The following is a 55684-nucleotide window of genomic DNA, read 5'->3' on the forward strand; positions in this document are numbered from 1 at the left end:
CTCAGTTCGCTGTTCTCTTCGGCGATCGTTTCGTTCGGGCCATGGCGGCCTGATGTTCAACCGCCGCCCCGTACACGGAATTCCTGACACTCCCCTTCCGGTTCCAGCAAGGCGGCATGATGTTTGGTCTTGGGAGTAATGAGCGCACCGCGCAGAACCGATGTCGGATCAGTCTCGGCGCGTCCCGTGGCCACTGCATAGCGAAAGACGCGACTGGCAAAGGATCGGCACCGGCGAGCCGTCTCATGTTTCCCATGGGCTTCTATGCGCTTCAGCGCGGCCAGAACATCAATAGGCTTCAGGTCGGCAACTGCATTCCTCGCGATGGGAGACAATTGCTCCAGCAACCAATTGGCTTTGGTGGCCGTTGTATCGGCCCGACCTTCGACAACCATCTTGTCGATATATTCCTTGGCGACATCGCTGAAGGTGTTGGCCGCCTTGTAGACCGCAACCAGCTTGTTGTGCTTACGCTCGGCGACCGGATCAATGCCGTCATGAAGTTTTCTACGGGCGTCATCGCGTTTGCGGCGAGCTTCGGCCAAGCCTACATCGGGATAGCGTCCCAAGGCGATCCGCTTGTCTTTGCCGAGATGGCTGAACTTGTATCGCCACAGCTTGGAGCCATTGGGATGGACCTCGACATAGAGGCCGTTGCTGTCCGTGCATTTGTAAACGCGGTCGCCGGGCTTCAGCGCGCGAATCTCGACATCCTTGAGGGCCATCACCGTTCCTTTCTTCGGATCGGTTCTGGCCCGGAAAGCGCCTGCGGAAACCCGCATGGATGACCCCCAAAAAGGGTGGGCCATCGGCAAACGGGCCATGAGATTGAAGCGGGCCATCGGTGGCCCACTTCATGGCCCGTTTTGCTCTGAGATGTGGTGAGATACGAAGACACATCCCGGGACAGAACCGAGAAGAAAGTGCCATATTTCAGGGGTTTTATCGATCCTCCCGGCCGCTGGCCGGGAGTGCAAATGGTGCCCAGGAGAGGACTCGAACCTCCACGCCCTTGCGAGCGCTAGCACCTGAAGCTAGTGCGTCTACCAATTCCGCCACCTGGGCACATTTGCTTTTTGGCGCCGAGGCTTAGCGTCCTTTCGGTTGCTGCCCGCGCCGGGTAGGACCGCGCCTCTAAGCGGACCTTCGAATCCTGTCAACGCAAAAAGGACATTTTTTTCGCGAAACTGAAAAGTTTTTTTGCGCGCCCCCGATTTGCCCCTCTGGCCCGATTGCATCGGATGGTCCGCCATACCATGTTGAGCCCGCACAATTGCTGGGGAGAGCGAGCATGAGTGACCTTTTGCGCGATGCCCTGGTGGTGGTCACGGGGGGGAGCGGATTTGTCGGCGGGCATCTGGCCCATGCTTTGCTGCGCAGCGGGGCGCGTTTGCGAATCGTCAGCCGCCACCCGGAAAAGGCATGGATGATTCGAGGACTGGGCGATCCGGGGCAGGTCGAATTTGCCCGTGCCGACCTGCGCGATGGGGCCGCCGTTGCGCGGGCGCTGTCGGGGGCGGACGCGGTGGTCAATCTGGTAGGGCTGTTTTACGGGCCTCTGGATGCGGTACAGGGGCGCGGGGTGGAAAGCCTCGCCCGCGCGGCGCATCAGGCCGGAGCGCGCGCCTTCGTCCATATTTCGGCCATTGGCGCGGATGCTGCCTCAAGCGTGTCCTATGCCAGCAGCAAGGCGGCGGGCGAGGAGGCTGTGCGCCAAGGCTTTGCGGGGGCCACGATCCTGCGGCCCAGCGTGATCTTTGGTCAGGACGACAATTTCCTCAACATGTTCGCGCGGATGATGCGGATGGTGAAGGCTTTGCCCTTGCCCGCGCTGTTGCCGGTGTTTGTGCCTGATGGGCTGTTGCAGCCGGTGCTGGTCGATGATGTGGCGCGCGCGATTGTCGCCGCGCTGGCCGATCCGGGGCGTCATGGCGGGCAGACCTATGAGCTGGGCGGGCCGGAGGTGGTGTCCATGCTGGAGCTGAACCAGCGGATCGCGCGGGCGGTGGGCGGCGGCATTCACCTGCTGCCGATGCCCGATCTGGCGGCGCGGATCTTTGCCGCGCTGCCCGGCACGCCGATTTCGGCCGATCAAATCGCCCTGCTCAAGGCGGGCAGCGTGGTGGGTGATGGCGCGCAGGGTTTTGCCGCGCTGGGTCTCACCCCACGCCCCATGGGCCTCTATCTCGACCGCTGGTTCAGGTCATAGGTCCGGCAAACAGCATCGGGTCCAACCGCGCCTCGCGCCAGCGCATGCCCCAGTGCAGATGCGGCCCCGTCGCGCGCCCGGTCATGCCGACCTTGCCGATGGGCTGGGTCTGGCTCACCCGCTCGCCCTCGCGCACCAGCAAGGCGCTGGAATGGAGGAACGCGCTGACCAGCCCCATGCCGTGGTCAATCATCAACAGATGGCCCTCCAGCGTGAAGGGTTTTTCTGCGGCCAGCACCACCACCCCATCGGCGGGGGCCAGATAGGGCGTGCCAGCGGGCATGGCGACATCGCTGCCCGAATGATAGGCGCCCGGCGTGCCGCGATAGACGCGCTGTGATCCGAACAGGCCCGAAATCCGCCCCTTGACCGGCCAGATGAATTGTTGCTGCCAACCCTCGGACAAAGCCCCTGCGCGGCGCGCGGCGTCGATGCGCGCCACTTCCTCGGCGCGGATGCGGGCATATTCGCCTTCGGGAATTGCGGGTGGGCGAAAGGGGGCGTTGATCTGTTCGATGCGCCATGCGCGCGGGGCAATGTCCAGCCCCAGCACCGCCTGCGTCCCACCCGGCGCCGATGCGGTCAGTTTGGCCACCGGCCCCGCATCGCGATCAAACGCAATCAGAAAGCGCCCCAGCGGATCGGTGGTCAGCGCCGCGCCATCGAGCGCGATCTGCCACCCCTTGGGCGCCTGTCCCTGCGCCCAGCCGCCTTGCGTGGTTTCGCCGCGCGGAAAGGTGATCGGGCCAACGTCGAGCGAAAAGCCATAAGCCGCCGCCGGGGCCAGCGAGGCCAGCCCACCCAGCACTACGCGGCGTGTTATCACTGGCCCAGTAAACGCTTCGTTGCCAGTTCGGGCGTGGCATAGGCCTCCTGATGCTCGACGCTCCAATAGCGCAGCGACTCAAGCGCAATCGCCTCGCCCGATACGGCGCAAACGACATGGTTGCCGCGCGAAAGCATAGTGAAACCATTGGGTTCATAGCGCAGCACCGCCGCGCGATCCGGGGAGTTCATCAACATGGACTTTCTATAGCACGATCAGCCGAACAAATCATCCTGCGCGGATGGCGGCGATTTGGCGCGAGGCGCGGGGGCGGGGCGTTTTGCCGCAGGTTCCGGCGCGGGGGTCGGTGCGTCGCCGGGCGCGACCTCCAGCAGGCCATCGCGGAAATGCAGCGTCAGATGGCTTTCCCCCGCCGCCGCGCTGCGGTTGGTCAGGGTGCGGCCATCGGGCGCAGTGACGCGGACATAGCCACGCGCCAGCACATTGTCGGGGTTCAAACTGGCCATGATCCGCGCCACGCCATCCAGCCTTTGCCGGTCATGGCGCAGACGCTGGGCCAGCAGGGCAGGGTTCAGCCGCTGGGCCGACAGACGCGCCTCGGCATGGCGCAGGCGGGCTTGCAATAGGCCCGGCGTCAGCGGTCCGGCGGCGCGCTGCAACCGCATCCCCGCCTTTTGCGCCACATTGCCCAAGGCGCGGCGCAGGCGTTCGCTCGCCTCGTCCAAAGCCTGCGCCTTGGCCGCAATCAGTTCTTCGGGCGTGGGCAATCGCTGCGCCCGCGCCTCCAGCCTTTCGCGGCCCAGCACCACCGGGCGCACCACCGCGCGGCGCGAACGCAGCCCCAGATCGCCGACAAAGGCGCGCAATTCCTCGCGCACCGGCACTGCCATTTCGGCCGCCGCCGTGGGTGTGGGCGCGCGCATATCGGCGGCGAAATCGGCCAGCGTGGTGTCCGTTTCATGCCCAACGGCGGAAATCACCGGAATCGAACATTCCGCAATCGCACGGACCACGATTTCCTCGTTAAACGACCACAGATCTTCGATCGACCCGCCCCCGCGCCCGACGATCAGGACATCGGGGCGCGGGATCGGCCCATCGGGGGCCAGCTCCGAAAAACCGCGCACCGCCGCCGCCACCTGTTCGGCCGCGCCATTGCCCTGCACCAGCACCGGCCAGAGGATCACGCGGGACGGAAAGCGGTCGGCCAGACGGTGCAGAATGTCGCGAATCACCGCGCCCGTGGGCGAAGTGACCACCCCGATCACGCGGGGCAAAAACGGCAACCGGCGCTTGCGGCGCGGATCAAACAGGCCCTCGGCCTCCAGCCGCGCCTTGGTTTTCTCCAAAAGCGCCAGCAAGGCGCCTTCGCCCGCGATCTCCATGCGGTCGATCACGATCTGATAATTGGATCGCCCCGGATAGGTGGTCAGCTTGCCGGTGGCGATGACTTCCACCCCATCCTCAGGCCGGAAACCCAGCCGGGCAACGCTGCCCTTCCACATCACGCCGTCCAACCGCGCGCCCTCGTCCTTTAACGAGAGGTAGAGGTGGCCCGATGCCGCGCGCTTTACCCCCGACAATTCGCCCCGCACGCGCACGAAAGCAAAGCGATCTTCGACCGTTCGCTTCAAAATCGCAGAAATCTCGCTGATCGAGAGGGGTTCCGCGTTGTCGCCGCGCGCGGCTTTCGCTACGAGCGCGCCGGAGAGATCATCATCGGAATCGAAAGAGGCAGGCATGAATATCCTTTTGCTGGGTTCGGGCGGGCGTGAACATGCTCTGGCGTGGCGTCTATCGCAATCCTCGCTTCTGGCAAACGGTGGAAAGCTTTTTGCCGCGCCGGGCAATCCGGGCATTGGCGAACATGCCGATCTGATTTCGCTGGATGCGGGCGATCATGACGCTGTGCTGGCTTTCTGTGAAGAATATCAGATCGGTTTCGTCGTGGTCGGGCCGGAGGCGCCGCTGGTCGACGGGCTGGGCGATGCGCTGCGCGGGGCGGGCGTGCCGGTGTTCGGGCCGAACAAGGATGCGGCCCAGTTGGAAGGTTCCAAGGGCTTCACCAAGGATCTGTGCGCGCGGGCCAATATCCCCACCGCCGGATACCAGCGCGTGACCTCGCTCGAACAGGCGCTGAGCGTTCTGGATCAGTTCGGCGCGCCGGTGGTGGTCAAGGCCGACGGTCTGGCCGCGGGCAAGGGCGTGACCGTGGCCATGACCATGGACGAGGCGCAGGACGCCGTGCGCGATATTTTCGCCGGGCGTTTCGGGGATGCCGAGGCCGTGATCGAGGAATTCATGGAGGGCGAGGAGGCCTCCTTCTTTGCTCTCACCGATGGCGCGACCATCGTGCCTTTCGCATCCGCGCAGGATCACAAGCGCGTGGGCGATGGCGACACCGGGCCGAACACCGGCGGCATGGGCGCCTATTCGCCCGCCTCGGTGCTGACCGCCAAGCTTCAGGCCGAGGTGATGACCCGCATCATCGCCCCCACGGTCAAGACGCTGGCGGATGAGGGTATGGCCTATTCGGGCGTGCTGTTCGCAGGCCTGATGCTGACGCGCGAAGGGCCCAAGCTGATCGAATATAACGCCCGCTTTGGCGATCCGGAATGCCAGGTCATGCTCTCGCGCCTGACCAGCGACCTTGGCGAATTGCTGTTCGCCTGCGCCACGGATCGGCTGGGCAGCATTCCTGCGCCGCAATTTTCCGATGATACCGCGCTGACCGTGGTGATGGCTGCCGATGGCTATCCCGGCACGCCGAAAAAGGGCGGTACGATTGAAGGGATCGAGGCGGCGCAGGCCAATGGCGCAAAGGTGTTCCATGCGGGCACGGCGATGGCCGATGGCGCGCTGGTGGCCGCCGGTGGGCGCGTTTTGAACGTGACGGCGCGCGGGGCGAATGTGACCGCCGCGCAGGCTGCCGCCTATGCCGCCGTGGATGCGATCAAGGCGCCCGAACTGTTCTGCCGCCGCGACATTGGCTGGCGCGAAGTGGCGCGCGAGGCCGAATAAGGCGCTTTGCCGGGAGCGTTACGGCGCTCCCGGCGCGGATTTACGCATAGACCGAGAAAGTTGCGCCTGACGGGCCGCTGGGAGGCGGCGTGGGGGCGCCGCTGCCGCCATTGGCCTGTCCGGTGGCGATGGCGGCCGATGCGGCGGCCACGGCGGCCTGCGCCGCATTGTTGGCGGCCACAGCCGGGGCGGCGGGGCTGGAAATGCTCATGGTCATGGGGTCGTCCTCTCGATTTTAAGCGTAGGTGCTGAAACCGGTGAAGCCATCATTGGGCTGGCGCGGCGTGGTCTGGCTGGGGTCGGTGACGCTGGGCGGTTCGGCCTTGGTCATCGCGGTCGCCTTTTCGACAGCCGGGGTCAGCGGGGTCGCTTCATACACCGTCCGACTGGCCGGGGTGCCGTGTACAACGGGAGAAACGGGCGATACTCCTGCGGTCATTGCTTTCGTCCTGTTGAGGCCGGAACGATACCGGCTTGTCCCAATCGCGCAGAAGATCATGACCGGATTGCCCCATCCCGGCCGGATCTTTGGCGCGCATACGACAGAACGAAAACCGCCGGGCCTTTTTAAGCCCGGCGGTCAGATTTTTTAGCAGCTATGCGCGGTGGCGTTTTACGCGACTGCGTCGGCCACCAGCGCCTTCAGGTCAGCCTCAGGCCGCGCGCCATAATGCGAGATGATTTCCGCCGCGCAGATCGCGCCCAGCGTCAGGCAGGTGTCCAGCGCCATGCCGCGCACATGGCCGAACAGGAAACCGGCGGCGAACAGATCGCCCGCGCCCGTGGTGTCGACCACCTTGTCGATCGGCTGGGCCGGAACATGGGCGACCTCGCCCCGGCGCACGGCATGGGCGCCCTTTTCGCTGCGGGTGACCACAACGCAGGGCACCTTGGCGGCCAGTTGGTCCAGACCTTCGTGGAAATCCTCAAGACCGGTCAGCGCGGCCAGTTCGTGTTCGTTGGCGAACAGGATGTCGATCTGGCCTTCCTCGATCAGCGCGCGGAAATCGTCGCCATGGCGGGCGATGACAAAGGCGTCCGACATGGTGAAGGCCACCTCGCGGCCCGCCCCGCGCGCGGCGGAAATGGCGCGGCGCATTGCGCGGCGCGGTTCTTCCGGGTCCCACAGATAGCCTTCGAGATAGAGCACCTTGGCCGAGGCGATCACGCTTTCATCCAGCGCGTCGGCGGGCAGGAACTGGCTGGCGCCAAGGAAGGTGTTCATCGTGCGCTGGCCATCGGGGGTGACGAAGATCAGGCATTGCGCGGTGGCCGGTTCGCCATTGCGCACGGGCGTATCGAAACCGATGCCCCCGGCGCGGATGTCATGGGCAAAGACATGGCCGAACTGATCGTCGGCCACCTGGCCGATAAAGGCGCATTGTGCGCCAAGCTGGGCCAGACCCGCCAGCGTGTTGGCCGCGCTGCCGCCCGAAATCTCACGCGCGGGGCCCATGGCGGCGTAAAGTTCACGCGCACGGTCGGGCTCCACCAGCGTCATCCCGCCTTTGGCCAGACCCAGAGCCGCGATCTGTTCCTCGGATGCGGGGGCCAGAACATCGACAATGGCGTTGCCGATGGCGATGACGTCGATGGTGGGCTCGGACATGGGTGTGGGCTGCTTCCTGCTGTGTGATTGAACGCCTTGCCCTAGCGGCGGCGGGCTTTGACCGCAACCGGCATTGACAGGGGCCTTGGCCGTGGCATGAGCAGGCGCCATGCGCTTTTTCCTCCTGCCCCTGCTGCTCGTCCCGCTGATCGCCGCTTGCGGAGAGCAGGGGCCGGTGGCCAGCACGCCGCGCGCGCCTGTCAGGCCTTCACAGGTTCCCGTCGCCCCGCGCCGTCAGCCTGTGCCCGCGCCGGTGGTGCATAGCGCGCCGGGGCTGGAGGGGGTGATCGGCGCACGCGCGGCCGATCTTGCGCGATTGTTCGGTCCGCCGCGTCTGGATGTGCAGGAAGGCGATGCACGCAAGCTGCAATTCGTCGGGCCTGCCTGCGTGCTGGATGTCTATCTCTATCCGCAGGCGGGCGGGGGTGAGGCGCATGCCACCTATGTCGACGCGCGGCGCAGCACCGACGCCAAGGATGTGGACCGGGCTGCCTGCGTGGCGGCCTTGCGGCGCAAATAACGCTTTATCGCTTCTGACAATTTGGTTCATTGGGCGGCAAGGCGCGGTTCGTCATTTCGGCTTTGGGGGCGCAAACCGAAAGGAATGCTCCAAATGTCGAACTCGTCTAACGACTTTCATGGCAGCGATCTGCCCGGCTATCATCCGGCCCGACTGAACCCGGATGATGCCGAAGCACTGCTGGCGATCAACGCGCATCTTCGTTCGCCCTCGCCCGAATGGGTGAGTTTTATTGGGGAGACGCTCTCGCACTGGCTGGTGGAGCAGCGCGTTCCGCATGGCGTGGTCGATGACGCCAAGGCGATGTGGCTGATCGAGCGGATCGACGAGGGGGGCGAGGTCAATTCGCCCGCCGCCCTCAACCTGTTGCAGCGCTGCTGTGTCAAAGCCCAGCGCGTGCCGCAGCGCCTGATGCAATATCTGCAGGTGCAGGAGGCGAGAATGGCTTGAAAAACCCCGGAGGCCCATGAGGGGGCCTCCGGATCTGGTGTGTTTAGACCGTAAAGCTCTCGCCGCAGCCGCAGGTGCCTTTGGCATTGGGGTTGGCGAAGACGAAGCCTGCGGTGAAATCATCCTCCACCCAGTCCATCGTGCTGCCGATCAGGTAAAGCACGCTGGCGCTGTCGATGAAGAACAGCCCGCCGGGCGTCTCGATCTTTTCATCCAGCGGACCGGCTTCGTTGATGTAATCGACCGAATAGGCCAGACCCGAACAGCCCCGACGCGGGGTGGACAGCTTGACGCCGATCGCGCCCTCGGGCGCTTCGCTCATCAGCTTGGCCACGCGCGCTTCTGCGTTCGGCGTCAGCAGGACGGCGGCGGGGCGAGGTTTGCGCATGGTTGTTGTCATCTTACAGCATCCCCAGTTCGAGGCGGGCTTCATCGCTCATCTTGGCCGGGTCCCATGGCGGATCCCAGACGAGGGCCACTTCGGCGTCGCGGATGCCGGGCACCGCCGAGACGCGCAATTCGACCTCGCCGGGCATCGATTCGGCCACCGGGCAATGCGGCGTGGTCAGCGTCATGGTGATGCTGGCCGAACCTTCCTCCGTGATTTCCACGCCGTAAATCAGGCCCAGTTCGTAGATATTGACCGGGATTTCGGGGTCGAAGATCTCTTTGAGAGCGTTGATCACGCCCTCATACAGTTCGCCGCCCGGCTCATGCGGGGTCAAGCCGGTGGGCTGCTGCGAGAGGAAGCCTTCGAGGTAGTCGGCCTTGCGCGCAACCTTGTCGGCGATCTTTTCGATCTCGCCATCAGCGCCCAGCGCCGGGGCGCCGGGAATCTGGGCCGACACATCCACCCGCGCGCGCGGCGGGGTGGGGGCATCGCTCACTTCTTCCACGGTGAAGCGGGGGGTGTCATCGGAAGTCGTGTCAGTCATCAGCCGAAGATCCTCTTCGTGCGTTCAATGCCGGCGATCAGCGCGGCAATATCGCTTTCGTCGCTATACAGGCCAAAGCTGGCGCGGGCGGTGGCGGGCACGCCAAGATGGTCCATCAAAGGTTGGGCGCAGTGATGCCCCGCGCGGATGGCCACGCTTTGATGTTTTGGGCCCGCCTCGTCCAGAATCGTGCCCAGATCATGGGGATGCACCCCGTCGATCACAAAGCTGACGATCCCGGCGCTGTCCTCGGGGCCGAACACGGTCACATCGTTCATCGCCTGAAGCGCGCCGCGCAGGGTTTTGACCAACCCGGCCTCATGCGCATGGATGGCGGAAAGGCCGATGCTCTGCACATAATCGACGGCGGCGGCAAAGCCGATGGCCTCGATGATGGCCGGAGTGCCCGCCTCAAAACGAGTCGGGGCGGGGGCCCATGTGGTCTTTTCAAAGGTGACGCGGTCGATCATCGACCCGCCGCCCTGCCATGGTGGCATGGCGTCAAGAATCTCGGCCCGCGCCCAGAGCGCGCCGATGCCGGTCGGCCCATAGAGCTTATGCGCGGAAAAGGCGTAGAAATCGACGCCTAGCGCGGCCACATCAACGGGCAGGCGCGGCACGGCCTGACAGCCGTCGATCAGGATCTTGGCCCCTACGCCATGCGCCAGCGCAACGGCGCGTTCGACATCCAGCACGCTGCCCAGCACGTTCGACACATGGGCCAGCGCGACCAGCTTGTGCGCGGGCGTCAGGATGCGCTGCGCCGCGTAGAGGTCGATCCGGCCATCGGCGGTCAGCGGGCAAACGTCGATTTCGACGCCCACCCGGTCGCGCAGCAATTGCCAGGGCACGATGTTCGAGTGATGCTCAAGGGTCGAAATCAGAATGCGGTCGCCCGCCTTCAGATTCGCCCCGCCCCAGCTCTGCGCGACAAGGTTGATCGCCTCGGTCGCGCCGCGCGTGAACACGATCTCGCCTTCCAGTCCGCCGATGAATGCAGCCACCTTGCGGCGCGCCTCTTCATAGGCCAGCGTCATATTGGCGCTGCGGGCGTAAACGCCGCGATGCACGGTGGCATAGTCGCGGCCCATGGCGTTGACCGTGGCGTCGATCACGGATTGCGGCTTTTGCGCGGTGGCGCCGGAATCAAGGTAATGCCAGCCACCAGCCAGCCCCGGAAAATCGGCGCGGATTTTGGCCAGATCCAAGGTGAGGGTTTCCACGCTCATAGCAAAGCCTCCAAAGCGGCCTGCGCGGCGGCCTGCAGATTGTCCTCTTCCTCTGCCCCGTCAAAGGCTTCGGCGATAAAGGCCTGCAGCATCAGCGCCTTGGCCCGCGCCGGTTCGATCCCGCGCGCGGCCAGATAGAACAGGCCATTGGCATCCAGCTCGCCAATCGCGCAGCCATGGGCGCATTTGACATCGTCGGCATAGATTTCCAGCTCGGGCCGCGCATTGGCCTGCGCCGTGCGGTCCAGCAGCATCGCGCGCACCGATTGCGATCCATCGGTGCCATCCGCGCCCTTGGCCACATAGACCTTGCCCAGCACGCTGGCGGTTGATGTGCCGCCCGCAACGGAGCGGATCATCTGGTGGCTGCGCGCATTGGGTTCGATATGGCGCACGGTCGTCACGATTTCGGCGGTCTGATCGCCGCTGCTCAATTGCACGCCGCCCAGATGGAAATCCGCGCCCTCATGCAGGGTGGCCTCGATCTCGATGCGCGCATAGGTGTCGGCGGTGTTGAGCACATGGACGGCGGCCTTGGCCCCGGCCTCCAGCACCAGCGAGAGGCGCACCACGCCGCCCTTGTTCACAATCGCGCGCGCAAATTCGCCGCCCGCCGCAACGGTGACGCTTTCCGCATCGGGCAAGGGCCAGAGCGTTTCCAGCGCGCCGAGGTCGGCATAGCGCCATTCCTCGGCCTTTCTGGTGGGCAAGGTCGTCATGCCGCGACGCCTTCGTAGCCGCCTTCTTCCAGCGCCAGCGCCAGTTCCGGCCCGCCCGATTTGACGATGCGGCCACCGGCCAGCACATGCACGAAATCGGGCTTCACATAGTCGAGCAGGCGCTGATAGTGGGTGATCAGCAGCACGGCCTTGTCGGGCTTGCGCATGATCGCATTGATGCCCTCGCCGCAGATGCGCAGCGCGTCAATGTCGAGGCCTGAGTCCGTCTCGTCCAGAATCGCCAGCTTGGGGTCGAGGATGCCCATCTGCACCATCTCGGCGCGCTTCTTCTCGCCGCCCGAGAAACCCACGTTGACCGGGCGCTTCAGCATGTCCATGTCCATCCGCAGCAGCGCGGCCTTTTCCTTGGCCAGCTTCATGAACTCGCCGCCCGACAGCGGGGGCAGGTCATGGAACTTGCGCTGGCTGTTCAAAGCCTCGCGCAGGAATTGCAGGTTGGACACGCCGGGGATTTCAACCGGATACTGGAAACCCAGAAACAGGCCCGATGCCGCACGCTCATGCGGGTCCAGCGCGAAGAGGTCCTGCCCGTTGAACGTGGCCGAGCCCTCGGTCACTTCATAGCCCGGACGCCCGCCCAGCACATAGCCGGTGGTCGATTTGCCCGCGCCATTCGGCCCCATGATTGCGTGCACCTCGCCCGCGTTGATGGTTAGGTTCAGACCCTTGAGGATCGGCTTGTCCGCAACAGAGGCGTGGAGGTTTTCAATGGTCAGCATGGTCATTTCACTTCTTCCCGCAACGCGTCAGGCGGACGATACGATTGTCTGAATTGGTATAGGCAAGGGTCTTGCTATCTTTGGACAGGCGAAGGTTGAGGCGGCCTTTGGAGGTTTCGCCTTCGTCATAGAACTCGCCTGTGGCCGTCCAGTTGGTCTGTTCGGCCACCACGATCCGCTTGGGCGTGAACACGGTTTCGCCGAAGGCCACCTCGCCCTTGCGAACAACGGCGCGTGAATCACTCTCTTCGCCGGGCATTTTGCAATGGCTGGGCAAATCCCAATCGCCACGCATCGCGACCGGCATGGTCAACGGCACAGAAGCGGCAAGCGCCAGCGTGAGCATCACCCCACGCTCCCTTCCAAACTGATCCCCAAGAGCTTCTGCGCTTCCACCGCAAATTCCATCGGCAGTTGCTGCAACACTTCCTTGGCAAACCCATTGACGATCAACGCCACCGCGCTTTCCTGATCCAGCCCGCGCTGCATGGCGTAGAACAGTTGGTCGTCGGAAATCTTCGAGGTGGTCGCCTCATGCTCGATGGTGGCGGTGGGGTTGCGCACCTCGATATAGGGCACGGTATGCGCGCCGCAGGTCTTGCCCAGCAAGAGACTGTCGCACTGGGTGAAATTGCGCACGCCTTCGGCATTGGCGCCCACGCGGACCAGCCCGCGATAGGTGTTCTGGCTATGCCCCGCGCTGATCCCCTTGGAGATGATCGTGCTGCGCGATCCCTTGCCATTGTGGATCATCTTGGTGCCGGTGTCGGCCTGCTGATAATTGTTGGTGACGGCGACCGAGTAGAACTCGCCCACGCTGTCCTCGCCGTTCAGCACACACGAAGGGTATTTCCAGGTGATGGCGCTGCCGGTTTCCACCTGCGTCCAGCTCACCTTGCTCCGCTTGCCCTGACACAATGCGCGCTTGGTCACGAAATTATAGATGCCGCCCCGCCCTTGCGCATCGCCCGGATACCAGTTCTGGACCGTGCTGTACTTGATCTCGGCATCGTCGAGCGCGACCAGCTCGACCACGGCGGCGTGGAGCTGGTTTTCGTCACGCTGGGGCGCGGTGCAGCCTTCGAGATAGGACACATAGGCGCCCTTGTCGCACACGATCAGCGTGCGCTCGAACTGGCCTGTGTTTTCCGCATTGATGCGGAAATAGGTGGAGAGTTCCATCGGGCAGCGCACGCCCTCGGGCACGTAAACAAACGTCCCGTCGGAAAACACCGCGCAGTTGAGCGTCGCAAAATAATTGTCCGCCATCGGCACCACGCGGCCCAGCCACTTCTTCACCAGCTCGGGATATTCGCGGATCGCCTCGCTGATCGAGCGGAAGATGACGCCCGCCGCTTCCAGCTCCTTGCGGAAGGTGGTGGCCACCGAAACCGAGTCGAACACCGCGTCCACGGCCACCTTGCGCGCGCCTTCAACGCCCGCCAGCACTTCCTGTTCGGCCAGCGGAATGCCCAGCTTTTCATAGACGCGCAGGATTTCGGGATCGACCTCGTCCAAAGACTTCGGCCCGTCCTTCTTCTTGGGCGCGGCCCAGTAATAGGCCTCCTGATAATCGATCGGCGGAATGTTCAGCTTGGCCCAATCCGGCATCGGCATGGTCAGCCAGTGACGATAGGCCTTCAGACGCCATTCCAGCATCCATTCCGGCTCGTCCTTCTTGGCCGAAATATAGCGGACGGTGTCCTCGGACAGGCCCTTGGGGCCATATTCCTGCTCGATATCGGCCACCCAGCCGTGTTCGTATTCGGCAACCTTTGCGGCAGCCTCACGCGCGGCCTGATCCTTGATCTCGATATCTTCGCTCATTGCACCATATCCACATCGTCCTGCGGCGTCATCAACCGGGTCAGGGGAACCCCCGACAAGGCCAGACGCAACGCCTCATTCACCACCGGCCAATGCGGCCGCACGCTGCAACCCAGACCCGGCGCGCAATCATGGCTGATCCCTTCAACGCAAGGGGTCAGCGCAATCGGCCCTTCGACCGCTTCGACAATATCTGCAAGGCTGATGTCATGGGCGTCGCGGGCAAGAGCCAATCCGCCGCCCGCGCCCCGCGCCGATGTCAAAAGCCCCGCCGCGACCAGTCGGCTGACCAGCTTTTGCACCGTGGGCGCGGGCAGGCCCGTTTCCAGCGCCAGTTGCCCGGCATTCGCGCGCGCGCGCGCATCGCCATCGGCGCCCGCTGTCGGGCACTGGCGCGCCGCCGCCACCATCGCCACCACGGCGTAATCGGCCATGCTTGACAAGCGCATCGCGCGAATCCCTTTCGTCAGCCATCGATACTCAAGACGGTCAGATTAAAATAAGACCGAATCAATCCGATTTAAAGGCCCCTAAGGCTTTGCCCTCGCGCGGGCAAGGGGGGCAGGCGGAATCGGGCGGTGGCGGAAATGCGCAGCGCATAAAAAAACGGCTCCCCCGTCGCCAAGGGAGCCGCTTGAGTTTCGAGAACTCTGTGGTGAAAACCACGAGCCCTTCGGGTCGCAAGGAGGCGGATAAAGCATTGCGGGGGAAGATAATTGTAAGATTGCGTCAAACCGCAGGAGCGTTTTCAAGTAGTTTTACCTATTACGGGGTCATGCAAAGGATTTCATAGACCTCCGTCATGCAGCCCTTACATCATGGCCGGGCGTCGCACCGCATGGGCGCCCAAGAATCGAACAGATATTCGGGAATCACGCAGAAATCCGCGAATCGCAGGGGCGGCAGGCAATCGACAAGTCCCCCGCTTCTTGCCATAGGCCTGTTCCCATGACCTATGCCCTGATCCGCAAAGCCCTGTTCCGTCTGGATGCCGAAACCGCCCATGGGATGGCGCTGGCCGCGCTCAAATATCTGCCCATCGCCGGCGCCCCTGTCGCGCCCGGCGGGCCGCTGACCAGCACGGTGGCGGGCCTGACCTTGCCGACGCCCGTGGGCATGGCGGCCGGATTCGACAAGGATGGCGAAGTGCCCGACGCGCTGCTCGGCCTCGGCTTCGGTTTTGCCGAGGTCGGCTCGATCACGCCCTTGCCGCAATCGGGCAATCCCAAGCCGCGCCTGTTCCGGCTGGAGGAGGACCGCGCCGTCATCAACCGCATGGGCTTTAACAATGGCGGCGCGGATGAGGCGGAAAAGCGCCTTCGCGCGCGGCTGACGCGCGGCGGAATCGTGGGCATCAACATCGGCGCCAATAAAGACGCCACTGATCGCATCGCCGATTATGCCTATGGCGCGCGGGTGTTCGCCCCGCTGGCCTCCTATCTGGCGGTCAATGTGTCGAGCCCCAACACGCCGGGCCTGCGCGCGCTTCAGGACGAATCGGCGCTGACCGAATTGCTCGACGGGGTGATTGCCGCGCGCGACGAGACGGGACATCGCCCGCCGGTCTTCCTGAAAGTCGCGCCCGATCTGGAACCGGCCGATATCGAGGCGATCGCCCGCATCGCCATCTCGCGCCGTCTGGGGGCGCTGATCGTCAGCAACACGACGATCAGCCGACCCTCGCTGCAAAGCCGCCACGCGGGCGAGACGGGCGGCCTGTCTGGCGCGCCCTTACGCGATCTGGCGCAACAGCGCATGATCGATTTCCGCCGCGCCACCGGAGGACAGATCCCCCTGATCGGCGTGGGCGGCATCGCCAATGCGGACGATGCCTATGCCCGCATCCGCGCCGGGGCCAGCCTGGTGCAGCTCTATTCCGCCATGGTTTACGAAGGCCATGCCATTGCCGAGAAGATCGGGGCCGGGCTTGCCCGCCTGCTGGCGCGCGATGGTTTTGCCAATGTGGCCGAAGCGGTCGGGGCCGATGTCCCGCTCTGAGGCGGTCGGGCCGCTTCCTCCCCTTGCGAGAGCCCCGGCCAAAGCCTAAATCGGGCGTAACAAAAGCCTAATGCACTTTTCCGGGCAGAGGACATAATTCCTTGCGCATCCTCGATATTGAAACCAGCCCCAATCTGGTCACGCTGTTTCTGGCGCGCGCTGATTTGCTGGCCGATCGCCCCTTTCTCCATGCCAAGACCGATCAGGGATGGCAGGCGATAACATGGGCCGAGGCTGCGCGGCGGGTGGTGGTGCTGGCGCAAAATCTGGTGCGGCTGGGTTATACGCGGGGCGAGCGGATCATGCTGGTGTCGGAAAACCGGCCCGAATGGTGCATCGCCGATCTGGCGATCATGGCGGCCGGCTGCATCACCGTCCCGGCCTATACGACCAACACCGAGCGTGACCATCTGCATATTCTGGAAAATTCCGGATCACGCGGGGTGATCGTCTCCACCGCCAAACTGGCCAAGCCGCTGCTGCCCGCCGTCATGCGCTCGGGCGGGGCCAACCATCTGATCGCGATGGAGCCGCTGGGCATGGCGCAGGCCAGCACGGTGGAATATCACGACTGGGATGCGATGCTGGAGGGCGATGCGGTGGCCGCCCGCGCGGCGGTCGAGGCGCGGATGAGCGGCATTTCGCGCAATGACACGGCCTGCCTGATCTATACCAGCGGCACAGGCGGCGCGCCGCGCGGGGTGATGCAGCATCATGGCGCGATCCTGCACAATGTTGCGGGCGCGGCCCATGTCATCGTCGAGGATTTCGGCTGGAACCCGAGCGGCGCCGAGCCGGAGGTTTTCCTCAGCTTCCTGCCGCTCAGCCATGCCTATGAGCATTCGGCGGGGCAATTCTTCCCCATCGGCCTTGGCGGCCAGATCTGGTATGCCGAGGGTCTGGACAAGCTGGGCAGCAATATTGAAGAGGTGCGCCCGACGATCATGGTCGTGGTGCCGCGCCTGTTCGAGGTGCTGCGCACGCGGATCATGAAGCAGGTGGAAAAGCAGGGCAAACTGGCCTCGGGCCTGCTGAGCAGCGCGGTGGCGCTGGCGGCGCGGCGCGGGGCGGGCAAGGGCAAGCTGCTCGACTGGCCGCTGGACAAGGTGCTGGAAAAGCTGTTGCGCCCCAAGATCCGCGCGCGTTTCGGCGGGCGGGTCAAGGCGCTGGTGTCGGGCGGGGCGCCGCTGAACCCGGAAATCGGCTTGTTTTTCCAAGGCGTTGGGCTAACGTTGCTGCAAGGCTATGGCCAGACCGAAAGCGGCCCCATCGCCAGCGTCAACCGCCCCAAAACCGGGATCAAAATGGACACGGTGGGCACGCCCCTCCACGCCACCGAGGTGCGCATCGCGGCGGATGGCGAAATCCTGCTGCGCGGCGAACTGGTGATGCATGGCTATTGGCGCAACGAGGCCGAGACGGCGCGCGTGCTCAAGGATGGCTGGCTGCACACCGGCGACATCGGCCATATTGACGCGGCGGGGCGAATCGTCATCACCGACCGTAAAAAAGATATGATCGTCAACGACAAGGGCGACAACATCTCACCTCAGAAGCTGGAAGGTATGCTGACCCTCCAGCCGGAAATCGCGCAGGCGATGGTGTTTGGCGACAAGCGGCCCTACATCGTCGGCCTGGTCGTGCCGGATGCCGAATGGTCGCGCGAATGGGCGGTGGTCAATGGCCATCACGGCGCCGATGTGCGCGCGCTTCAGGAACTGCCCAGTTTTCGCGGGGCGATCCGTGAGGCGGTCGACCGGGTGAACCGCGACCTCTCGGTGATCGAAAAGGTCCGCCAGTTTACCTTTGCCGATGAGCCTTTTGCCATCGATAATGAGGAAATGACGCCTTCTTTGAAAATCCGTCGGCATAAGCTGAAGGAACGGTATGGGGCGCGGTTGGAAGGGTTGTATAAGGGGTAAAAGGGTTTGCCTCCGGCGGGCAAAGGGCGGGGGTCCTTTGCAATCCCGTTAATGGGGTGGTGGGAGGTTGGCGGCGTGGTGATTGGGGTTATCGTTTTATAGCCTGCGGCGCGGAAAGGTTGCGTCCGACACCCATTGGCCGAACCCATTGCACCACGCAGAGAGTAATGGGAGCGCGAAGGGCCAACCGATTTGTCTCGACAAATCGGCTATCTAAAAGCCATCCCTCGCATCTTAACCTTCCTGATCCCTAAACGAGAAAAAGCGGCAGTTTCCCGCCGCTTTTTCCGCATCCTCTCCAAGATGCTAATGCCTGTTGGGCTTGTTTTCCGCCCTTCTTTCTCAGGCTTGGTTATCTCGCTTCAGACTCAACTTGTGTGAGTTATTCGCCGTCCTCATCACCTTTATCGTGATGAGCGATAGAAGCAAGCGCCAATTGCGGGTTGCCCTCACCCTGAAGGTAGGGAACCGGGTTGACGGCCACGCCATCGACGCGGACTTCATAATGGAGGTGGGGGCCGGTCGAGCGGCCGGTGGTGCCGACAAAGCCGATCAGGTCGCCCTTGTGGACCATATCGCCCGCGGCCACGTTCAGGCGCGACAGGTGGCCATAGCGGGTTTGCATTTCGCCGCCATGTTCGATCGAGATGTAAAGGCCATACGAGCTGAACCAGTCGGCGCGGCTGATGACACCGTCGGCGGTGGCATAGACGGGGGTGCCGGTGGGGCTGGACAGGTCGATGCCCTTGTGCATCCGCATGCCGCCCAGCACGGGGTGGCTGCGCATGCCGAAATCGCTGCTCATGCGCAGGCCTTCGATGGGCGAGCGCGAGGGGACCGACATGGCGCGGTTGACGATGCCGGCAACGCCGCCATTGTTGCCGATGGTGGCGTTAACCAGCTTGTTGCCGGTGCCTTCCATCGAACGCCAGGACGAGAAGAGCTGACGGAAATTCTGATCGCCATTGTCCTGCGAGATCGGCGCGGCTTGGGCGGCGCGCAGCGGGGCGGCGATATCGGCGTTGGCGGCACTGTTGGCCAGCGCGGGCTGGGCGACAACAGCGGCAAGGGCGCCGAGAAGAAACTTGGTAGAAATACGAAGCGCGACCACTCCAAAACACCTTTATTCTTGCGCCCTTCAGCCCCCCAAATGGCCGTTGGACATGGGAAATGACACCTGCGGATTTCCCGCAGGCAGGAAATTGTTGGAGATGGTCGGAACCCCCCGCCGTCTCGTTGGTTTCTGCTATCCCAGGTCAGGCGCGGCTGGCAAGCGCCTCATACGCCATGCGCGATAGACCGGCAGACTCGCGCGCTGAGTCGTTGAATGGCGGCTTAACGTTGCCCCTGAAATAACGCGTAACCAACATTTGCCAGAGTTTTTCCGCAGAATCACCAAGTTCGTTCGCTACCTTGGCGAAGTGATCGCAACCATAGCGCACATGGCGGATTTCATCGGCCAGAATCCTTTCCAGAATGCGCGCGCCGGCCTCATCTCCGCTGGCGCGAACACGGTCCAAAGTGGCGGGCGTCACGTCCAATCCGCGCGCCTCCAGCACCATCGGCACAATGGCCAGACGCGCCCCCACATCATGCGCGGTTTCTTCGGCCGATTGCCACAATCCGTCATGCGCGGGCAGATCGCCATAGGCCGCCCCCATCCGCGCCAGATGTCGCGCGATAATTGCATAATGCATCGCCTCGTCGGCGGCCACGGTCAGGAAATCGTCGACAAACTGACGCCCGCGCTGCGCCCCGAACCGCCCGGCCATGTCCAGCGCCAGATCGATCGCGACAAATTCGATATGGGCCAGCGCGTGCCACAGCGCGATGCGTGCTCGCTCCGACCCGCCGCGCCCGCGCTTGGGCATCCGGTTGGGGGGCAGAAGTTCGGGCTTTTCCGGGCGCGCGGGCCGGTCGGGCATCGCCGCGCTGAAATCCCATGCCAGCCTGCCCAGCCGCCAGTCGCGCACCAGTTTGCGGGCGGCCATCGCCTTTTCGCGCGGATCGGCGGTCAGCAGGGCGGTGCGGATGGATTCGGAGAGGGATTGCATTTGGGGGCGTTAGAAGAAGGAAGGGGAAAATGCGAGGGTCTAGACCCTCGCGCTCCCATTACTGTCTGTGTGGCGCCCGGGTTTCGACCAAAAGTGTCGGACGCAATATTTGAAAGCCTGCGGCGCGGACAGGCACGAGTCCCTTTGCTCGCCGGAGGCAAGCCCTTTTACCCCTTAACTACCCCCAACACCTCCTGCGCATGGCCCTTAACCTTCACCTTTTCCCAGATCCGCTCGATCACGCCCTCTGCGCTAACCAGATAGGTGCTGCGTTCCATGCCCATATAGGTGCGGCCATACATGGACTTTTCCTTCCACACGCCCAGCGCGTCCGACAGGCCGCCTTCATCGGCGTCCGAGGCGAGGGGGGCGGTCAGCGCGTGCTTTTCGATAAATTTGGCGTGCTTTTTCGGCGGGTCTTTCGAAACGCCCAGCAGCGCCGCGCCGGCGGCCTCAAACTCGCCCGCCAGCGCCGAAAAGTCCTTGTTTTCGGTGGTGCAGCCGGGGGTGTCATCCTTGGGATAGAAAAAGATCACCAGCCGCCGCCCCGCAAAATCGGAAGGCTTGACCGCGCTGCCGTCGGTGGCGGTCATGGCGATGTCGGGGATCTTGTCGCCCACGCCGGGAAAGGTGCTCATGCTTGCATCTCCAATTGCTGGCCGAAGGTGGCGGTCCATTGGCGGGCGATGGCGGCGCGCGCGGCCTCCATCGCATCGATCATCGCATTCCAATCGCCAAAGCCGCATGTTTTGGCAAGACTGGCACAAGGTGCAGATTCGGGCAGGATGCCGTCAGGAGCCAGCAACCGCGCCGCCACCAGCACGCGCGAGAGCAGATCAAACGCACCCGGTACATCGCCCGCGATCAGCCCCGCCGCGGCCAGTTCGCCCAGCGCGCCCGCCATATCGGGCCGCACGCCCGCGCGCTCGCGCAATTGCAGGGCGTGGGCGATGAATTCGGCATCCACCAGCCCCCCGCGCAGCAATTTCACGTCCAACACGCCCTTGGCAGGCTTATGTGCGGCCATCTTGTCGCGCATCTCCTGCACTTCGGCGGTGACCTTGGCCTTATCGCGCTCGGCCCCCAGCACGCCGCCGATGATCGCGTCCAGTTCGGCCCGCGCCGCATCCGATCCGAACAACACCCGCGCCCGGATCAGCGCCATATGCTCCCAGGTCCAGGCCTCCTCGCGCTGATAGCGGGCGAAGCTCTCGAAACCCACCGCCAGCGGGCCTTGGGTGCCTTGCGGGCGCAGGCGGGTGTCGACCTCATAAAGCGCGCCCTCGGCCGTGGGCACCGACAGCGCGGCGGAAACCCGCTGGGCCAGACGGTTGAAATAGAGCGTGGCGCCCAGCGGCCTGCGCCCATCGCTCTCGGCGGCAAAATCCCCGGTGAACAGGTAAACCAGATCCAGATCGCTGGCATGGGTCAGCATCCCGCCGCCCAGCCGCCCAAGGCCCAGAATGACCAGCTCGCCGCCCGGAATGCGGCCATGGGTGGCCTCGAATTCGGCAATCGTCGCGCGGGCCAGCACGTCCAGCGCCGCCTCGGCCACGCGGCACAGGCCCGCCGAAATGTCGAGCGGGTCCTGCGCCCCCTCGATCAATTGCACGCCAAGGGCAAAGCGCTTCTCGCCCACCTGTCGCCGCACGCGGTCGAGCAGGCGTTGGTAATCGTCCCCCGCCTCGGTCGTGCCAAATTCGCGGGCCAGATCCGCCACGCTGCCCGGTAGGGCAAAGGCGGTGGCGTCGATCAACGCATCGAGCAGATCCGCCCGCCGCGCCAGCGCATCGGCCAGCGGCGGGGCCAGTGACAGTACCCGCACCAGCACCTCCAGCAAACCGGGCCGGGCCTCCAGCAGGCGGAACAGGTTCACCGCGCTGGGCAAGCGGGCGATCATCTGTTCCCAGCGCACCATCGCGCGGTCCGGCTCGGGCGCGGCGGCCAGCGCGGCCAGCAGCGCAGGCTGCACCGCATCGAGCGCCGCGAGCGCCGCGCCCGAACGCAGGCATCGCACGCTGCCCGAGCGCCAGCCCTGAATCCGCCCGGCCAATTCCGCCGGTTTGGCAAAGCCCAGATGCTCCAGCTCGGCGGCCAGATCGTCGCCCTCATGCTGGTTGGGCACGGCAACGCTGGTGCCTTCGCCCGCGCTGGCCGCGATCAGGCGGTCATAGCGCGCGCCCACGCGGGAGGTGATCGCCTCCAGCTCCTCGATCAGCGCCGCGCCATTGGGCAGGCCATCCAGCGCGGCGACATTGTCGATGCCTTCCATGTCACGCGGCAGCTTGTGGGTCTGCAGGTCGGACACCTGCTGAAGCCGATGCTCGATCTGGCGCAGGCGGTCATAGCTCTCGCCCAGCATCACCGCGTCCGCCGGGTCGATCAGCCCCTCGGCGGCCAGCGCATCGAGCGTGGCCCGCGTGCCGCGCAGGCGCAGCGCCGGTTTGCGCCCGCCGTGGATCAATTGATGGACCTGGGCAAAGAATTCCACCTCGCGGATGCCGCCGCGCCCGCGTTTGACATCGAAACCGGGACCGACGGCCTCGACCTTGCCATGATGGGCGCGGATGCGGCGGGTCAGCCGCCCGATCTCGGCAATCGCGCCGAAATCCAAGGATTTGCGCCACACAAAAGGCCGGATCGCATGGAGGAAATGATCCCCCATCGCCACATCCCCTGCCGCCGCCCGCGCGCGGATAAAGGCGGCGCGTTCCCATGCCAGAGCGCTGGATTCATAATGTGTCAGCGCGGCGTCGATGGGCAGGGCCAGCGGGCTGATCTCGCTGGCCGGGCGCAGGCGCAGATCGACGCGGAACACATAGCCCTCGCCATCAGCCTGCGAAACCAGCCGCAAAACCGTGCGCGCGATATGGAGCGCGGCTTCCTCCGGCTCATCACGGGCGCGGCGGGGCAATGTGGCCGGATCGTAGATCAGGATCGGGTCAATGTCGGAGGAATAGTTCAATTCCCGCGCGCCATGCTTGCCCAGCGCCAGCGCGGTGAAACCGACAGCTTCCGCATCGGGCGCACGGCTGCGGATGCCATGGGCGATGGCGGCATCCACCGCCCGGTCGGCCAGATCGGACAATTCGCCCGTTACCCGCGCCAGATCAAACGCCCCCGCCAAATCGCCCACGCCCAGCGCCAGCGCCAGCGCCAGTTTCTCGCGCCGCAGGGCCACGCCAAGGTCGGCCACCCCTTCGCCCGCGCGGCGCGCATGGGCCAGCGCCGCATCCCCATCGCCCGAGGCCAGCACCGCCACCAGATCGGGCAAACGCCCCATCGCCCGCGACAAAAAGGGCGAATGTGCCTCGGCCCGCGCCAGAGCCGATTGCCAGTCAGTCATAAAAACTCCTCACTCTCCATGCCACTCATGGCCTGTATCCGCCCCTTTTCGCAAGGGAGGTTAGACGCTAAAGGCCCGACCATGACGAACCTGACCCCCAACTGGCGCTTCCCCCCCGAATGGCATCCGCAGGACTGGCTGTGGATCGGTTTCCCCCATGATGGCGAGGAATGGCCCGGCTTCCTTGAGGCCGCGCAGGAACAGATGGCCGCCTTTGCCAATGCCGTGGCCGAGAGCGGGCAGGAGGTGCGCCTGATCGTGCGCAACGAGGCCAATGAGGCCCGCGCCCGCGCTCTGTGCAGCGAAAAGGTCGTGATCGAGCGGCGCGTCTATGGCGATGTGTGGTTGCGTGATACCGGGCCGCTGGTGGTGCTGGACGGGCATGGCGGGCGTGCGGCGCGGCGCTTTGGCTTTAACGGCTGGGGCGGCAAATATCTGATGGAGGGCGACCAGACCATCGGCGCGGAAATCGCCCGCGACGCCGGGCTGGAGATCACCACCAGCGACTGGATCATCGAGGGCGGCGCTCTGGATTGCGACGGCACCGGATTGGTGGCGACGACCGAACAGGTGCTGCTCAACCCCAACCGCAACCCGCATCTGTCGCGCGCCGATCAGGAAATGCGGCTGAAGCGCGATCTGGGCTTCGACCGGGTGCTGTGGCTGGGCGACGGGCTGATCAATGACCACACCGATGGCCATGTCGATAACCTCGCGCGCTTTGTGGCCGACAATGTGCTGGCGCTGCCCATGGCGACCGGGGCCGATGATCCCAATGCCGCGATCTATGCCGATGCCAAGGCGCGGGCAGAGGCGGCGGGCGTGATCGTGCGCAACGTGCCCTCGCCCGGGCGGGTGGAGCGCGATGGGCGGATCGAACCGGCCTCCTACATGAATTTTGCCATCACCTCGAAGCTGGTCGTCGTGCCGATCTATGGCACCGCGCATGATGCCGATGGCGTGGCCGCGATTGCCGAGTTGTTCCCGGATCGCGAAACCGTGGGCATTATGGCGGATGCGATTCTGGCCGGGGGCGGGTCGTTCCATTGTTCCAGCCAGCAGATGCCATCGGCAATTTAAGGATTCGGTGAGGTTTTGGGCGCAGGGTTGGCCGATGAGCAAAACCCGCGCCCTTATTCTCGATCATGGTTTGGAAGCAGTGCGCCTGCTTCTGGTGGTGGGCTGCGCCTTGGCGTTGATTTTGGCAGGAAGAATTTAAGGGACGATATGCGAGGGTCTAGACCCTCGCGCTCCCATTACTGTCTGCGTTGCGTTAAGGGTTCGGCCGAAAGTGTCGGACGCGAGGCTTGAATGTTCAAGCCTGCGGCGCGTCTTGCGCAACCTCCCCGCGCCGCAGGCTTTCAAACATAGCGGCGGACGCATCGCCGCAAACCTCCCCCCACCCCATTAACGGGATTGCAAAGGGTCGAGACCCTTTGCCCGCCGGAGGCATAACCCTACTACCTCTCAAAATCATTGCCCCGAACCCATCCATCCGCCATGAAGCCACGCTATGGCGATACTTTCAGACAAATGGATCCGCGAAGCGGCGCAGACGCAGGGGATGATCGAGCCGTTTTTGGAGCGGCAGCACCGTGATGGCGTGATCTCCTACGGGCTCTCCTCTTATGGCTATGACGCGCGCGTGGCCGATGAGTTCAAGATTTTCACCAATGTCGATTCGGCGGTGGTGGACCCCAAGGATTTTGCCGCGAACAGCTTTGTGGACCGCAAGACCGATGTCTGCGTGATCCCGCCCAACAGTTTCGCGCTGGCCCGCACGGTGGAATATTTCCGCATTCCGCGCGATGTGCTGGTGATCTGTTTGGGCAAGAGCACCTATGCGCGCTGCGGCATCATTGTGAACGTGACCCCGCTGGAGCCGGGCTGGGAAGGCCATGTGACGCTGGAGTTCAGCAATACCACGCCTTTGCCCGCCAAGATTTACGCCAATGAGGGCGCCTGCCAGTTCCTGTTCCTCAAGGGCAATGAGCCTTGCGAGGTGTCTTATGCCGACCGCGCGGGCAAATATATGGGCCAGCGCGGCGTAACCCTGCCCAAACTCTGATCAAAAGGAAAGGCAAGCCATGTTCAGCCACATCTTCGTCGGATCCACCGATCTGGCCCGCTCAAAGACCTTTTATGATGCGCTGTTTGCGGCCGTAGGCGGGCCGGAAGGCGTGGTTGACGCGGCCAAGAACCGTCTGGTCTATGTGCATAAGGGCGCGGCCTTCATCGTTGCCATTCCGATCAATGGCGAAGCCGCCTGTGTCGCCAATGGCGGGACCATCGGCTTTGCTCTCGATAATGAGGCGCAGGTCGACGCATGGCATGCGGCCGGCGTGGCCCATGGCGGCACCACCTGCGAAGATCCGCCGGGCCTGCGCGAGGCGGCCAATCTTTATCTGGCCTATCTGCGCGATCCCGATGGTCACAAGCTTTGCGCGCTTTATCGTCCGGCCTGATGTGACATGATCCCCGCGCCCGAACCCTTGCCCTTTTCGCTCGACAGCGGGGGAAAAGTGTACGGGCGCGATGGATCGGTGGCCTATGCCGGGCGCCTGTGGGTGCCCGAGGCGCCGGTGGCGCTGGAATTCAATGGCCTTGCCTATGCGGTGATGATGGCCACCCCGTCCGATCTGATCGATTACGCCACCGGCTTTGCGCTGGCCGAGGGGCTGATTTCGGACGCCGCGCAGATGGGCGAGATCGGCGTGGCGCATCTCGACATCGGCTGGATTTTGCGGGCGCAGATCGACGGGTTGGACGCGGCGAAATTGTCCGAGCGCGTGCGGGCGCGGGTGGCGGAAAGCTCTTGCGGATTGTGCGGGATGGAGAATCTGGAGGTCGTGGCCCGGCCCCTGCCGCAGGTCGCGCCCCATGCCGCGATCACCCCGGAGGCTATATTCGAGGCGGGCGAGGAATTGCGCGAGCATCAGGCGCTGGGCCGCGCCACATCGGCCGCCCATGCCGCCGCCTTTTGTGCGCCGGATGGCGCTATTCTTGCCTGTCGCGAGGATGTCGGGCGGCATAATGCGGTGGACAAGCTGGTGGGCGCGGTGGCGCGGGCGGGTGTCTCGCTGGGCGATGGCTTCCTGTTTTCCACCGCGCGATGTTCGTATGAAATCGTTGAAAAGGCGGTCAAGGCCGGGGCGATGACTCTGGTGACCATTTCGCTGCCCACCTCTTTGGCGGTGGCGCGTGCGCGCGATGCGGGGCTCTCGCTATGGGTTCTGGCGCGGAACGATAGTGTGATTTGCGTCACCTCGCGATAGTTTGAGCGCTTATCCGGGTCAAAATCGGCGCGCTCTCTTGCGGTATGCCCATCCGATGGGGCAAGGGAATGGTCCATGTGGCGCCTTTATCAATTTCCGCTCTGTCCTTTCTCCCGCAAGGTCCGTCTCGTCATGGGCGAGAAGGGGATTGCCTATGAGCTGTGGCGCGAAAATCCGTGGGACATGCGCGACGAGTTTCTGAACCTGAACCCGGCGGGGCGCACCCCGGTGCTTCAGGACCCGGAAAAAGGGCTGGCCCTGTCGGATAGCCGGGCGATCTGTGAATATCTGGAAGAAACCGTCGAGCGCAGCCCGCTGATCATTGGCACGGCGGCGGCGCGGGCGGAAATCCGTCGGCTTGTCGCGATGTTCGACGAGAAATTCTTTGCCGATGTCACCGGGCCTCTGTTGCAGGAACGGATGATGAAGCGGCTGGTGCTGCGCCAGTCTCCCGACTCGCGGGTGCTGCGCGAGGCGATGCGGCTGGCCCACGATCACCTCTATTACATCGATTATCTGGTCGATACGCGGCCATGGCTGGGCGGGGCGACACTGTCGCTGGCCGATCTGGCCGCGGCGGCGCAGATTTCGGTCTGCGACTATCTGGGCGGGCTGGACTGGAGCGGGCATGAGCAGGCCCGCACATGGTATTCGGTGTTCAAAAGCCGCCCCAGTTTCCGCCCCCTGCTGGCCGAACGGATGGAAGTGATCCAGCCGCCCAGCCATTATGCGGATCTCAATGCCTGATCGCTGATCGGGCCGGATCTGAGACAGGTCCGGGCGACAGCTCCGGGGCATCCTTATCTCTGAATGCTGCATAAAATCAGGCGACCGCTTTTCATTTGGCGGGGCGACGATTTGCGCCGCCTGATCCTGTGGCAGGAGGGCGGCCTGCCCAATTGCTTTGTTGCAAAGCCGAAACATACGGACTGGCCCTTATCCGGCGCGATTTTTGCCCGTCCGAGGCCGCATTTGTCTGATTTGCAGGTTTGTTTCTCAAGTATGCATCTATTGATATGGAATGCGCCATAAACAGCGTATAAAATGGCATTTTATTTCATGTACTTGCAACTATCGGTCTTTGCGCCCGCTGCTTTGATGCAACAAATGTGACTGAATTGCAACATTGGCGCAATATTTAACTGACAGAAGTGTCAGCTTCTTTACCCCGGCCCGCCACAGCGGCAAGACAGCGCCATTGCTCTGTCACCGTGCGGGGGCGCGCCATGCAAACTTCCGGGGCATCAGGAAGTCGGGCCTCAACGCTTGCCGAACGAACGGAGCTTTGTCCGGGCCAATCCTTGGCGGCTGGCCGCACGCGCAGCGCGCGTAACAAAGGGGTGAACATGAAAACGAACCTTGCAAACGCACTGAGGCATGGCGCCGCGCCGCTGGTGATGAGCATCGCGATGCTGGCCGGTCCCGCCTATGCCCAACAGGCTTCGATCGTCGATGGTCCGCCGCCGGCCCCCGCCGCGCCGGTCGACACTTCGGCCACCATCGTGGTGACGGGCACGCGCATCGTCAATCCGAACCTCAAGTCAGCCGCTCCGATCACCACCGTGTCGGCGCTTGACCTGAAAGTGGCGGGCACGACCCGTACGGAAGACATCCTCAACCAGTTGCCGCAGGTCTTTGCCGCGCAATCCTCGACGCTGGCCAATGGCGCGAGCGGCACGGCCGAAGTCGACCTTCGCGGTCTTGGTCCCAAGCGCACGCTGGTGCTGATCAACGGCCGCCGCCTGATGGCGGGCGATCCCAGCCCGACCAGCAGCTCGGCGGCTGACCTTAACTTCATCCCCGCCTCGCTGATCAAGCGCGTCGACGTGCTGACCGGCGGCGCATCGGCCACCTATGGCGCAGACGCGGTGGCGGGCGTGGTCAACTTTGTCATGGACAAGGACCTCAACGGCCTGCGCATCGACGTCAACGATGGCCTGTATCAGCACAACAATGGCTCGACCATGGTGCAGGGCCTGCTGAACGCGCGAACGGCCGCGGGGCTGTCGGGTTTTGACTATCCCACGGGCAACACCTGGGGCGGCAACAATGTCGACGCCACGATTTCCTATGGCACCAAGTTTGCCGATGGCGCGGGCCATGTGATGGCCTATTTCGGCTATCGCCAGAGCAATGCGCTGCTTCAGTCCGCGCGCGACTTTTCCAAGTGCACGGTCCAGAACGTGCCCGGCAGCGCTTCAAATCTGCGGTGCGGCGGTTCGTCGATCTCGGCAAATGGCAATGCGGTTTATTACGCCAATGATGGCAAGGGCAATGTGTCCTCGACGGTCGGCACCCTGGGCAATGGTACGTTTGGCGGGGCCCCTACGCGCTACAACTTTGCCCCGCTCAATTACTTCCAGCGTCCTGACCAGCGCTATACCGCCGGTCTGTTCGCCGATTATGAAGTGAATTCGGCGCTGCATCCCTATCTTGAATTCATGTTCATGGACGATCACACCGTGGCCCAGATCGCCCCCTCGGGTGACTTTGGCAACACGCTGACGATCAACTGCGACAATCCGTTGATGAGCGCGGCGCAGCATAATGCGATCTGTACGTCCGACAATATGGTCAACCACTATCTGGGCACGTTCCCGCTGGTGGATTCGGTCTATAACGGGCTGTCTCCTGCCACGCAGGCCCAGGCGACGCTGGCCCCCAACAATTACACGGCCTTCTTCCAGTTGCTGCGCCGCAACGTCGAAGGCGGCGCCCGTGTCAGCGATCTTCAGCATACCTCGTTCCGTACGGTGGTCGGCTCGAAGGGCGAACTGGGCCATGGCTGGGCTTATGACGCCTATTTCCAGTATGGGCGGACCAATTATAATCAGGTCTATTCGAACGAATTTTCGGCCCAGCGTCTGGGTTATGCGCTTGATGTCGTGACCGGCCCTTCGGGCACGCCGGTGTGCCGCATTTCGCTCACCTATCCTTCGTCGGGCTGCGTTCCCTATAACATCTGGTCGGGATCGCCTTCGGCTGCCTCGCTGGCCTATCTCAATGCCACCGGATTCCAGAACGGCTATACCAGCCAGACGGTGATCTCCGGCACGCTGACGGGCGACCTTGGCACCTATGGCCTGAAATCGCCGCTGGCCAGCGATGGCGTGAACATCGCGCTGGGCATCGAGCGCCGCACCGAAAAGCTGGTGCTCAATACCGACAATGCGTTCCAGTCGGGCGATCTGACCGGCCAGGGCGCGCCGACCCTGCCGATCAACGGCGGCTATCACGTCACCGAGTTCCTTGGCGAAATAGCGGTGCCGGTGATCGACCGGATGCTGACCTTCAACGGCGGTTTCCGTTATTCGGATTATGCGATCAACAACGGTAAGGGTTACAAGACCGGCACCTACAAGCTGGAACTGGACTTTACGCCGATCGAGGATATCCGCATCCGCGCCAGCCTTAACCGCGCGGTGCGTGCGCCCAACATTCAGGAGCTGTTCCGCGCCAACTATGTCGGCCTTGACGGCGTGACCGATCCTTGTGCCGGCACGGCGATTACCGCCGCCGACACGGGCTGTCTGGCCCAGGGCCTGCGTGTGGGGCAGACTGTGGCTTCGAATCCGGCGGCGCAATATAACGGCTATCTGGGCGGCAATGCCAACCTGCGCCCGGAAAAGGCCACGACCAAGACCGTGGGCGTGGTCATCACCCCGCATCAGGTGCCGGGCCTGTCGATGAGCGTCGATTATTTCGACATCAAGATCAATCAGGCCATTCAGGCCTATGGCGCCGACGCCATCCTGGGTGCGTGCAACTCGGGCAGCGCACTGGCCTGCGGTCTGATCAAGCGTAATGCGGCTGGTTCGCTGTGGCTGTCGCCCGATGGCTATGTCACCGATCTTGATAACAATGTGGGCTGGGTGAAGACGGCCGGCTTTGAAGTCAATACAAGCTATTCAAAGAACCTTGGCGTCTGGGGCCGCCTTAACGCCAGCCTGACGGGTACGGCGTTGAGCGAAAAGTCCACCTATAATGGCTTGTCGCCGGCCTATGACTGCGCAGGCTATTATGGCAGCACCTGCGGGGTTCCGGCGCCCAACTGGCGCCACAAGGCCCGCCTTACCTGGTCGACGCCCAAGAACATCGATGTGTCGCTGACCTGGCGCTATGTCGGTTCGGCCAAGGTCGAATATACGAACCCCTCGCCCACGCTCGCGGCAACGGACTACAGCACCTATAACGCGAAGCTTCCGGCCATGAGCTATTTCGACCTGTTCGTGACGGGCAAGGTGGGCAAAAACCTGTCGGTCCGTGCCGGTGTGAACAACATCTTTGACAAGGATCCGCCGCTGGTTTCCTCGGGCGCCTCGGACGGTTCCATTCTTAGCTCCTGCCAGTCGGTCTATTGCAATGGCAATACCTATCCGGGCGTGTATGACTCGCTGGGTCGCTATCTGTTCGTTGGCGCGACGGTCAACTTCTGACCCTTTGCGCATAATGTGATCGGCAGCGGCGGCTTCTCCCTCGGGAGGGGCCGCCGTTTGCTTATGATAGAAGGGGAATTTTCGTGAGCCTTGACGCTGGCGGGATGACACAGGCCGACGAGCAGGAGGCGATTGCGCAGATTGTCGCCCTTGCGCGCGGCAGGCGTATGGACGAGGCGGCGGTTGCGGTGCGCCGCGCGGCCGCGCGCGGGGCGGGCGGGCCGGTGTTTGCTGCGCTGGCCGGGGCGGTAGAGTTTCATCGCGGGCAATTTGCCGATGCCATCCCCCATCTGCGCTTTGCCCATAGCGCTCAGCCCGCCGACAATACGGTTCGCGCCAATCTGGCCGAGGCGCTGTATCGCACCGGGGCCGGGGATGCGGCGCTGGCGCTGTGCGAAGAGGATGCGGCACGGGCGGACCGGTCCTTGCGCCTGGCGCGGATCGGCGGCCATCTGGCGCAGGAGGCGGGGGAATTCGCCCGCGCCGCCGCGCTTTACCGCATCGCTCTGGATGGCGATGCGCGGGATTGGTCGGGGTGGAACAATCTGGGCAATGCGCTTGGCGCGCTGGAGGATTGGGATGAGGCGGTGTCGGCGCTGCGCCGGGCGGCGGCGCTGGCGCCCGATTCCGCGCCGGTGCGGCTCAATCTGGGCAAGACGCTGATCGAGGCCGGGCGGGGCGAGGAAGGCGAGGCTTTGCTGCGCGCGCTGGTCCGCGAATTTCCGCAGGAGGCAGCCACACATTACGCGATGTTTGACGTGCTGCGCGGGGCGGGCGATGCCGATGGGGCGCATCAGGCGATTTCCACCGCGGCGCGTCTGGCCCCCGATGATGCGCAGATTCAGGCCGATTGGGGCCAGCATTGCGCCATGATGGGTCTGTTCGACGAGGTGGAGGCGCCGCTTCGCAAGGCTTTGGCGATCGACCCCTCGATTGCCCCGGCGTGGGTCGGCCTGGCCAGCCTGCTGGAACGATTGAACCGCGAGGATGAGATCGAGCCTTTGCGCGCCGAGGCGGTGGCCCATGTCGATGCCGCCTCGCTCTCCTTCATCGATGCGCTGCGCCATAAACGCGCCCATCGCTATGACGAGGCGCTGGCCGCGCTGGAGGCGGCGGGCGAGCAAACGGTGACGGCGGGGCAGCGCCATCACTTGCGCGGGGTACTGCTCGACCGACTGGGGCGCTATGATGAGGCCTTTGCCAGTTTTGCTGCGATGAATGCCGAATTTGCCACCGACCCCACCGATCCGCGCGGGCGCGGGGCGCGCTATCGGGCGGAAATCGAGGCGGGCGCAGCTTTGCTGACCCCGGCATGGCGGGCGGGGTGGGGCGCGTTTACGCCCTCGCGCGCGCGGCCCGCGCCGATCTTCCTGCTGGGCTTTCCGCGTTCGGGCACAACGCTGCTCGACACGATGCTGATGGCCGAGCCGCGCGTGCGCGTGCTGGAGGAAGCGCCGATCATAGCCGAGATCGAGGCGCAATTGGGGGGCATCGCCGCCCTGCCGGGATTGAGCGCGGATCAGATCAAGGAGGCCCGCGCGCTCTATTTCGCCCGTGCCGGTGAACTGGCCGATCTGGGCCCCGACAGCATCGTGCTGGACAAGCATCCGATGCATCTGCGCCATGCGCCCACCATCGCTCGCCTGTTTCCCGAAAGCCGGTTTATCCTTGCCCTGCGCCACCCCTGCGATGTGGTGCTGTCCTGCTGGCTGACCAATTTCCGGCTGAACAATGCGATGGCCAGCTTCCTCGATCTGGAGGATGCTGCCGCGCTGTATGAAGCCGCCTTTGGCCAGTGGGAAAAGGCGCGGGCGCTGCTCGATCTGCCCGTGGGCGAGGTGGTCTATGAACGCCTTGTCGAGGATAAAGACGCCGAATTGCGGCCCTTGTTCGACTGGCTGGGGCTGGATTGGCCCGATGGCGGGGTGGATCACCGCGAGGCCGCCCGCGCGCGCGGCACCGTCATCACCGCCAGCTATGCCCAGGTGACCGAGCCGATCTATCAGCGCGCCGCCGGGCGGTGGCGGCACTATCAGGCGCATCTGGCCCCGGTGGCCGCGCGCCTTGCGGGCTGGATCGAACGTTTTGGCTATGGTGAGGGGCCGCAGGCATGAGCGCTGTCGAGGCCATGGTTCGCGCGGGCGATCTGGCCGGGGCGGCGGAGCAGTTGGAGCAGGCGTTAGGCGAGGAGCCAAGCCTGACGCGCTATCTGCAACTGGCGGGCCTGCGCCGCGCTTTGCGCCAACCGCACCGGGCCCTGCGCGCGGTGGAGGCGGGACTGGCGCTGGCGCCGCTTGATTTTATGGCATTATGTATGCGCGCCGGATTGCTGGAGGGCATCGGCGATCCCGGCGTGGGCCGCGCGTGGGACGAGGCGCTGGCGCAAAGGCCGGAGGGCGATCTGCCGCCGCCGCTGCTGGCCGCGATGGCCCATGGCGAAGCGTTGCGCGATCAATGGCGCGCCGCGCGCGCCGCGCAGATGGCGCAGGCCACGCAGGCCAGCGAAGCGGTGGGGGGCGATGAGGCATGGCGCATCGCCCGTTTCCGCAGCAACACCTTGCGCCAGACCCGTCCCTATTATTCCGAGCCGACCCATTTCTTCTATCCCGGCCTGAGCATGCGCGAATATCACCCGGCCGAGCGCTTCCCATGGCTGGCTGATCTTGCCGCCGCGACCGAGGCGATCCGCGACGAGATGCTGGCCGTGATGCGTTCTGACCGCGCCGAACTGGCCCCCTATATCCAATATGCCGAGCATCAGGCGCTGCGCCAGTGGCAGCCGTTGAACCACAATCCCGACTGGACCGCGATCCACCTGATCCGCCGGGGCGAGATGGTTTCGGCCAATGCCGCGCAATGTCCGGTCACGATGGAATTGCTCTCGCGCATGCCCCAGCCCGATATTCCGGGCGCTTCGGCCAATGCGCTGTTTTCCCTGTTGGCGCCCCATACGGCGATCCCGCCTCATGTGGGGGTCAATAATGCGCGGCTGCTGTGCCATGTGCCGCTGGTGGTGCCCGATGGCTGCTGGTTCCGGGTGGGGGCCGAAACGCGGATGTGGCGCGAGGGAGAGCCTTTCGTGTTCGACGATACGATCGAGCATGAGGCAATGAACCCGAGCGACCATCTGCGCGTGGTGATGATTTTCGACATCTGGCACCCGGATCTGACGCCGGGGGAACGCGACGCCGTGCGCGCCATCGTGGCGCAGGAAACGGCTGCCGGAAATCTGGGTTAAACAAGGAGCAGTTTGATGAAGCATCGTTTGATGGTGATGGCGGCGTCTTTGGCGATGATTCCCGCGGCATCGGGGGCGCAGACGGTGTTTGATGCGCCTTCGCCTTTGCCGTTCCACGCGCCCGATTTTTCGCGCATCAAGGACGCTGATTTCCAGCCCGCCATCGAACGCGGCATCGCGCTGCAACGGGCCGAGATCGATGCCATTGCCGCCAATCCTGCCGCCCCGACCTTTGCCAACACCATCGAGGCGATGGAGCGTGCGGGCCAGATGCTCGACCGTGTGAATCAGGTGTTTTCCGCGCTGACCAGCGCCAACACCAATGACACGCTGGACGGGGTGGACCGGGTCACGGCGCCCAAGCTGGCGGCGCTCAATGATGAAGTGTCGCTCAATGCGAAGCTCTTCGCCCGCATCAAGGTGCTGCATGAGAAGGCGGCCAGCCTTAAGCTCTCGCCCGTCCAGCGTCGCCTGCTCGACCGCACCTATGAGAGCTTTACCCATAGCGGCGCGCTGCTGGACGAGGCGGGCAAGACCCAGCTGAAAGCGATCAACCAGCGCCTTGCCAGCCTGTCGACCGAATTTTCGCAGCAATTGACCGCAGGCACGCGTGATGCTGCGCTGGTGGTGAAGGATAAGGCGGCGCTGGCGGGCCTGTCGGAGGGCGAGATTGCGGCGGCGGCCAAGGCGGCCGAGGGCAAGAAGCTGCCCGCGGGCACCTATGTGCTGCCCTTGCAGAACACGACGCAGCAGCCGCAACTGGAAAGCCTGTCCGATTCCGCGACGCGCAAGGCCTTGTTCGAGGCGAGCTGGACCCGCAGCGAGCGCGGCGATGCCCATGACACGCGCGCGATGATCACCGAAATGGCGCAGTTGCGCGCCGAAAAGGCCAAGCTGCTGGGCTACAAGAATTTTTCCGACTATCAGCTCTATGACCAGATGGCCAAGAACGGCGCCAACGCCCGCGCCTTCATGGCCAAGCTGGCCCCCGCGCTGAAGGCCGCGCAGGAGCGGCAGGTCAAGGAACTGGCGGCGCTGATCGCCAAGGACGGGGGCGACACCAGCGTCAAGCCGTGGGACTGGCAGAAATACGCCGGGCAAAGCCTGAAGGCCAAGCTCTCCTTCGATCCCGCCTCGGCCAAGCCCTATTTCGAGATCAACAAGGTGATGGAGGATGGCGTTTTCTACGCCGCCAACCAGCTTTACGGCATCAGCTTCAAACGCCGCACCGATCTGCCCGTCTATCAGGAAGATGTGCGCACCTACACCGTCTATGACAAGGGCGGCAAGGAGCTGGGCCTGTTCTATTGGGACCCGTGGAAGCGGGACAACAAGCAGGGCGGCGCATGGATGAGCAATTTCGTCGGCCAGTCAGGGATGATGGGCACCAAACCGGTCATCTATAATGTCGAAAATTTCGCCAAACCGGCGGCAGGAGAGCCGCTGCTGGTCAGTTTCGACGATGTGATCACCATGTTCCACGAATTTGGCCATGCGCTGCACGGCCTGTTCTCGGACCAGTATTACCCCAGCATGTCGGGCGCCAACACCGCGCGCGATTTCGTCGAATTCCCCAGCCAGTTCAATGAGAACTGGGCCACCGATCCCAAGGTTCTGGCCCATTATGCACGCCATTATCAGACCGGCGCGCCCATGCCCCCGGCCATGGTGGAAAAATTGAAAGACCTGCGCCGCATCGATCAGGGCTATGATCTGGGCGAGGTGGTGGCCGCCGCGATGCTGGATATGGACTGGCACGCGCTGTCTGCCGATGCGCCGCGTCAGGATGTCGATGCGTTCGAGGCCAAGGCGCTGGCCGCCACGGGGCTGGACACCGCCCATGTCCCGCCGCGCTATCGTTCCAGCTATTTCCGCCACATCTGGGCCAATGGTTATGCCAGCGCCTATTACGCCTATCTGTGGACCCAGATGCTCGACCATGACGCCTATGACTGGTTCGTCCACCATGGCGGCCTGAGCCGCGCCAATGGCGAGCGTTTCCGCGCATTGGTGCTCTCGCGCGGGTCGTCGCTGGATTATGCGGCCATGTACAAAGGCTTCACCGGGCGCGATCCCTCGGTCACGCCGATGCTGCGCGCCAAGGGCCTGATCGACTGAAATTCCCCCTATCAGAAGGTTTGAGACATGAAATATTCGCCCTTGCTGGCCGCTTTTCTGCTGGGCGCGGCTGCGCCTGCCTTGGCGGCGTCTCCTGCGATCAAGGTGCCGCCGATTGACGTGGCGCTGATGAAAGACACGGTCAAAACCCTCTCGGCCGATGATATGGAAGGGCGTGGCCCCTCCACCGCCGTTGAGCCGAAAGTTTTGGATGCGATCATTGCGCGTTTCAAGGCAGCCGGGCTGAAGCCCGGCGGCGAAAAGGGCGGGTGGCTGCAAACCGTGCCCACCGTCGAAATGACCATGGCGCAAAGCAGCCCGCTGACCATCGGCGGCGTCGGCTTTGTCCGGGGCAGCGATTTTGTCGCCACCAGTTTCCGCCATGTGCCCCATACCGAGATCAAGGACAGCGATCTGGTCTTTGTCGGCTATGGCATCAACGCGCCCGAATTGGGGTGGAACGATTATGCCGGGGTGGACATGCACGGCAAGGTGGCCGTGATCCTGATCAACGATCCCGATTATGCCGCCAAGGACGAGGTGGGCCTCTTCAAGGGCCGCCGCATGACCTATTACGGGCGCTGGACCTATAAATACGAAGAGGCGGCCCGGCAGGGCGCGCGCGCGGCGCTGATCGTGCATGACACCTATCCCGCCGCCTATGGCTGGAATGTGGTGCAGTCGAGCTGGTCGGGCTCGGAATATTATGTGGCGCGGCCCGACAATGCGATGGACCAGACCGAGGCCAATGGCTGGATCCAGATGGGCGTGGCGAAAAAGGTCTTTGCCGCGGCGGGCAAGGATTTCGCGGCACTGTCCGAGGCGGCCAAGCAGAAGGGCTTTAAGGCCGTGCCGCTGGGGCTGAAGGCCAGCCTGTCGTTTGACAGCACGCTGCGCCGGGCCGAATCGCACAATGTCGTGGGGCTTCAAAAGGGGCGGGTGAAGCCCGATGAGGTGGTGCTCTATTCGGCGCACTGGGATCATCTTGGGCACTGCGAAAAGGATGCCAAGGGCGATGGCATCTGTAACGGCGCGGTGGATAATGCGACCGGTGTGGGCGCGCTGGTGGCGCTGGCCAAGGCCAATGTGAAGGCTGGCCCCGCTCGGCGCAGTCAGGTGTTTGTCGCGCTCACGCTGGAGGAATCGGGCCTGCTGGGCAGCGAATTCTATGGCCAGAACCCGCTCTATCCGCTGGCCAAAACGGTGGGTGGGGTGAATATGGACGCGCTGGCCCCGATCGGCCGCGCGCGCAATTACGCCATCACCGGGGGCGACAAATCCGACCTCACCGGCATTTTCCGCGCCGTGCTGAAGCAGGAAGGCCTGTATGAAAGCCCCGAGGACCATTCCGAACGCGGCCACTACTACCGCTCGGACCACTTCAGCCTCGCCAAGCGCGGCGTGCCCATGTTCGACATCGCGCGCGGGCAGGACCTGTTTGCAGGCGGCGCCAAGGCGGGCGCATTGGCCACCGAGGATTATGTCGAGCACCGCTATCACCAGCCGTCGGACGAATATTCGGATAGCTGGGACTGGTCGGGCATCACGCAGGACGTGAAGGTCTTTTATAAGTTGGGGCGGATTCTGGCTGATGGGGCGATGTGGCCCAACTGGCACAAGAGTGATGAGTTTCGCGGGATTCGCGATGCGAGTTTGAAAAGCGGGAAGTAGGGGCCTCCGGCGGGCAAAGGGACTCGGTCCCTTTGCAATCCCGGTAATGGGGTTGGGGAAGGTTGGCCACGGGGTGTTTGGGGCTGGTGTTTAAGGCCTGCGGCGCTGCAAAGGCATCGCTGTCCGCGCCGCAGGCTTTATTCCTGAAACGCTGCGTCCGACACCCCTTGGCCGAACCCATGGTGCGACAAAGACATTAATGGGAGCGCGAGGGTTTAGACCCTCGCATCTTCAACTTTCCTTCAAATCTCAGACACGAAAAAGCCCGGCGGAGAATCCCCCACCGGGCTTTTTCACATCAACCCCAAAGGGGAAGAATCAGGCGGCGACAGCGGCCTTCTTGGCCAGCTCGCGCTTCACCTTGACGGCGCGCGGGCTGAGCTTGTCGTCGGCGCTCTTGAGCAGCCAGTTGTCGAGGCCGCCCACGTGTTCCACCGAGCGGAGGCCGTGGGTCGAGACGCGGAACTTGAAGCTGCGGTCAAGACCTTCCGACAGAAGCGTGACGTTCTGCAGGTTGGGCAGGAACACGCGCTTGGTCTTGTTGTTGGCGTGGCTGACGTTGTGGCCGACCTGGCGGCCTTTGCCAGTCAGTTCGCAAATACGGGACATGGGTGCTACTCGCTTAAGAAAGAATCCGATGACCCGCATAAAAGGCGGGTGAGGGGGCGCGCATAACGATTCGTGTGGAAAAGGTCAAGTTGCCTTGGACCTTTCGCTGCGCTAGCCCTTGCCTTTATGACGCGATGGCCACTTCCCGCCCCCATGCGCCGGGCTTTTGACGAGGCGCGGGCGGCTGCGGGCGCCGGAGAAGTGCCGATTGGCGCGGTGGTCGTCAAGGATGGCGTGATTATTTCATCCGCGCATAACCTGCCGCGCACCCGATGCGACCCCACCGCCCATGCCGAGGTGCTGGCGATTCGCGAGGCGGCGCGGGCGCTGGGCAACGAACGACTCGATGGCTGCGACTTGTGGGTCTCTCTGGAGCCCTGCGCGATGTGTGCGGGTGCGATCGTCCATGCCCGCATCGGCCGGCTCTATTATGCCGCCGCCGACCCCAAGGGCGGCGCTGTGGCGCATGGCGGGCGGATCTTTGACCAACCCACCTGTCTGCACCGCCCCGAGGTCTATTCCGGGATGGGCGAGGATGAGGCGGCCCAGATGCTGCGGGATTTTTTTGCAGCCCGCCGTTAAGCGGGTTTGCGCAGCGTCGGGATGATGAACAGGTCGCTGCTCGACGGCGCGGGGCAGGCCTTGGGCACAAAGCTGCCCTTCTCGATATCTTTGGGCTCAAAGCACAGATGGACCTGCTTCAGCCACACTTTGCCCGAGCCGTCGGCGGCTGGCATGGTCTGGACCTGAATGGCCTTTTCATGGTCCTTGAACATCGGGTTGGCGTCCACAAAGGCATGGACCACCGCGTCCGACACCATCCGCCCGTCCTTGGCCAGCTTGTAGAGGTCGGGCTTTTTCAGCTTGGCATAAAGCCGCGCCACGCTCTGCCAATAGGCGCCGCCGCTGGTCCAAGGGCCGCAGGCGCCGTGCTTTTTCCACTCATGCATCTGCGTTGCGGCCGAGGGCATGATGCAAAGATGCTTCTGCAATTGCGGCAAAGTGGGCGCGGGGGCCTTGGTCGCGCACCATTGCGGCCAGCTGGTCCCATCCGTTTCGCCCCAGAGGCCATGGACGACGAGGCCGAAGGGCGGCTTGTCCTGACCGCATTGCAGCTTGTCGCCCGGATCTTTCAGCGGCCCTTTCAGACCGGCGCAATAGGACGGGGTCCAGCTCATCACGAAGCTGTAGACATTGATGGGATGCTTCGCCACCGGCTTGACCGGTTCGGCAGCGGGGCGCGAGATCTTGGGCAAGGCGTCCACCTGGGCTGCAACGCATTGCTGCGCCATGGCCTGTGCTGGGATCAGGGCTGCGGGGATCAGCGAAAGGGCAAGCGTGGTCAGGATCAGACGCATTTACACCTCCTCAAAATCAAGGCCGATGTCCGCCGCAGGCGCGCTTTGCGTCAACCGGCCCACCGAGACGTAATCCACACCCGAAGCGGCAATCGCCCCGATCGTGTCGAGCCGCACCCCGCCGCTGGCCTCGCAAGGCGCACGGCCGGAAACCTGCTCGACGGCGCGCGCCAGCATCTCGGGCCCCATATTGTCGAGCAGCAGATGGGTCGCGCCAGCCTCCAGCGCCGGTTCGATCTGGTTGAGGTGATCGACCTCGCAAATGATGTTGGCGATGCCCGCCGCCTTGGCGCGGGCGACCGCAGGGCCGACCCCGCCCGCGATGGCGACATGGTTGTCCTTGATCATCGCCGCGTCCCACAGGCCCATGCGGTGATTGGTGGCCCCGCCCATGCGTGTCGCGTATTTCTCCAGCACGCGCAGGCCCGGAATGGTCTTGCGCGTGTCGAGCAGGGTCGCGCCGGTATTCCCCATGGCGTCCACATATTCGCGCGTCATGGTGGCGATGCCCGACAAATGCTGCACCGTGTTCAAGGCGCTGCGCTCCGCGGTCAGCAGGGCGCGGCCCATGCCGGTGATGCGCATCAGATGGGTGCCGGGGGCCACGCGGTCGCCGTCCTGCACCAGCAGTTCGATTTCCGCTTCAGGGTCGAGATGACGGAAAAACGCTGCCGCAATCGGCAGGCCCGCCACGGTGATGGCATCGCGGCTGTCCATCACGCCGATAAAGCGGGCCTCAGCGGGGATCACGCTCTCGCTGGTCACATCATGCCCGCCGCCGGGCCAGCCTTCGCCAAGATCCTCGGCGAGGGTGGAGTGGATGAAGGCGGGCAGGTCAAAGCCTTGGAGCGTGAAGGTCATGCAAGAGGCTATAGAAGATGGATGATGCGAGGGTCTAGACCCTCGCGCTCCCATTACTGTCTTTGTCGCGCGATAGGGGCGACGTTGGGTATCGGACGCGGCAAAGACTGCGGCGCCGATCAGCACGAGGCCCCCGCGCCGCAGGCTTTAAAGCCGATCACGCTTCGCCGCCAACCAAGCGCCACCCCCATTACCGGGATTGCAAAGGGACAAGTCCCTTTGCCCGCCGGAGGCAAAACCCCTTAAAACCCATCAATCAATGCACAAACCGCGCCACCACATCCCTGTACGAGCGTGAAACCTTCACATCCGCCCCGGATTCCAGCACGAGGAAGCATTCTCCATTGGTATGGGGCTTCACCTGACGGACAAGGTTCAAATTCACGATCCACGAGCGATGCACCCGCTGGAACACGCGCGGGTCGAGTCGGCGTTCGAGGTCTTTCATGGTTTCGCGCAGGATCATCGAATTGTCGGCGGTATAGATGACCATATAGTCGCCCGCGGCCTCGATGCGCTCGATCGTGTCGACATCGACGCGGAAGATCTGGCCGCGATCCTTGATGTTGAGCAGCTTTTCATAGCGGTCCGCGCCCGTATCGACGGGTTCGTCCTCCATGGCGTCCATCGCATCGGGGGCGACCTCGGCCAGCACGCTTTTCAGCTTTTCAGCTTCCTCGGACGAGCGCTTGTCGGCAAGGCGCTGGCGCACGCGGTCGAGCGTATCGGCAAGGCGATCTTCGTCCACCGGTTTCATCAGGTAATTCACCGCGTTGGCCTCAAAGGCGCGCACGGCATGTTCCTGATAGGCGGTGACGAAAACGAAGAGCGGCGGTTCGATTTCCATCACGCCCTTGACCACGGCAAAGCCGTCGAAGCCGGGCATCTGGATGTCGAGGAAAACGAGGTCCGGTTTTTCGGTCTTGATCTTGCGGATCGCCTCGCGGCCATTGTTGCAGGTGTCGATGATTTCCACGTCGGGAAATTTTTGAAGCCGCAGTTGCAGGCCCTGGATGGCCAGCTTTTCGTCATCGACGAGAATGGTGCGGATGGTCATGCAATGGGATCCTGCTTGTTGCCGCATTTTGCGGATCGGGAGTCGTTGTAACTCCTTTTCCTTCACACCGCCAAGGCTGAACGTGGGGTGACCGATGCGGGCGCACTCGACGACTGGCGCTTTTCGAACGGTATTTCGATGGTGACGGCAAATCCGCCCTCGGGCGGTTCGTACATATCGAAGCGGTGGCTGGTGCCATAGGCCTGCACCAGACGGTCGCGGATATTGGCAAGGCCCACCCCGGTCGAGACCTGTTCGCGCCCGTCATAGGTGATGCCGCTGGACCGGTTTTCGGCATTTTGCGCGGTCATGCCCGGCCCGGTGTCGGACACGGTGATGCGCAGATTTTGCCCCAGCAGGCCCGCCGCGATGGTGATCTCGGCGCCCGACTCCTGCGGGCTGACGGCATATTTGATCGCATTTTCAACCAGAGGCTGCAGCAGGAGCGAGGGCAGCAGCCCGTCCTTGCAGGATTCGTCGATGCGGAAGGTGGTGCGCAGCCTTTCCTCAAACCGCATCCGCTCGATGTCCAGATAGAGTTTGAGCGTCTCGACCTCCTGCGCGACAGTGACGCGGCCCGTGGGCGGGTTGATCAGCGTATAGCGCAGGAAGGAGGACAGCCGTGTGAGCATCGCATTGGCCTGATCGGTCTGTTTGAGCAGGACCAGCGTGGAGATCGAATTCAACGTATTGAACAGGAAATGCGGGTTGAGCTGATAGCGCAGCATCGCCAGTTGCGCGCTGGTCGCCTGATTTTCCAGCCGCATCAACTGGTCGTTCTGCTCCTCGATCCGCAGGAAGAAGTTGATCGCGTAATAGAGCGCCGACCAAGCGCCGAGCAGCGTGGCGTCCAGATAGAACACGCCGATGAACAATTGCGCGAAACTGGCGATGCTGTCGGGCCGATAGAGCGCGATCACCCAGCCATCCATGAAGGCATAGAGCGACACCGCAAAAGGCAGCACCACCATCGTCACGCCCCATGTCATCAGCGGCCTTTGACCGATCAGTTGATGATAGACCACCGCCAGCAGCAGCGAGATCGAAAAGCCCGTGATCGTGGCGATCAGCACCAGCACCAGAAAGCTGGCGGGTTGGTTGTTGGCCAGGCTGGACATCGCGCGAAGCAGCATCGCGCCTGACCAGCCCAGCATTTGCAATCGCCAGAACGCCTTGTTCTTATTGGCAAAGAAGGGTGAGGGACGAAAGGGAAGCACGGCCATGATGCGCGTTTATCGCAGAAGCCGCGCCCAAGGGAAAGGGGCCGGAAAAATCAGCCCTTGATGGCGGCTGCCAGCGCGTCATAGCCCACCGCCCCGCCAAGGATCTTGCCGCCCGCGATCCAGCTTGGCGTGCCGCCAAGGCCCAGATGGCGGGCAAGGGCCAGATTGGCCTCGATTTCGGCCTGCGTGGCGGGGTCGGCGATCACCTTTTGCGCGGCGGCCATGTCGAGCGCGGCGGTTTGGGCCGACGCCGCAATGGTCTGCGCATTGGGGCGCCCGGCGGCAAACATCGCCTTGTGGAAGGCGGCATATTTGCCCTGCTTGGCGGCTGCCAGCGCCATCTTGGCCGCATCCACGCTCTCGGGCGTCAGGATCGGCAATTGGCGGATCACCACCTGCGCCTGCGGATCGGCGGCGACCAGCTTGGCCACATCCTCCTCGCTGGCCCGGCAATAGCCGCAGGCGTAATCCATGAATTCGACCAGCACATGCTTGCCCTGCGGATTGCCGATCACTGCGCCGGGCCATGCTTTCAACGCCTGCGGGGCCACCTGCGCCAGTTGCTTTTCCGCCTCGCCCGATTTCAGCTTCTCGGCCGCCTCGCTCAGGATTTCGGGGCGTTCGAGCAGCGCCTCACGCACCGCCTTGACCTGTCCGGCATGGCCAAAGGGCAGCATCGGAGCGATGGACGCGCCCACCAGACCGCCCGCCAGTCCGAACAGCGAGGCAAGGGCGATGGTGCGGAACTGAGACATGGAAAATCCTTATATCGGGAGGCCTAGCCGCCCTTATTTCCGTTTCTTCGATTTCGCCAGATAGCTTCTGGCCTCCATCGCAATATCCTCGGCGCGGATGGCGTCGGGCGAACCCACCGCCAGCCCGTTCTTGGCCGCTTCGGCATTGACCAGCGCCCCGCCCCAATTGCCCGACAGCGAGGCCTGTTCGGCGCTGGCCAGACGTGCGCGGGGCAGATCGCCATTCTTGGCATAGATGATGCCCAGCACATACCACGCGAAGGGATTTTCCCGGTCGCGCGCCAAAGCGGCTTTCAGCACCTTCTGCGCCTCGTCCAGATGGTCGCGCGAATTGACCAGATCGTCCTGCGCGATCAGCGCATGGCCAAAGGTGGTGGCGATCAGCGGCTGGTTGCCGGTCAGGGCTGTGGCCTGACGCAGGGGCGCAATCGCCTCGGCAGGCTTGCCCGCCTCCAGCAGGATCTGCCCCTTCAGCTCAAGGAAATAGGGATCGCGCGGGTCGCCTGCCAGCAGCTTGTCGGTTTCCGTGGTGGCCTTATCCAGAAAGCCTTCCTTGTGATAGGCATAGGCTCTGGCATAGAGCGCGGGCACATTGTTCATGTACTCGGGAAAGGCCTGAAACGTGCTGGGCGGTTCGGCCAGATAGCCGTAGAGCTTGGCCTTCACCCGTTGGAACCGTTCCTCCAGCGCGGGATTGCTGGGCGCATTCCACGCCGGGTCTTTCTTGTAGATGTCTTCCAGATAGGCGATGCGCTCATCGGTCAGCGGGTGGGTGGACCAGAAGCTCGCCTCGTCGCTATGGGTCATGCCATAGCGGTTTTCCATCACCAGCAGCTTGTGAAAAAACTCCAGCGAGCCGCGCCCGGACATGCCCGCCTTGGACAGGAAAGACGCGCCCGCCGCGTCGGCGGCCTCTTCCTCGCCGCGCGTATAGGCCAGGAATTTGCCCATCGCCATCTGCTGCCCGGCCATGAACACGCCCATCGCCGCCGCGCCCCCGCCCGCCGCCGCCGCCGCCGCGCCCAGCAAGAGCGAGAGGATCGAGATATTGCCCGCCATCTTGGCCCCGCGATCATCAATCGCATGGCCGCCGACAACGTGGCCCAATTCGTGGGCAATCACGCCCTGAACTTCGAGCGCGGAGGAAGCCTCGTTGATCAGGCCCGAATGGATATAGACCGCCTGACCCCCGGCCACGAAGGCGTTGATTGAGGAATCATTGACCAGCACGATATCGACATTCTTGGGGTCCAGCCCCGCCGCGCGCACCAGAGGCGCGGCCATATCGCGAAACAGCGCCTCGGTTTCCGCGTCGCGCAGCACCGATTGCGCCGCCGCAGGCGTCGCGGCCAACAGGCATACGGCAACCGTAGCCATGGAGCGGAGGGCAGAGGCGAGCGCGGAACGAACTGACATGCTGGGGCCAGACCTAACACGTTTCGCACTGAACCGCGCCTGAAGAATCACTCGGGCGTCAGCAGCCTTGTCGCCCGCGTCATCAGCGCCGGATCATCGCCCAGATCGCCCAGCAGCGCGATGGTCCCATCCGCCATCCGCCGCACCAGCACGACCGCATATTCCGGCCCCTTGGCGCTCAGCGAGGCCAGAGGGCGAGGGGTCAGGCGGTCGAGCGGATTGTCACTCTCTGCCTCGCTGGCGCTTTCATCGCGGCGCAACCGGCGCTCCTGCGCCACCACGCCTTTCAGGCCCCCGCTGGCCTGCGCCAGATGATCGGCCATTGCGCCCTGCGGCAGGCCCAGCCGAATTCCATGCGCGAGCGCGGTGGCATATTCGGTCAGGCGCGTCTTGTCATAATCGGCGCCGAACACCAGCTTGACGATGGGCACCAGCGGCGCGCGCGGCTGGCCTACAAGGCCTGCCTCCACCATCAGTTCGTGGAGTTCGCCCGGCTTGTCCCGCGCCATCAGCGCGAAATCATAGGCTCGGCCGATGGCCTCATACAGCGCCTGACGCGGGCGATCCTGCGTGATGCCGGCGGCATAGGCCAGATCGCGCGCGCTGCGCAGCCAGTCGGCCAGATCGCGCGCCGGGGCGGCGTCCATCCCGGCTTGCGGCCCATCGGCCCCGGCCGCTTGCGGCCCTTCGGCCCCGGCCGCTTGCGGCCCATCGGCCCACGCGGCCCATTGCGCCACGGTCTGTTCGGGGCTGAGGCGTGCGGGGCCTGCATCGCCATCCTCGTGAAACGAAGCGTTGAATTCGCGCGCCAGTTGCTCGCTCAGCGATGCATCGGCCGCTTCCTTCCAGTTGACCACGCCCAGCACATAGCGGATCGGCCCGCCCGCTTCCTCGGCAAAGGGCAGCAGCATGCCGCGATAGGCGATTATCGCCCCGCGCGCGTTCAGGAATTCTTCTTCAAAGCCGATGGGCGCCTGATTGGCGATGATCTGCATATATTGCCCGGTCAGGCGCGCCAGCATCGAATGTTCGGGCACCTGGTCCAGACGGGTGATGTCGCGCCCGACATTGCATTCCTGCGCCAGCATCTCGCCGACAAAGCTGATGCGCGGGTCGGCGGCGCTGTCGGCAAAATCGATCAGCACCGCATGTTGGGCGATATTGCCGATCTGGTCCAGTTTCAGATCCGCGATCAGCGGCATGGCCTTGGTGCCCAGCAACCGGGTCCAATGGTCATAGGCGCGGATCTGCAACCGGCGCTCGCCTTCGGCCACCACCACGGGGGGCAGATCGGGCGAGGCGTCCTCGTCCTCGTCCGACACCGGATTGGGGGCGATCGAACCGGTTCCGGCATTGCGTTCAAAAAAGCTCCGGGCGCCGTCCATCTCGTGTCTCCCGCCATGTTTCCAACGGGCCAACTTTCGCGCAACAGGGTAAAATTCCGGTTAAGTTGCGCCATTCGGTGATGCGTCTATCGGGGTGAAAATTCTCCCAGCCCCTTGTCGGTTCCGCAAACTTTGTCCCAAAAGCGGAAATAGAGGCCGAAATTGGCGCGATAGATGTCGTGATGGCGCTGATGATGGGTGGCGGTGATGATCCATTGCCCGACTCGCCCATGGACGATTCCGTGCGGAAAAATCTCCCAGCCCATGTGATTGGTCACGCCCATCACCGTCATCACAGTCAACACCACGCCCAGCGCGCCCACGTGAATCGGCACAAAAAACACCAGCAGCGGGATAACAAAGGCCTGCGTCAGCGCCTCGGTGGGATGAAAGGCCATCGCGGCCCAGGCGGTGGGCGGGCGGCTGGCATGGTGGACGGCGTGAAAGATGCGGAACACGCGCGGGGCGTGCATCCAGCGGTGGCTCCAATAGAACCATGTGTCGTGGATCGTCAGATAGATCAGGATCGAGAGCGGCCAGTACCACAGGGGCATGGCGTGAACGTCTTCATAGATCCGTGTCCAACCATGCGCGCGCCACCCCCATGCGACAATGCCCGCCGGAATGCCAAAGATCGCGCAGGAGAGCAGCGACCATGCGATTTCAGAGCGAATCTGGCGCGTCAGGGGGGCATAGAGGCCGGGCTGGCGAACCCGCGTGGCCCATGCAAAACCGCCGCTGGACAACAGATAGCGCAGCGAGACGATGGCGGTCATCGCCAAGGCGGAGATCAGGGCGGAGAGCAAGGTTGGGTCGGACATCGGCCGCCCTTATGCCGCGTTTGCCGATAAGGGGAAATGGGGCGCAAGGGGCAAAGCGTGCCTCGCGCCCCATGGGATTTAGCTCAGCGCAATATCGGGCGCATCTTCCTGCTTCATGCCCACGACATTGTAACCGGCGTCCACATGGTGGATCTCGCCCGTCACGCCGCTGGCCAAATCGGAGAGCAGATAGAGGCCCGCGCCGCCCACATCGTCGATGGTGACATTGCGGCGCAGCGGCGAATTCAGCTCGTTCCACTTCAGGATATAGCGGAAATCGCCGATCCCGCTGGCGGCCAGCGTCTTGATCGGGCCTGCCGAAATGGCGTTAACGCGGATATTGTCCGGGCCGCAGTCATTGGCCAGATATTTGACGCTGGTTTCCAGCGCCGCCTTGGCCACGCCCATCACATTGTAATGGGGCACGACCTTTTCCGCGCCATAATAGCTTAGCGTCAGGATCGAGCCGCCGTTGGGCATCATCGCCTGCGCGCGCTTGGTCACGGCCACCAGGCTGTAGGCCGAGATGTTCATGGTCATCAGGAAATTGTCGAGCGTGGTGTCGTAATAGCGGCCACGCAGCTGAGTCTTGTCCGAATAACCGATGGCATGGACGACAAAGTCGATCGTTTCCCAGCGCTCCTTGAGCGCGTCAAAGGCCGCGTCCAGCGCGTCCATGTCCGACACATCGCAATCGATCAGAAAATCGCTGCCCAGACTCTCGGCCAGCGGGCCGACGCGCTTTTTCAGCGCTTCGCCCTGATAGGAAAAGGCCAGCTCCGCGCCATGTTCGTGCAATTTCTGGGCAATGCCCCATGCCAGCGACTTATCGTTTGCCAGCCCCATGATCAGGCCACGCTTGCCCTGCATCAGTCCGGTCATTCGTAATCATCCCTCATGTTTTCGGAGGCGCGGTTATCCGCCTGCCCTAACCAGTCGCGTTCTTCGGGCGTCACCGCCAGAGCCGCATTCAATTCCGCGCCTGTAACCAGTCCTAGCCCGACAAGCCAGAAAAAGAACAACGCAATCATGGCGCCGGCAAGGCTGCCATAGGTCAGATCGTATAAAAAAAGCCAGCGCAGCAGCCATGGCAGCACGAGGCTGACCAGCGCCCACCACAGCGTGACCAACAGCGCGCCGGGCCATTTGGGATAGGCAGGTACGCGATAAGTGCTTGGCGTCAAAATAAAAAACAACAAATAGAGCGAGGCGAACAGCACCACCATCGGCACCAGCCGCGACAGGCTGAGATTGGCCACCATGGCCTGTTCGCGAATCGTGCGGATCGGAATCAGCTGCAGGGTCGTGCTGATCGCCACCTGCATATAAAGCGAGATCAGCAGCAGCACCACCGCCACCATCACCAGCCCCGTGCCGATCAGCCGCCGCCGCCAGAAGCTCTTGTGCCGCACAGGCGTCCCATAGGCGCGGCGCAGAATATCGCGCACCGTCTCGATCAGGCTGGAGACCGTCCACAATCCCGCCGCCATACCCGCCCACAGCAGCCAGCCATGGCGCATCACCACCACATCGCGCGCCACCGGCTCCAGCACAGCGGCCACCACGCGCGGCGTAATGCGCAAAAAGGCATGGACCAGATCGGCCCGCTCGCTTGCCTCGCCCACCAGCGAGAACAGGCCGCCCGCCACGATGAAAAAGGGAAAGATCGCCAGCACCGCCATATAGGCCAGATTGCCCGCATGGATGAACCCGTCGCGCCATACGCCCGTCACCACGCGCTGGATCACGGTAAAACCGCGATGGCCCAGTTGCTCGCGTAGCCGGTCGGCCAGATCGCCATCAAGGCGCGCAACGCGCCGCCGCCGCGCCTCGGGCGTCAGATCGTGCAGTTTGGTGTTGAGGATGAACCCGCCGGGCAAGGAGGAAGAAGCCTTTGCCTCCCCCTCCCGTTTGCCCGCGTCCTGCACGGACTTATCCGAATTTCGCGCGCAGATCGCGCGTGTCGCGCCAACCTTCGAGTCGCTGCGCCAGATCCGAGTCGCCCTCGGGCAGCGCGATTTCCAGCGTGACGAACTGATCGCCGCGCGTGCCGTCCTTGCGGGTAAAGCCGCGACCCTTGATGCGCAAAGTCTTGCCGCTCGAACTGCCCGGCGCCACGGTCAGCATCACCGCGCCATCGGCGGTGGGTACCTTGACCTTGCCGCCAAACACCGCCTCGTTCAGCGAGACGGGGATATCGACGCGGATATCGTCGCCATCGCGGCGGAAATAGGGGTGGGGCTGGATGGCGATGGTGATCATCGCATCGCCCGCGCCGCCGGGGCCCGGTTCGCCCTTGCCCGCCAGACGGATCTGCATCCCGTCCTCGACGCCCTTGGGCAGTTTGACATCAATCGTCTTGCCATCGGCCAGCGTGATGCGCTGGCTGGCGCAGAGCGCGGCATCGGGCAGCGATACGGCAAGGCGATAGGCGCGGTTGGCGCCCTTGGGCGGGGCCTGACGGCCAAAACCGCCGCCGCCGAAACCGCCGCTGCGCCCGCCAAAGATGCCTTCGAAAATATCGCCGAAATCCATGCCTTCCGGCCCGGCCCCGCCTGCACCGCCAAAGCCGCGCTGGCCTCCGCCGAAACCGCTCCCGCCGAAACCGCCGCCGCCAAATCCGGCCGGATTGCCCTCGCCATCGATCTCGCCCCGGTCGAACTGGGCGCGCTTGTCCTTGTCGGTCAACAGGTCATAGGCGCGCGTCACCTCGCTGAAACGCTCGGCGGCCTTGGGGTTGTCCTTGTTGTGGTCAGGGTGCAATTCCTTGGCCAGTTTGCGATAGGCGGACTTGATGTCCTTCTCGCTTGCGCCGCGTGATACGCCCAGAATTGCATAAGGATCTTGTGCCATGGCTGCCTAGCTAGGGTGAGACAAGCCGCGCTGCAAGGTATCAGATCAAATGCCTGATGCCCTTTTCGCCGCTTTCGTGATCGGGCAAACTGGCCTAACGGCGCAGACAGGCGCAATTCTCACGGGAATCAACGGATATGAGTTCGGAATCAGACGCGATTGTCGGCGGTGATCCTTTCGCCCTGTTCGACGCATGGTTTGCCGAGGCGAAGAAATCCGAGCCCAATGACCCCGAAGCGGTGGCGGTGGCCACGGCCACGCCCGATGCCTTCCCCTCGGTGCGCATGGTGCTGATGAAGGATCACGGGCCGCAATTGCTCGGCCCCAAGGGTGGTTTCGTGTTTTATACCAACAGCCACAGCCGCAAGGGCGGCGAATTGCTGGCCAATCCCAAGGCCGCGATGCTGTTTCACTGGAAGAGCCTGCGCCGCCAGATCCGCATTGAAGGCGCGATCCATCAGGTGCCCGACGAGATGGCCGACGCCTATTTCGCCAGCCGCAGCCGCGATTCGCAACTGGGCGCCCATGCCAGCGACCAGTCCGCGCCGCTGTCCTCGCGCGGGGCCTTTATCGCCGATATCGCCCGCGTGACCGCGCGCCATCTGATCGGGCCGGTGCCGCGCCCGCCGCATTGGACGGGCTTCTGCCTTGTGCCCGATGCGATGGAATTCTGGATGGATCGCGCCTTTCGCCTGCACGAACGCCGCCGCTTCATGCGGGAGGCGCAGGGCTGGACCAGCACCCTGCTTTACCCGTAAAAGGCATCATCATGGCCCAACACGATCATTCCGCCTTAAACCGCAGCGCTGCCTATGCCAGCATTTCCATGGCCCTGCTGCTGGTGGGGCTGAAAGGCTGGGCGGCTTGGACCACCGGTTCGACCGCGATGCTGGGCAGCCTTGCCGACACGCTGCTCGATCTGGTGGCTTCGCTGGCCACGCTGGCCGGGGTCTGGGTGGCGGGGATGCCCGCCGATGACAATCACCGCTTTGGCCATGGCAAGGCCGAGGCGCTCTCCGCCATGTTTCAGGTGCTGCTGATCGGGGCCTCGGCGCTGGCGCTGGCGATCCATTCGGTCCAGCAACTGATGTCGGGCGAGCGCACCGGTTCGGCAGGCGATGGCATCCTCGTCTCGGTCATCGCGATCGCGGGCACGCTGGCGCTGCTGGCGTGGCAGCAATATGTGATCCGCCAGACGCGCTCGGTGGCGATTTCGACTGACCACCTCCATTACAAATCCGACCTGCTGCTCAATGTGGCGGTCATCATTGCGCTGCTGCTCGACCAGTATGCCGGGCTGACCCGCGCCGACCCGCTCTTTGGCTTTGGCATCGCGCTCTGGCTGGGCTGGGGCGCCTATCACGCCAGCGAGGAAGCCATCGAGCAATTGATGGACCGCGAATGGCCCGAGGACAAGAAGGCCCGCTTCGTCGAAGTCCTTGGCCGCCACCCCGAACTGCGCGGCGTTCACGATCTGCGCACCCGCACCAGCGGCAACCGCGATTTCGTCCAGTTCCATGTCTGGGTCGACGGCAATATGACCGTGACGCAGGCCCATCGCGTGATGGACGAAATCGAGGACAAGCTGCTGGCCGAATTTCCCGATGTGGAAATTTTGATTCATCCCGATCCCGAGGGCCATGTTGACGAGCGCGGTGTGGCGGGGCGGGATATTTTGCAGGATGGGGTGGTTTAAGGGTTTAAAATGCCTCCGGCGGGCAAAGGGCGGGGGCCCTTTGCAATCCCGTTAATGGGTGGTGCTGGATGGCATCGTGGCGTTTGGCGACATGGTGATTAAAGCCTGCGGCGCGGCGAAGTTGGGCTGATTGGCGCCGCAGGCTTTTAATTTCGAACGCCGCCCATTTTGCACAACGCCGCCGCTGTGGCGCTACAAAGACAGTATGGGGATTGCAAAGGGTCGAGACCCTTTGCCCGCCGGAGGCATCTTAACCCCCGCCGGAGGCAAAACCTTGCCCTCCCTCCCGCTAACCCTCAATCCTGATTATACAATTGCACAATATCGGCCAGCTTGCGCACCAGCGCGGGGCGCATGGCGTGGTCGGTCTTGCCCAGCCGGACCACGGTCAGCTCCTGATCGGGCGAGACGATGACATATTGGCCAAGGTGTCCGATGGCGGCGAAGATATTGGCTTTGCCGCGGCCGGGGAAGAGTTCTTCCTGCCCGCTGGGCTGGGGGCGGTTGAGCCAGACTTGCGCGCCATAGCCGGGATTGTGGGGCGCGGGGGCCAGCATGAAACCGACCCAGTCGGAGGGCACGATGCGCACGCCGCCGATGGTGCCGTTGCTGCGCAGAAATTCGCCGAACCGGCCCCAGTCGCGGGCGGTGGCATGGATCATGCTGCCGCCGATCATGGTTCCTGCGGCGTCGAATTCGGGGGTGGCGCTGGGCATGCCTGCGGGCATGAAGAGGCGGCTGCGCAGATAATCGCTGACGGCCTGTCGGCGCGCGGCCGGATCGCGGCTGTCGGTCAGCGCGCGCGCGGCGATGTCGGCGAGGATGACGCTGGTGGCGGTGGAATATTCCCAATGGCTGCCCGGTTCGCTGACCAGCGGCTGGGCCTCGGCATAGGCGGCCATATCGTCGCGCCCATCCAGCGCGAGCATGCGCACGGTGTCGGCATCGCCGGCGGGCGTGGTTGATTCTACATGGCGCAGGCCGGACCGCATTTGCAGCAACTGGCGCAGGGTGATCTCGCCGCGTGGGTCGCCGGGACGCTGCCACGAGGGGACCGGGGCCGATTCGTCGAGCGTCAGCCGCCCGTCGGAAATCAGCAGGCCGATCAGCACCCCGGTGATGGTCTTGGACATCGACCAGCCGATCAGCTTCGTGTCCGGGCCATATCCAGGAGCGTAACGTTCGGCCACGATTCGCCCGCGATGCATCACCACCAGCGCGCGCGTTTCGCCCAGCATCGGATCGGTGAACAATTCATCCACTGCGCGGGCCAGAGCCTCACGCGGGGCGCCGGGGCGCTGGCCGATGGCGGCCATGGCCTGCGCCGAGAGGGGCGATTCGGCCTTTTCCCCGCCGCCGCAGCCCGCAAGCAGGGCGAGCGAAAGCGCCACCAGCGGGGTTGGCAAGCGGCGCTTGGGCGCGATAAGGGGGGGGCGGCGCGTGACCATCACGATGCCTCCATGCGCAAGGTCGTTCCCGATGGCAAGTTTCAAGCTCACATGGTTACGCGAAAGCGCGGCCCCCGGTCGCGGTGTCCGGCTGCGGATTGTGCTTGTGTTGCTGGGGCTTGGGGTGATCGCGGCGCTGGTGCTGGGCCTGTGGAAGGGGCCGCGGCTGGCCAAGGATGCGTTAACGGGCGCGGCCTTTGGCGCGCGCATCGCCTGCTCGTGCCGCTTTGTCGAAGGGCGTACTCTGGATCAGTGCAAGAGCGATTTCGAGCCGGGGATGAGCATGGTGATGCTCTCCGCCGATGAGGGCGCCAAGAGCGTCACCGCGCGCGTTCCCCTGATCGCGGCCCAGACCGCAACCTTTCGCCCCGGTGAAGGCTGCGTGCTGGAGAAATGGGAGCAGTAAGGCTTACGCGGCAAAGGTTTCCTCTATCCAGCCGCCGCCGATCACCCGGTCGCCCGCATAGATCACCGCCGCTTGTCCCGGCGCCACGCCATATTCCGGGCTGGCAAAGCGGATCGTGGTATCGGCTCCATCGCCAAGCGGTCCGTCCAGCGTCACCGGCACCGGCTTGGCCAGCGAGCGCACCTTGGCGGTCAGCGCCGCGCCTTCGGGCACGGGCCCGATGCGGTTGGTTTCGACAATCCGCGCCGCCGAGACGGCCAGCATCGCGCGCGGCCCCACCAGCACCCGCGCGCCGGGCGCATCAATGCCCACCACATAGACCGGTTCGGGCAGGCCGCCGATTTCCAGACCCCGGCGCTGGCCCACCGTATAGTGGATCACGCCGCGATGATGGCCCAGGACCGCGCCGGTCTGGGCATGGACGATATCGCCGGGGCGCTCGCCCTCGGGGCGGATTTTGCGCACCACGCTGGCATAATCGCCCTCCGGCACGAAACAGATGTCCTGCGAATCGGGCTTGGCCGCGACCTTGAGGCCGAAATGGTCGGCCAGTTCGCGCACCAGCGGCTTGGGCATACCCCCAAGCGGGAAACGCAGGAAATCGAGCTGCGCCTCGGTGGTGGCGTAAAGGAAATAGGACTGGTCGCGCGCGGGGTCGAGCGCGCGGTGCAATTCAGGCCCTGCGGCTCCCATCACGCGCCGCACATAATGCCCCGTGGCCAGACAATCGGCCCCCAGATCGCGCGCCATGGTCAAAAGGTCGGTGAACTTTGGCCCCATGTTGCAGCGGATGCAGGGGATCGGCGTGCGCCCGTTGAGGTAATCCTCGGCAAAGCGATCGACCACGCTTTCGCGAAATGCACTCTCATGGTCATAGACGTAATGCGCGATGCCCAGCCGGTCGGCCACCTCGCGCGCGTCGCGAATGTCATCGCCAGCGCAGCACGCGCCCTTGCGCTTCACCGCCTCGCCATGATCGTAAAGCTGTAGCGTGATGCCGATGACCTCGGCCCCGCTGTGTGCAGCAAGGGCGGCCACCACGGATGAGTCTACGCCCCCCGACATGGCCACAACGATTCGACGCATTTTTACCATTTGTCCAAGATCGAACAGATCGAGGAGCGCGGCGGGTGTTAACACGGAGGGGGAATCATGGGCCATAACCGGCCCCATACACCCACCCGGCCCCAGCGCCAAATCGGCAGATTCTTGCCGCCTTGCGCGATTAGGGGGGGCGCCAGATGGCGCCGACCCCTAGGGTTAAATATGGTCAACAAGTTGTAAACCCCGCCTTTACCCCCTCTTGACCATGTTGCGCCTATAGCATGGGTAATGGAACTGCGATTTGATCATGAAGACTGGCTGGCCCAGTCCTTTGCCACCGGCGCGAATGCCGATCGTCTGGCAACGGACTGGCATGGGCTGGCCACAAGGCTGGCGGCCGCGCACGCCTTTCAGCGCGGTTGCGGCGAGGCTCCGGCCATGCTGGCAGGGGGCAGTTTTGACCCCCATGTGGCGCGGCTGGTCAATGATTATGCACCGGTTTGGGACGGCCTCAGTGCTTCCTGCAACAGGCCTTTCGATGATGTTAACCCTGTTCCTAGAGGGGTTCGAAAAACGATGTCTGGCATTGAATTCGGCGTTGCCGGTCCCCGTCATCCCGGCGATCGAGGAATGAAATGATCGAGAACC

At 63.9% G+C, this 55684-nt stretch carries 55 protein-coding genes and 1 tRNA gene (1 of these 56 cut by a window edge); 22 read left to right on the top strand and 34 right to left on the bottom strand.

Annotated features, from left to right (window positions below; genetic code table 11):
* Positions 1 to 56: 56 nt before the first annotated feature.
* Both GGR38_RS18220 and GGR38_RS18225 read right to left on the bottom strand, forming a co-directional pair.
* Positions 57 to 842: a tyrosine-type recombinase/integrase gene (locus GGR38_RS18220; protein ID WP_246404962.1), complete on the bottom strand. Its 786-nt coding sequence runs from the start codon at positions 840 to 842 to the stop codon at positions 57 to 59.
* A gap of 136 nt (positions 843 to 978) precedes the next feature.
* Positions 979 to 1065, bottom strand: a tRNA-Leu gene (locus tag GGR38_RS18225).
* 226 nt (positions 1066 to 1291) lie between these two features.
* On the opposite strand from GGR38_RS18225, the gene GGR38_RS18230 reads away from it, so the two are divergent.
* Positions 1292 to 2209, top strand: a complete 918-nt coding sequence (locus GGR38_RS18230; RefSeq protein ID WP_183627590.1) for a complex I NDUFA9 subunit family protein — start codon at positions 1292 to 1294, stop codon at positions 2207 to 2209.
* Here GGR38_RS18230 and GGR38_RS18235 read toward each other — a convergent pair.
* The 3 genes from GGR38_RS18235 to xseA are packed head-to-tail and all read right to left on the bottom strand — an operon-like array spanning position 2199 to position 4738.
* On the bottom strand, positions 2199 to 3035 hold the full coding sequence (locus GGR38_RS18235; RefSeq protein ID WP_343059166.1) for a M23 family metallopeptidase: 837 nt from the start codon (positions 3033 to 3035) through the stop codon (positions 2199 to 2201). The two genes, GGR38_RS18230 and GGR38_RS18235, sit on opposite strands and share 11 nt — an antisense overlap.
* Entirely contained in the window at positions 3032 to 3232 is a 201-nt protein-coding gene (locus tag GGR38_RS18240) for a DUF2093 domain-containing protein (RefSeq protein ID WP_168603283.1), read from the bottom strand. Before GGR38_RS18240 ends, GGR38_RS18235 begins: the two co-directional genes overlap by 4 nt.
* A gap of 18 nt (positions 3233 to 3250) precedes the next feature.
* A complete protein-coding gene (gene xseA / locus GGR38_RS18245) occupies positions 3251 to 4738 on the bottom strand; it encodes an exodeoxyribonuclease VII large subunit (RefSeq protein ID WP_183627591.1) in 1488 nt (495 codons plus the stop codon).
* On the opposite strand from xseA, the gene purD reads away from it, so the two are divergent.
* Positions 4737 to 6017: a phosphoribosylamine--glycine ligase gene (gene purD / locus GGR38_RS18250; RefSeq protein ID WP_183627592.1), complete on the top strand. Its 1281-nt coding sequence runs from the start codon at positions 4737 to 4739 to the stop codon at positions 6015 to 6017. The two genes, xseA and purD, sit on opposite strands and share 2 nt — an antisense overlap.
* 40 nt (positions 6018 to 6057) lie before the next feature.
* Here purD and GGR38_RS18255 read toward each other — a convergent pair whose 3' ends face one another.
* The 3 genes from GGR38_RS18255 to GGR38_RS18265 form a co-directional block, all read right to left on the bottom strand.
* The gene (locus tag GGR38_RS18255) at positions 6058 to 6234 is read right to left on the bottom strand and encodes a hypothetical protein (RefSeq protein WP_172340069.1); all 177 of its coding nucleotides are present in this window, start codon (positions 6232 to 6234) and stop codon (positions 6058 to 6060) included.
* Positions 6235 to 6252: 18 nt separating this feature from the next.
* On the bottom strand, positions 6253 to 6456 hold the full coding sequence (locus GGR38_RS18260) for a hypothetical protein (protein WP_183627593.1): 204 nt from the start codon (positions 6454 to 6456) through the stop codon (positions 6253 to 6255).
* Positions 6457 to 6630: 174 nt separating this feature from the next.
* A complete protein-coding gene (locus tag GGR38_RS18265; protein WP_183627594.1) occupies positions 6631 to 7626 on the bottom strand; it encodes an adenosine kinase in 996 nt (331 codons plus the stop codon).
* Positions 7627 to 7735: 109 nt separating this feature from the next.
* Here GGR38_RS18265 and GGR38_RS18270 point away from each other — a divergent pair, with 109 nt between their 5' ends.
* Together GGR38_RS18270 and GGR38_RS18275 are read left to right on the top strand one after the other, a co-directional pair.
* On the top strand, positions 7736 to 8146 hold the full coding sequence (locus GGR38_RS18270) for a hypothetical protein (protein ID WP_183627595.1): 411 nt from the start codon (positions 7736 to 7738) through the stop codon (positions 8144 to 8146).
* A 93-nt stretch (positions 8147 to 8239) separates the two neighbouring features.
* A complete protein-coding gene (locus GGR38_RS18275) occupies positions 8240 to 8596 on the top strand; it encodes a hypothetical protein (RefSeq protein ID WP_172340073.1) in 357 nt (118 codons plus the stop codon).
* 43 nt (positions 8597 to 8639) lie between these two features.
* On the opposite strand, the gene GGR38_RS18280 is transcribed toward GGR38_RS18275, so the two are convergent.
* From GGR38_RS18280 to GGR38_RS18315, 8 genes are read right to left on the bottom strand one after another with little or no spacing between them, the layout of a single operon-like run.
* Positions 8640 to 8996: a HesB/IscA family protein gene (locus GGR38_RS18280; RefSeq protein WP_183627596.1), complete on the bottom strand. Its 357-nt coding sequence runs from the start codon at positions 8994 to 8996 to the stop codon at positions 8640 to 8642.
* A 1-nt stretch (position 8997) separates the two neighbouring features.
* Entirely contained in the window at positions 8998 to 9531 is a 534-nt protein-coding gene (locus tag GGR38_RS18285) for an SUF system Fe-S cluster assembly protein (RefSeq protein ID WP_183627597.1), read from the bottom strand.
* Complete coding sequence (locus GGR38_RS18290) at positions 9531 to 10760, bottom strand: aminotransferase class V-fold PLP-dependent enzyme (RefSeq protein WP_183627598.1); 1230 nt, start codon at positions 10758 to 10760, stop codon at positions 9531 to 9533. Before GGR38_RS18290 ends, GGR38_RS18285 begins: the two co-directional genes overlap by 1 nt.
* Entirely contained in the window at positions 10757 to 11479 is a 723-nt protein-coding gene (locus GGR38_RS18295; protein ID WP_183627599.1) for a SufD family Fe-S cluster assembly protein, read from the bottom strand. The genes GGR38_RS18290 and GGR38_RS18295 overlap by 4 nt, the downstream gene beginning before the upstream one ends.
* Entirely contained in the window at positions 11476 to 12219 is a 744-nt protein-coding gene (gene sufC, locus GGR38_RS18300) for a Fe-S cluster assembly ATPase SufC (protein WP_183627680.1), read from the bottom strand. Before sufC ends, GGR38_RS18295 begins: the two co-directional genes overlap by 4 nt.
* A gap of 7 nt (positions 12220 to 12226) precedes the next feature.
* On the bottom strand, positions 12227 to 12568 hold the full coding sequence (locus GGR38_RS18305; protein WP_183627600.1) for a hypothetical protein: 342 nt from the start codon (positions 12566 to 12568) through the stop codon (positions 12227 to 12229).
* Complete coding sequence (sufB, locus tag GGR38_RS18310; RefSeq protein WP_183627601.1) at positions 12565 to 14046, bottom strand: Fe-S cluster assembly protein SufB; 1482 nt, start codon at positions 14044 to 14046, stop codon at positions 12565 to 12567. Before sufB ends, GGR38_RS18305 begins: the two co-directional genes overlap by 4 nt.
* On the bottom strand, positions 14043 to 14495 hold the full coding sequence (locus tag GGR38_RS18315; protein ID WP_183627602.1) for an RrF2 family transcriptional regulator: 453 nt from the start codon (positions 14493 to 14495) through the stop codon (positions 14043 to 14045). Before GGR38_RS18315 ends, sufB begins: the two co-directional genes overlap by 4 nt.
* Before the next feature lie 499 nt (positions 14496 to 14994).
* Between GGR38_RS18315 and GGR38_RS18320 the strand changes: the two genes are divergently transcribed.
* Both GGR38_RS18320 and GGR38_RS18325 read left to right on the top strand, forming a co-directional pair.
* Positions 14995 to 16044, top strand: a complete 1050-nt coding sequence (locus GGR38_RS18320; RefSeq protein ID WP_183627603.1) for a quinone-dependent dihydroorotate dehydrogenase — start codon at positions 14995 to 14997, stop codon at positions 16042 to 16044.
* A 101-nt stretch (positions 16045 to 16145) separates the two neighbouring features.
* Positions 16146 to 17966: an AMP-dependent synthetase/ligase gene (locus GGR38_RS18325; RefSeq protein ID WP_183627604.1), complete on the top strand. Its 1821-nt coding sequence runs from the start codon at positions 16146 to 16148 to the stop codon at positions 17964 to 17966.
* 382 nt (positions 17967 to 18348) lie between these two features.
* On the opposite strand, the gene GGR38_RS18330 is transcribed toward GGR38_RS18325, so the two are convergent.
* From GGR38_RS18330 to GGR38_RS18345, 4 genes are all read right to left on the bottom strand, one after another.
* Positions 18349 to 19077: a M23 family metallopeptidase gene (locus GGR38_RS18330; RefSeq protein WP_343059167.1), complete on the bottom strand. Its 729-nt coding sequence runs from the start codon at positions 19075 to 19077 to the stop codon at positions 18349 to 18351.
* Between the two features lie 145 nt (positions 19078 to 19222).
* Complete coding sequence (locus GGR38_RS18335) at positions 19223 to 20020, bottom strand: ferritin-like domain-containing protein (protein WP_183627605.1); 798 nt, start codon at positions 20018 to 20020, stop codon at positions 19223 to 19225.
* 167 nt (positions 20021 to 20187) lie between these two features.
* The gene (locus tag GGR38_RS18340) at positions 20188 to 20658 is read right to left on the bottom strand and encodes a peroxiredoxin (protein ID WP_183627606.1); all 471 of its coding nucleotides are present in this window, start codon (positions 20656 to 20658) and stop codon (positions 20188 to 20190) included.
* The gene (locus tag GGR38_RS18345; RefSeq protein WP_183627607.1) at positions 20655 to 23366 is read right to left on the bottom strand and encodes a bifunctional [glutamine synthetase] adenylyltransferase/[glutamine synthetase]-adenylyl-L-tyrosine phosphorylase; all 2712 of its coding nucleotides are present in this window, start codon (positions 23364 to 23366) and stop codon (positions 20655 to 20657) included. Before GGR38_RS18345 ends, GGR38_RS18340 begins: the two co-directional genes overlap by 4 nt.
* A gap of 81 nt (positions 23367 to 23447) precedes the next feature.
* On the opposite strand from GGR38_RS18345, the gene GGR38_RS18350 reads away from it, so the two are divergent.
* The 10 genes from GGR38_RS18350 to GGR38_RS18395 all read left to right on the top strand — a co-directional run bounded on the left by GGR38_RS18350 (position 23448) and on the right by GGR38_RS18395 (position 38104).
* Complete coding sequence (locus GGR38_RS18350; RefSeq protein ID WP_183627608.1) at positions 23448 to 24446, top strand: agmatine deiminase family protein; 999 nt, start codon at positions 23448 to 23450, stop codon at positions 24444 to 24446.
* Positions 24447 to 24879: 433 nt separating this feature from the next.
* Positions 24880 to 25434 carry a dCTP deaminase gene (gene dcd / locus GGR38_RS18355; protein ID WP_183627609.1) on the top strand — a complete coding sequence of 185 codons (555 nt, stop codon included), beginning with the start codon at positions 24880 to 24882 and terminating at the stop codon, positions 25432 to 25434.
* A gap of 19 nt (positions 25435 to 25453) precedes the next feature.
* Positions 25454 to 25831, top strand: a complete 378-nt coding sequence (locus GGR38_RS18360; RefSeq protein ID WP_183627610.1) for a VOC family protein — start codon at positions 25454 to 25456, stop codon at positions 25829 to 25831.
* Positions 25832 to 25837: 6 nt separating this feature from the next.
* Positions 25838 to 26641, top strand: a complete 804-nt coding sequence (gene fdhD / locus GGR38_RS18365) for a formate dehydrogenase accessory sulfurtransferase FdhD (RefSeq protein WP_183627611.1) — start codon at positions 25838 to 25840, stop codon at positions 26639 to 26641.
* Positions 26642 to 26716: 75 nt separating this feature from the next.
* Positions 26717 to 27388, top strand: coding sequence for a glutathione S-transferase family protein (locus tag GGR38_RS18370; RefSeq protein WP_172340089.1), 672 nt, complete (start codon positions 26717 to 26719; stop codon positions 27386 to 27388).
* Between the two features lie 599 nt (positions 27389 to 27987).
* Complete coding sequence (locus tag GGR38_RS18375) at positions 27988 to 31077, top strand: TonB-dependent receptor plug domain-containing protein (RefSeq protein WP_183627612.1); 3090 nt, start codon at positions 27988 to 27990, stop codon at positions 31075 to 31077.
* An 83-nt stretch (positions 31078 to 31160) separates the two neighbouring features.
* Complete coding sequence (locus GGR38_RS18380) at positions 31161 to 33191, top strand: tetratricopeptide repeat-containing sulfotransferase family protein (RefSeq protein ID WP_343059168.1); 2031 nt, start codon at positions 31161 to 31163, stop codon at positions 33189 to 33191.
* Complete coding sequence (locus GGR38_RS18385; protein ID WP_183627613.1) at positions 33188 to 34315, top strand: aspartyl/asparaginyl beta-hydroxylase domain-containing protein; 1128 nt, start codon at positions 33188 to 33190, stop codon at positions 34313 to 34315. The genes GGR38_RS18380 and GGR38_RS18385 overlap by 4 nt, the downstream gene beginning before the upstream one ends.
* A gap of 15 nt (positions 34316 to 34330) precedes the next feature.
* Positions 34331 to 36433 (top strand): M3 family metallopeptidase, encoded by a 2103-nt coding sequence (locus GGR38_RS18390; protein ID WP_183627614.1) that lies wholly within the window; start codon positions 34331 to 34333, stop codon positions 36431 to 36433.
* Positions 36434 to 36460: 27 nt separating this feature from the next.
* Positions 36461 to 38104 carry a M28 family metallopeptidase gene (locus tag GGR38_RS18395; RefSeq protein WP_183627615.1) on the top strand — a complete coding sequence of 548 codons (1644 nt, stop codon included), beginning with the start codon at positions 36461 to 36463 and terminating at the stop codon, positions 38102 to 38104.
* 318 nt (positions 38105 to 38422) lie between these two features.
* Here the strand turns inward: GGR38_RS18395 and rpmB are convergent, their stop codons facing one another.
* Positions 38423 to 38713 (bottom strand): 50S ribosomal protein L28, encoded by a 291-nt coding sequence (gene rpmB, locus GGR38_RS18400; protein ID WP_172340095.1) that lies wholly within the window; start codon positions 38711 to 38713, stop codon positions 38423 to 38425.
* Between the two features lie 126 nt (positions 38714 to 38839).
* On the opposite strand from rpmB, the gene GGR38_RS18405 reads away from it, so the two are divergent.
* A complete protein-coding gene (locus tag GGR38_RS18405) occupies positions 38840 to 39295 on the top strand; it encodes a nucleoside deaminase (protein ID WP_183627616.1) in 456 nt (151 codons plus the stop codon).
* On the opposite strand, the gene GGR38_RS18410 is transcribed toward GGR38_RS18405, so the two are convergent.
* The 11 genes from GGR38_RS18410 to GGR38_RS18460 all read right to left on the bottom strand — a co-directional run bounded on the left by GGR38_RS18410 (position 39292) and on the right by GGR38_RS18460 (position 50442).
* On the bottom strand, positions 39292 to 40071 hold the full coding sequence (locus tag GGR38_RS18410; RefSeq protein WP_183627617.1) for a ribonuclease T2 family protein: 780 nt from the start codon (positions 40069 to 40071) through the stop codon (positions 39292 to 39294). The genes GGR38_RS18405 and GGR38_RS18410 overlap by 4 nt on opposite strands.
* Positions 40072 to 40932 carry a carboxylating nicotinate-nucleotide diphosphorylase gene (nadC, locus tag GGR38_RS18415; RefSeq protein WP_183627618.1) on the bottom strand — a complete coding sequence of 287 codons (861 nt, stop codon included), beginning with the start codon at positions 40930 to 40932 and terminating at the stop codon, positions 40072 to 40074.
* Between the two features lie 256 nt (positions 40933 to 41188).
* A complete protein-coding gene (locus GGR38_RS18420; RefSeq protein WP_172340099.1) occupies positions 41189 to 41989 on the bottom strand; it encodes a LytR/AlgR family response regulator transcription factor in 801 nt (266 codons plus the stop codon).
* A gap of 62 nt (positions 41990 to 42051) precedes the next feature.
* Positions 42052 to 43212, bottom strand: coding sequence for a sensor histidine kinase (locus tag GGR38_RS18425; protein WP_172340100.1), 1161 nt, complete (start codon positions 43210 to 43212; stop codon positions 42052 to 42054).
* 50 nt (positions 43213 to 43262) lie between these two features.
* Positions 43263 to 43967: a DsbA family protein gene (locus GGR38_RS18430; RefSeq protein WP_183627619.1), complete on the bottom strand. Its 705-nt coding sequence runs from the start codon at positions 43965 to 43967 to the stop codon at positions 43263 to 43265.
* 33 nt (positions 43968 to 44000) lie between these two features.
* Positions 44001 to 45344, bottom strand: coding sequence for a M48 family metalloprotease (locus tag GGR38_RS18435; RefSeq protein ID WP_246404972.1), 1344 nt, complete (start codon positions 45342 to 45344; stop codon positions 44001 to 44003).
* Positions 45345 to 45430: 86 nt separating this feature from the next.
* Positions 45431 to 46768 carry a PAS domain-containing protein gene (locus tag GGR38_RS18440; RefSeq protein WP_183627621.1) on the bottom strand — a complete coding sequence of 446 codons (1338 nt, stop codon included), beginning with the start codon at positions 46766 to 46768 and terminating at the stop codon, positions 45431 to 45433.
* An 86-nt stretch (positions 46769 to 46854) separates the two neighbouring features.
* Positions 46855 to 47589 (bottom strand): sterol desaturase family protein, encoded by a 735-nt coding sequence (locus GGR38_RS18445; protein ID WP_183627622.1) that lies wholly within the window; start codon positions 47587 to 47589, stop codon positions 46855 to 46857.
* A 78-nt stretch (positions 47590 to 47667) separates the two neighbouring features.
* Complete coding sequence (gene fabI / locus GGR38_RS18450; protein WP_183627623.1) at positions 47668 to 48471, bottom strand: enoyl-ACP reductase FabI; 804 nt, start codon at positions 48469 to 48471, stop codon at positions 47668 to 47670.
* A complete protein-coding gene (locus GGR38_RS18455) occupies positions 48468 to 49469 on the bottom strand; it encodes a YihY/virulence factor BrkB family protein (protein ID WP_246404975.1) in 1002 nt (333 codons plus the stop codon). The genes fabI and GGR38_RS18455 overlap by 4 nt, the downstream gene beginning before the upstream one ends.
* Before the next feature lie 52 nt (positions 49470 to 49521).
* Entirely contained in the window at positions 49522 to 50442 is a 921-nt protein-coding gene (locus GGR38_RS18460; RefSeq protein ID WP_183627624.1) for a DnaJ C-terminal domain-containing protein, read from the bottom strand.
* A gap of 137 nt (positions 50443 to 50579) precedes the next feature.
* Between GGR38_RS18460 and pdxH the strand changes: the two genes are divergently transcribed.
* Together pdxH and GGR38_RS18470 are read left to right on the top strand one after the other, a co-directional pair.
* Entirely contained in the window at positions 50580 to 51200 is a 621-nt protein-coding gene (pdxH, locus tag GGR38_RS18465) for a pyridoxamine 5'-phosphate oxidase (protein ID WP_183627625.1), read from the top strand.
* Positions 51201 to 51211: 11 nt separating this feature from the next.
* Entirely contained in the window at positions 51212 to 52138 is a 927-nt protein-coding gene (locus tag GGR38_RS18470) for a cation diffusion facilitator family transporter (protein WP_183627626.1), read from the top strand.
* A gap of 296 nt (positions 52139 to 52434) precedes the next feature.
* Here GGR38_RS18470 and GGR38_RS18475 read toward each other — a convergent pair whose 3' ends face one another.
* Positions 52435 to 53586, bottom strand: a complete 1152-nt coding sequence (locus GGR38_RS18475; RefSeq protein WP_183627684.1) for a serine hydrolase domain-containing protein — start codon at positions 53584 to 53586, stop codon at positions 52435 to 52437.
* 31 nt (positions 53587 to 53617) lie between these two features.
* Here GGR38_RS18475 and GGR38_RS18480 point away from each other — a divergent pair, with 31 nt between their 5' ends.
* Positions 53618 to 53992: a hypothetical protein gene (locus tag GGR38_RS18480; RefSeq protein ID WP_246404977.1), complete on the top strand. Its 375-nt coding sequence runs from the start codon at positions 53618 to 53620 to the stop codon at positions 53990 to 53992.
* A gap of 3 nt (positions 53993 to 53995) precedes the next feature.
* Here the strand turns inward: GGR38_RS18480 and mnmA are convergent, their stop codons facing one another.
* Positions 53996 to 55087 carry a tRNA 2-thiouridine(34) synthase MnmA gene (mnmA, locus tag GGR38_RS18485; protein ID WP_425497070.1) on the bottom strand — a complete coding sequence of 364 codons (1092 nt, stop codon included), beginning with the start codon at positions 55085 to 55087 and terminating at the stop codon, positions 53996 to 53998.
* Positions 55088 to 55324: 237 nt separating this feature from the next.
* Here mnmA and GGR38_RS18490 point away from each other — a divergent pair, with 237 nt between their 5' ends.
* Both GGR38_RS18490 and sciP read left to right on the top strand, forming a co-directional pair.
* Complete coding sequence (locus GGR38_RS18490) at positions 55325 to 55675, top strand: hypothetical protein (protein WP_183627628.1); 351 nt, start codon at positions 55325 to 55327, stop codon at positions 55673 to 55675.
* On the top strand, positions 55672 to 55684 hold the beginning of the coding sequence (sciP, locus tag GGR38_RS18495; RefSeq protein WP_168603328.1) for a CtrA inhibitor SciP. It continues 287 nt past the right edge of the window; only the first 13 of its 300 coding nucleotides appear in the window; its start codon is at positions 55672 to 55674; the stop codon falls past the right edge of the window. The genes GGR38_RS18490 and sciP overlap by 4 nt, the downstream gene beginning before the upstream one ends.

This window comes from Novosphingobium sediminicola, assembly GCF_014196525.1.
In the GTDB taxonomy this organism is placed as follows: Bacteria; Pseudomonadota; Alphaproteobacteria; order Sphingomonadales; family Sphingomonadaceae; genus Novosphingobium; species Novosphingobium sediminicola.

Excerpts from the sequence above, each read along its gene's own strand:
- GGR38_RS18220 (WP_246404962.1), bottom strand. The coding sequence starts at position 842 with ATGGCCCGCTTCAATCTCATGGCCCGTTTGCCGATGGCCCACCCTTTT.
- GGR38_RS18230 (WP_183627590.1), top strand. The coding sequence starts at position 1,292 with ATGAGTGACCTTTTGCGCGATGCCCTGGTGGTGGTCACGGGGGGGAGC.
- GGR38_RS18240 (WP_168603283.1), bottom strand. The coding sequence starts at position 3,232 with ATGTTGATGAACTCCCCGGATCGCGCGGCGGTGCTGCGCTATGAACCC.
- purD (WP_183627592.1), top strand. The coding sequence starts at position 4,737 with ATGAATATCCTTTTGCTGGGTTCGGGCGGGCGTGAACATGCTCTGGCG.
- xseA (WP_183627591.1), bottom strand. The coding sequence starts at position 4,738 with ATGCCTGCCTCTTTCGATTCCGATGATGATCTCTCCGGCGCGCTCGTA.
- GGR38_RS18255 (WP_172340069.1), bottom strand. The coding sequence starts at position 6,234 with ATGACCATGAGCATTTCCAGCCCCGCCGCCCCGGCTGTGGCCGCCAAC.
- GGR38_RS18260 (WP_183627593.1), bottom strand. The coding sequence starts at position 6,456 with ATGACCGCAGGAGTATCGCCCGTTTCTCCCGTTGTACACGGCACCCCG.
- GGR38_RS18265 (WP_183627594.1), bottom strand. The coding sequence starts at position 7,626 with ATGTCCGAGCCCACCATCGACGTCATCGCCATCGGCAACGCCATTGTC.
- GGR38_RS18270 (WP_183627595.1), top strand. The coding sequence starts at position 7,736 with ATGCGCTTTTTCCTCCTGCCCCTGCTGCTCGTCCCGCTGATCGCCGCT.
- GGR38_RS18275 (WP_172340073.1), top strand. The coding sequence starts at position 8,240 with ATGTCGAACTCGTCTAACGACTTTCATGGCAGCGATCTGCCCGGCTAT.
- GGR38_RS18280 (WP_183627596.1), bottom strand. The coding sequence starts at position 8,996 with ATGACAACAACCATGCGCAAACCTCGCCCCGCCGCCGTCCTGCTGACG.
- GGR38_RS18285 (WP_183627597.1), bottom strand. The coding sequence starts at position 9,531 with ATGACTGACACGACTTCCGATGACACCCCCCGCTTCACCGTGGAAGAA.
- GGR38_RS18290 (WP_183627598.1), bottom strand. The coding sequence starts at position 10,760 with ATGAGCGTGGAAACCCTCACCTTGGATCTGGCCAAAATCCGCGCCGAT.
- GGR38_RS18295 (WP_183627599.1), bottom strand. The coding sequence starts at position 11,479 with ATGACGACCTTGCCCACCAGAAAGGCCGAGGAATGGCGCTATGCCGAC.
- sufC (WP_183627680.1), bottom strand. The coding sequence starts at position 12,219 with ATGCTGACCATTGAAAACCTCCACGCCTCTGTTGCGGACAAGCCGATC.
- sufB (WP_183627601.1), bottom strand. The coding sequence starts at position 14,046 with ATGAGCGAAGATATCGAGATCAAGGATCAGGCCGCGCGTGAGGCTGCC.
- GGR38_RS18315 (WP_183627602.1), bottom strand. The coding sequence starts at position 14,495 with ATGCGCTTGTCAAGCATGGCCGATTACGCCGTGGTGGCGATGGTGGCG.
- GGR38_RS18320 (WP_183627603.1), top strand. The coding sequence starts at position 14,995 with ATGACCTATGCCCTGATCCGCAAAGCCCTGTTCCGTCTGGATGCCGAA.
- GGR38_RS18335 (WP_183627605.1), bottom strand. The coding sequence starts at position 20,020 with ATGCAATCCCTCTCCGAATCCATCCGCACCGCCCTGCTGACCGCCGAT.
- GGR38_RS18340 (WP_183627606.1), bottom strand. The coding sequence starts at position 20,658 with ATGAGCACCTTTCCCGGCGTGGGCGACAAGATCCCCGACATCGCCATG.
- GGR38_RS18345 (WP_183627607.1), bottom strand. The coding sequence starts at position 23,366 with ATGACTGACTGGCAATCGGCTCTGGCGCGGGCCGAGGCACATTCGCCC.
- GGR38_RS18350 (WP_183627608.1), top strand. The coding sequence starts at position 23,448 with ATGACGAACCTGACCCCCAACTGGCGCTTCCCCCCCGAATGGCATCCG.
- dcd (WP_183627609.1), top strand. The coding sequence starts at position 24,880 with ATGGCGATACTTTCAGACAAATGGATCCGCGAAGCGGCGCAGACGCAG.
- GGR38_RS18360 (WP_183627610.1), top strand. The coding sequence starts at position 25,454 with ATGTTCAGCCACATCTTCGTCGGATCCACCGATCTGGCCCGCTCAAAG.
- fdhD (WP_183627611.1), top strand. The coding sequence starts at position 25,838 with ATGATCCCCGCGCCCGAACCCTTGCCCTTTTCGCTCGACAGCGGGGGA.
- GGR38_RS18370 (WP_172340089.1), top strand. The coding sequence starts at position 26,717 with ATGTGGCGCCTTTATCAATTTCCGCTCTGTCCTTTCTCCCGCAAGGTC.
- GGR38_RS18375 (WP_183627612.1), top strand. The coding sequence starts at position 27,988 with ATGAAAACGAACCTTGCAAACGCACTGAGGCATGGCGCCGCGCCGCTG.
- GGR38_RS18385 (WP_183627613.1), top strand. The coding sequence starts at position 33,188 with ATGAGCGCTGTCGAGGCCATGGTTCGCGCGGGCGATCTGGCCGGGGCG.
- GGR38_RS18390 (WP_183627614.1), top strand. The coding sequence starts at position 34,331 with ATGAAGCATCGTTTGATGGTGATGGCGGCGTCTTTGGCGATGATTCCC.
- GGR38_RS18395 (WP_183627615.1), top strand. The coding sequence starts at position 36,461 with ATGAAATATTCGCCCTTGCTGGCCGCTTTTCTGCTGGGCGCGGCTGCG.
- rpmB (WP_172340095.1), bottom strand. The coding sequence starts at position 38,713 with ATGTCCCGTATTTGCGAACTGACTGGCAAAGGCCGCCAGGTCGGCCAC.
- GGR38_RS18405 (WP_183627616.1), top strand. The coding sequence starts at position 38,840 with ATGACGCGATGGCCACTTCCCGCCCCCATGCGCCGGGCTTTTGACGAG.
- GGR38_RS18410 (WP_183627617.1), bottom strand. The coding sequence starts at position 40,071 with ATGCGTCTGATCCTGACCACGCTTGCCCTTTCGCTGATCCCCGCAGCC.
- nadC (WP_183627618.1), bottom strand. The coding sequence starts at position 40,932 with ATGACCTTCACGCTCCAAGGCTTTGACCTGCCCGCCTTCATCCACTCC.
- GGR38_RS18420 (WP_172340099.1), bottom strand. The coding sequence starts at position 41,989 with ATGACCATCCGCACCATTCTCGTCGATGACGAAAAGCTGGCCATCCAG.
- GGR38_RS18425 (WP_172340100.1), bottom strand. The coding sequence starts at position 43,212 with ATGGCCGTGCTTCCCTTTCGTCCCTCACCCTTCTTTGCCAATAAGAAC.
- GGR38_RS18430 (WP_183627619.1), bottom strand. The coding sequence starts at position 43,967 with ATGTCTCAGTTCCGCACCATCGCCCTTGCCTCGCTGTTCGGACTGGCG.
- GGR38_RS18435 (WP_246404972.1), bottom strand. The coding sequence starts at position 45,344 with ATGGCTACGGTTGCCGTATGCCTGTTGGCCGCGACGCCTGCGGCGGCG.
- GGR38_RS18440 (WP_183627621.1), bottom strand. The coding sequence starts at position 46,768 with ATGGACGGCGCCCGGAGCTTTTTTGAACGCAATGCCGGAACCGGTTCG.
- GGR38_RS18445 (WP_183627622.1), bottom strand. The coding sequence starts at position 47,589 with ATGTCCGACCCAACCTTGCTCTCCGCCCTGATCTCCGCCTTGGCGATG.
- fabI (WP_183627623.1), bottom strand. The coding sequence starts at position 48,471 with ATGACCGGACTGATGCAGGGCAAGCGTGGCCTGATCATGGGGCTGGCA.
- GGR38_RS18460 (WP_183627624.1), bottom strand. The coding sequence starts at position 50,442 with ATGGCACAAGATCCTTATGCAATTCTGGGCGTATCACGCGGCGCAAGC.
- pdxH (WP_183627625.1), top strand. The coding sequence starts at position 50,580 with ATGAGTTCGGAATCAGACGCGATTGTCGGCGGTGATCCTTTCGCCCTG.
- GGR38_RS18470 (WP_183627626.1), top strand. The coding sequence starts at position 51,212 with ATGGCCCAACACGATCATTCCGCCTTAAACCGCAGCGCTGCCTATGCC.
- GGR38_RS18475 (WP_183627684.1), bottom strand. The coding sequence starts at position 53,586 with ATGGTCACGCGCCGCCCCCCCCTTATCGCGCCCAAGCGCCGCTTGCCA.
- GGR38_RS18480 (WP_246404977.1), top strand. The coding sequence starts at position 53,618 with ATGGCAAGTTTCAAGCTCACATGGTTACGCGAAAGCGCGGCCCCCGGT.
- mnmA (WP_425497070.1), bottom strand. The coding sequence starts at position 55,087 with ATGGTAAAAATGCGTCGAATCGTTGTGGCCATGTCGGGGGGCGTAGAC.
- GGR38_RS18490 (WP_183627628.1), top strand. The coding sequence starts at position 55,325 with ATGGAACTGCGATTTGATCATGAAGACTGGCTGGCCCAGTCCTTTGCC.